The 55939-nt window shown below is 70.3% G+C and carries 52 protein-coding genes and 4 pseudogenes (1 of these 56 cut by a window edge); 27 read left to right on the top strand and 29 right to left on the bottom strand.

Translation table 11 applies throughout. The features are described 5' to 3' along the window. From ABZS80_RS30745 to sigJ, 3 genes are all read right to left on the bottom strand, one after another. Nucleotides 1-1456, bottom strand: partial view of an ABC transporter ATP-binding protein gene (locus ABZS80_RS30745; RefSeq protein ID WP_355061371.1) — the 5' portion only. It extends 368 nt beyond the left edge of the window; 1456 of the gene's 1824 nt are visible here — the first part of the coding sequence; the start codon lies at nt 1454-1456; its stop codon lies off the left edge, out of view. Nucleotides 1457-1763: 307 nt separating this feature from the next. Then, a complete protein-coding gene (locus ABZS80_RS30740; protein WP_355061369.1) occupies nt 1764-2699 on the bottom strand; it encodes an NAD(P)-dependent oxidoreductase in 936 nt (311 codons plus the stop codon). 85 nt (nt 2700-2784) lie between these two features. Beyond that, nucleotides 2785-3726, bottom strand: a complete 942-nt coding sequence (gene sigJ, locus ABZS80_RS30735; RefSeq protein ID WP_355061367.1) for an RNA polymerase sigma factor SigJ — start codon at nt 3724-3726, stop codon at nt 2785-2787. Nucleotides 3727-3827: 101 nt separating this feature from the next. On the opposite strand from sigJ, the gene ABZS80_RS30730 reads away from it, so the two are divergent. The 8 genes and pseudogenes from ABZS80_RS30730 (at nt 3828) to ABZS80_RS30695 (ending at nt 11094) form a co-directional block, all read left to right on the top strand. Beyond that, nucleotides 3828-4433, top strand: coding sequence for a YdeI/OmpD-associated family protein (locus ABZS80_RS30730; protein WP_355061365.1), 606 nt, complete (start codon nt 3828-3830; stop codon nt 4431-4433). A gap of 124 nt (nt 4434-4557) precedes the next feature. Next, nucleotides 4558-4941: a VOC family protein gene (locus ABZS80_RS30725; protein WP_355061363.1), complete on the top strand. Its 384-nt coding sequence runs from the start codon at nt 4558-4560 to the stop codon at nt 4939-4941. A gap of 137 nt (nt 4942-5078) precedes the next feature. Then, on the top strand, nt 5079-6113 hold the full coding sequence (locus tag ABZS80_RS30720; RefSeq protein WP_355061361.1) for an NBR1-Ig-like domain-containing protein: 1035 nt from the start codon (nt 5079-5081) through the stop codon (nt 6111-6113). A gap of 264 nt (nt 6114-6377) precedes the next feature. Further along, nucleotides 6378-7241 carry a peptidoglycan-binding protein gene (locus ABZS80_RS30715; protein WP_355061359.1) on the top strand — a complete coding sequence of 288 codons (864 nt, stop codon included), beginning with the start codon at nt 6378-6380 and terminating at the stop codon, nt 7239-7241. Between the two features lie 52 nt (nt 7242-7293). Continuing rightward, nucleotides 7294-8073, top strand: coding sequence for a peptidase inhibitor family I36 protein (locus tag ABZS80_RS30710; protein WP_355061357.1), 780 nt, complete (start codon nt 7294-7296; stop codon nt 8071-8073). Nucleotides 8074-8154: 81 nt separating this feature from the next. Next, nucleotides 8155-9081: a SpoIID/LytB domain-containing protein gene (locus tag ABZS80_RS30705; RefSeq protein ID WP_355061355.1), complete on the top strand. Its 927-nt coding sequence runs from the start codon at nt 8155-8157 to the stop codon at nt 9079-9081. 120 nt (nt 9082-9201) lie between these two features. Next, a pseudogene (locus tag ABZS80_RS30700) lies at nt 9202-9528 on the top strand (ADP-ribosylation/crystallin J1); the annotation flags it as partial. Between the two features lie 579 nt (nt 9529-10107). After that, on the top strand, nt 10108-11094 hold the full coding sequence (locus ABZS80_RS30695; RefSeq protein ID WP_355061353.1) for a serine hydrolase: 987 nt from the start codon (nt 10108-10110) through the stop codon (nt 11092-11094). A gap of 193 nt (nt 11095-11287) precedes the next feature. On the opposite strand, the gene ABZS80_RS30690 is transcribed toward ABZS80_RS30695, so the two are convergent. After that, the gene (locus ABZS80_RS30690; protein ID WP_355061351.1) at nt 11288-11698 is read right to left on the bottom strand and encodes a helix-turn-helix domain-containing protein; all 411 of its coding nucleotides are present in this window, start codon (nt 11696-11698) and stop codon (nt 11288-11290) included. A 41-nt stretch (nt 11699-11739) separates the two neighbouring features. On the opposite strand from ABZS80_RS30690, the gene ABZS80_RS30685 reads away from it, so the two are divergent. The 3 genes from ABZS80_RS30685 (at nt 11740) to deoC (ending at nt 14541) form a co-directional block, all read left to right on the top strand. Then, nucleotides 11740-12453 carry an NAD(P)-binding domain-containing protein gene (locus ABZS80_RS30685; protein WP_355061349.1) on the top strand — a complete coding sequence of 238 codons (714 nt, stop codon included), beginning with the start codon at nt 11740-11742 and terminating at the stop codon, nt 12451-12453. 667 nt (nt 12454-13120) lie between these two features. Continuing rightward, the gene (locus tag ABZS80_RS30680; RefSeq protein WP_355061347.1) at nt 13121-13840 is read left to right on the top strand and encodes a GntR family transcriptional regulator; all 720 of its coding nucleotides are present in this window, start codon (nt 13121-13123) and stop codon (nt 13838-13840) included. Beyond that, nucleotides 13837-14541, top strand: a complete 705-nt coding sequence (gene deoC, locus ABZS80_RS30675; RefSeq protein WP_355061345.1) for a deoxyribose-phosphate aldolase — start codon at nt 13837-13839, stop codon at nt 14539-14541. Before ABZS80_RS30680 ends, deoC begins: the two co-directional genes overlap by 4 nt. A 109-nt stretch (nt 14542-14650) precedes the next feature. Here the strand turns inward: deoC and ABZS80_RS30670 are convergent, their stop codons facing one another. Together ABZS80_RS30670 and ABZS80_RS30665 are read right to left on the bottom strand one after the other, a co-directional pair. Continuing rightward, nucleotides 14651-15496, bottom strand: coding sequence for an alpha/beta hydrolase (locus ABZS80_RS30670; RefSeq protein WP_355061343.1), 846 nt, complete (start codon nt 15494-15496; stop codon nt 14651-14653). A gap of 328 nt (nt 15497-15824) precedes the next feature. Next, entirely contained in the window at nt 15825-16439 is a 615-nt protein-coding gene (locus ABZS80_RS30665; RefSeq protein ID WP_355061341.1) for a dihydrofolate reductase family protein, read from the bottom strand. A 155-nt stretch (nt 16440-16594) separates the two neighbouring features. Between ABZS80_RS30665 and ABZS80_RS30660 the strand changes: the two genes are divergently transcribed. Continuing rightward, on the top strand, nt 16595-17359 hold the full coding sequence (locus tag ABZS80_RS30660) for a hypothetical protein (protein WP_355061339.1): 765 nt from the start codon (nt 16595-16597) through the stop codon (nt 17357-17359). Here ABZS80_RS30660 and ABZS80_RS30655 read toward each other — a convergent pair. From ABZS80_RS30655 to ABZS80_RS30625, 7 genes and pseudogenes are all read right to left on the bottom strand, one after another. Next, a pseudogene (locus ABZS80_RS30655) lies at nt 17299-17534 on the bottom strand (IS110 family transposase); the annotation flags it as partial. The gene ABZS80_RS30660 and the pseudogene ABZS80_RS30655 sit on opposite strands and share 61 nt — an antisense overlap. A gap of 87 nt (nt 17535-17621) precedes the next feature. After that, nucleotides 17622-18455 (bottom strand): PhzF family phenazine biosynthesis isomerase, encoded by an 834-nt coding sequence (locus tag ABZS80_RS30650; protein WP_355061337.1) that lies wholly within the window; start codon nt 18453-18455, stop codon nt 17622-17624. Nucleotides 18456-18478: 23 nt separating this feature from the next. Further along, the gene (locus ABZS80_RS30645) at nt 18479-19045 is read right to left on the bottom strand and encodes a carboxymuconolactone decarboxylase family protein (RefSeq protein ID WP_355061335.1); all 567 of its coding nucleotides are present in this window, start codon (nt 19043-19045) and stop codon (nt 18479-18481) included. Nucleotides 19046-19115: 70 nt separating this feature from the next. Continuing rightward, on the bottom strand, nt 19116-19469 hold the full coding sequence (locus ABZS80_RS30640) for a helix-turn-helix domain-containing protein (protein ID WP_355061333.1): 354 nt from the start codon (nt 19467-19469) through the stop codon (nt 19116-19118). Between the two features lie 471 nt (nt 19470-19940). Continuing rightward, the gene (locus ABZS80_RS30635; protein WP_355061332.1) at nt 19941-22469 is read right to left on the bottom strand and encodes an ABC transporter permease; all 2529 of its coding nucleotides are present in this window, start codon (nt 22467-22469) and stop codon (nt 19941-19943) included. Between the two features lies 1 nt (nt 22470). Further along, nucleotides 22471-23247 (bottom strand): ABC transporter ATP-binding protein, encoded by a 777-nt coding sequence (locus ABZS80_RS30630; protein ID WP_355061330.1) that lies wholly within the window; start codon nt 23245-23247, stop codon nt 22471-22473. A gap of 38 nt (nt 23248-23285) precedes the next feature. Next, the gene (locus tag ABZS80_RS30625) at nt 23286-23417 is read right to left on the bottom strand and encodes a hypothetical protein (RefSeq protein WP_355061328.1); all 132 of its coding nucleotides are present in this window, start codon (nt 23415-23417) and stop codon (nt 23286-23288) included. Nucleotides 23418-23554: 137 nt separating this feature from the next. Here ABZS80_RS30625 and ABZS80_RS30620 point away from each other — a divergent pair, with 137 nt between their 5' ends. Beyond that, nucleotides 23555-23794: a heavy-metal-associated domain-containing protein gene (locus tag ABZS80_RS30620; protein WP_355061326.1), complete on the top strand. Its 240-nt coding sequence runs from the start codon at nt 23555-23557 to the stop codon at nt 23792-23794. Here the strand turns inward: ABZS80_RS30620 and ABZS80_RS30615 are convergent. From ABZS80_RS30615 to ABZS80_RS30605, 3 genes are all read right to left on the bottom strand, one after another. Further along, complete coding sequence (locus ABZS80_RS30615; RefSeq protein ID WP_355061325.1) at nt 23791-26793, bottom strand: BTAD domain-containing putative transcriptional regulator; 3003 nt, start codon at nt 26791-26793, stop codon at nt 23791-23793. The genes ABZS80_RS30620 and ABZS80_RS30615 overlap by 4 nt on opposite strands. Nucleotides 26794-26921: 128 nt before the next feature. Further along, on the bottom strand, nt 26922-27992 hold the full coding sequence (locus ABZS80_RS30610; RefSeq protein WP_355061323.1) for an NAD(P)/FAD-dependent oxidoreductase: 1071 nt from the start codon (nt 27990-27992) through the stop codon (nt 26922-26924). Nucleotides 27993-28014: 22 nt separating this feature from the next. Beyond that, entirely contained in the window at nt 28015-28212 is a 198-nt protein-coding gene (locus ABZS80_RS30605; protein ID WP_355061321.1) for a heavy-metal-associated domain-containing protein, read from the bottom strand. A gap of 218 nt (nt 28213-28430) precedes the next feature. On the opposite strand from ABZS80_RS30605, the gene ABZS80_RS30600 reads away from it, so the two are divergent. From ABZS80_RS30600 to ABZS80_RS30590, 3 genes are all read left to right on the top strand, one after another. Continuing rightward, nucleotides 28431-31670 carry a heavy metal translocating P-type ATPase gene (locus tag ABZS80_RS30600; protein WP_355061319.1) on the top strand — a complete coding sequence of 1080 codons (3240 nt, stop codon included), beginning with the start codon at nt 28431-28433 and terminating at the stop codon, nt 31668-31670. A gap of 28 nt (nt 31671-31698) precedes the next feature. Continuing rightward, nucleotides 31699-32334 (top strand): DJ-1/PfpI family protein, encoded by a 636-nt coding sequence (locus tag ABZS80_RS30595; protein ID WP_355061317.1) that lies wholly within the window; start codon nt 31699-31701, stop codon nt 32332-32334. Nucleotides 32335-33006: 672 nt separating this feature from the next. Continuing rightward, nucleotides 33007-33468 (top strand): hypothetical protein, encoded by a 462-nt coding sequence (locus tag ABZS80_RS30590; RefSeq protein WP_355061315.1) that lies wholly within the window; start codon nt 33007-33009, stop codon nt 33466-33468. A 319-nt stretch (nt 33469-33787) separates the two neighbouring features. On the opposite strand, the gene ABZS80_RS30585 is transcribed toward ABZS80_RS30590, so the two are convergent. From ABZS80_RS30585 to ABZS80_RS30575, 3 genes are all read right to left on the bottom strand, one after another. Beyond that, nucleotides 33788-34828, bottom strand: coding sequence for a hypothetical protein (locus tag ABZS80_RS30585; RefSeq protein WP_355061313.1), 1041 nt, complete (start codon nt 34826-34828; stop codon nt 33788-33790). Nucleotides 34829-34956: 128 nt separating this feature from the next. Further along, a complete protein-coding gene (locus ABZS80_RS30580) occupies nt 34957-36348 on the bottom strand; it encodes a transposase (RefSeq protein WP_355061311.1) in 1392 nt (463 codons plus the stop codon). 166 nt (nt 36349-36514) lie between these two features. Beyond that, a complete protein-coding gene (locus tag ABZS80_RS30575) occupies nt 36515-37339 on the bottom strand; it encodes an LLM class flavin-dependent oxidoreductase (protein WP_355061309.1) in 825 nt (274 codons plus the stop codon). Between the two features lie 190 nt (nt 37340-37529). Here ABZS80_RS30575 and ABZS80_RS30570 point away from each other — a divergent pair, with 190 nt between their 5' ends. Next, the gene (locus tag ABZS80_RS30570) at nt 37530-37679 is read left to right on the top strand and encodes a hypothetical protein (protein ID WP_355061307.1); all 150 of its coding nucleotides are present in this window, start codon (nt 37530-37532) and stop codon (nt 37677-37679) included. Between the two features lie 84 nt (nt 37680-37763). On the opposite strand, the gene ABZS80_RS30565 is transcribed toward ABZS80_RS30570, so the two are convergent. The 4 genes from ABZS80_RS30565 to ABZS80_RS30550 form a co-directional block, all read right to left on the bottom strand. Then, nucleotides 37764-38228, bottom strand: a complete 465-nt coding sequence (locus ABZS80_RS30565) for a GNAT family N-acetyltransferase (protein ID WP_355061305.1) — start codon at nt 38226-38228, stop codon at nt 37764-37766. A 61-nt stretch (nt 38229-38289) separates the two neighbouring features. Continuing rightward, nucleotides 38290-39150 carry a PhzF family phenazine biosynthesis protein gene (locus ABZS80_RS30560; RefSeq protein ID WP_355061303.1) on the bottom strand — a complete coding sequence of 287 codons (861 nt, stop codon included), beginning with the start codon at nt 39148-39150 and terminating at the stop codon, nt 38290-38292. Continuing rightward, nucleotides 39138-40025, bottom strand: coding sequence for a carboxylating nicotinate-nucleotide diphosphorylase (gene nadC, locus ABZS80_RS30555; protein ID WP_355061301.1), 888 nt, complete (start codon nt 40023-40025; stop codon nt 39138-39140). Before nadC ends, ABZS80_RS30560 begins: the two co-directional genes overlap by 13 nt. A gap of 65 nt (nt 40026-40090) precedes the next feature. Continuing rightward, nucleotides 40091-40483, bottom strand: a complete 393-nt coding sequence (locus tag ABZS80_RS30550) for a helix-turn-helix domain-containing protein (RefSeq protein ID WP_355061299.1) — start codon at nt 40481-40483, stop codon at nt 40091-40093. A gap of 102 nt (nt 40484-40585) precedes the next feature. Between ABZS80_RS30550 and ABZS80_RS30545 the strand changes: the two genes are divergently transcribed. Beyond that, entirely contained in the window at nt 40586-40882 is a 297-nt protein-coding gene (locus ABZS80_RS30545) for a DUF1330 domain-containing protein (protein WP_355061297.1), read from the top strand. A gap of 396 nt (nt 40883-41278) precedes the next feature. Further along, complete coding sequence (locus tag ABZS80_RS30540) at nt 41279-41842, top strand: hypothetical protein (RefSeq protein ID WP_355061296.1); 564 nt, start codon at nt 41279-41281, stop codon at nt 41840-41842. A 452-nt stretch (nt 41843-42294) separates the two neighbouring features. Here ABZS80_RS30540 and ABZS80_RS30535 read toward each other — a convergent pair whose 3' ends face one another. The 3 genes from ABZS80_RS30535 to ABZS80_RS30525 are packed head-to-tail and all read right to left on the bottom strand — an operon-like array spanning nt 42295 to nt 45308. Next, nucleotides 42295-42831, bottom strand: coding sequence for a hypothetical protein (locus ABZS80_RS30535; RefSeq protein ID WP_355061294.1), 537 nt, complete (start codon nt 42829-42831; stop codon nt 42295-42297). Then, complete coding sequence (locus ABZS80_RS30530; protein ID WP_355061375.1) at nt 42828-43814, bottom strand: alpha/beta hydrolase fold domain-containing protein; 987 nt, start codon at nt 43812-43814, stop codon at nt 42828-42830. The genes ABZS80_RS30535 and ABZS80_RS30530 overlap by 4 nt, the downstream gene beginning before the upstream one ends. A 33-nt stretch (nt 43815-43847) precedes the next feature. Beyond that, nucleotides 43848-45308 (bottom strand): MFS transporter, encoded by a 1461-nt coding sequence (locus ABZS80_RS30525; RefSeq protein ID WP_355061292.1) that lies wholly within the window; start codon nt 45306-45308, stop codon nt 43848-43850. A 172-nt stretch (nt 45309-45480) separates the two neighbouring features. Here ABZS80_RS30525 and ABZS80_RS30520 point away from each other — a divergent pair, with 172 nt between their 5' ends. The 4 genes from ABZS80_RS30520 to ABZS80_RS30505 all read left to right on the top strand — a co-directional run bounded on the left by ABZS80_RS30520 (nt 45481) and on the right by ABZS80_RS30505 (nt 49664). Beyond that, on the top strand, nt 45481-46386 hold the full coding sequence (locus tag ABZS80_RS30520; RefSeq protein WP_355061290.1) for a helix-turn-helix transcriptional regulator: 906 nt from the start codon (nt 45481-45483) through the stop codon (nt 46384-46386). Between the two features lie 248 nt (nt 46387-46634). Beyond that, nucleotides 46635-47390 carry an SDR family NAD(P)-dependent oxidoreductase gene (locus tag ABZS80_RS30515; RefSeq protein WP_355061373.1) on the top strand — a complete coding sequence of 252 codons (756 nt, stop codon included), beginning with the start codon at nt 46635-46637 and terminating at the stop codon, nt 47388-47390. Nucleotides 47391-47484: 94 nt separating this feature from the next. Next, nucleotides 47485-47868 carry a DoxX family protein gene (locus ABZS80_RS30510; RefSeq protein WP_355061288.1) on the top strand — a complete coding sequence of 128 codons (384 nt, stop codon included), beginning with the start codon at nt 47485-47487 and terminating at the stop codon, nt 47866-47868. 227 nt (nt 47869-48095) lie between these two features. Continuing rightward, on the top strand, nt 48096-49664 hold the full coding sequence (locus tag ABZS80_RS30505; protein WP_355061286.1) for an FAD-dependent monooxygenase: 1569 nt from the start codon (nt 48096-48098) through the stop codon (nt 49662-49664). A 408-nt stretch (nt 49665-50072) separates the two neighbouring features. Here the strand turns inward: ABZS80_RS30505 and ABZS80_RS30500 are convergent. Continuing rightward, nucleotides 50073-50206 (bottom strand): annotated as a pseudogene (locus tag ABZS80_RS30500) (IS481 family transposase); the annotation flags it as partial. 260 nt (nt 50207-50466) lie between these two features. Here ABZS80_RS30500 and ABZS80_RS30495 point away from each other — a divergent pair. The 4 genes and pseudogenes from ABZS80_RS30495 (at nt 50467) to ABZS80_RS30480 (ending at nt 53345) form a co-directional block, all read left to right on the top strand. Next, complete coding sequence (locus ABZS80_RS30495) at nt 50467-50973, top strand: hypothetical protein (protein ID WP_355061284.1); 507 nt, start codon at nt 50467-50469, stop codon at nt 50971-50973. 102 nt (nt 50974-51075) lie between these two features. Further along, nucleotides 51076-51856, top strand: a pseudogene (locus ABZS80_RS30490) (transposase family protein). Between the two features lie 570 nt (nt 51857-52426). After that, nucleotides 52427-52897, top strand: coding sequence for a GNAT family N-acetyltransferase (locus ABZS80_RS30485; protein WP_355061283.1), 471 nt, complete (start codon nt 52427-52429; stop codon nt 52895-52897). Between the two features lie 7 nt (nt 52898-52904). Beyond that, on the top strand, nt 52905-53345 hold the full coding sequence (locus tag ABZS80_RS30480) for a GNAT family N-acetyltransferase (RefSeq protein WP_355061282.1): 441 nt from the start codon (nt 52905-52907) through the stop codon (nt 53343-53345). 639 nt (nt 53346-53984) lie between these two features. Here the strand turns inward: ABZS80_RS30480 and uppS are convergent. Next, nucleotides 53985-54767: a polyprenyl diphosphate synthase gene (gene uppS / locus ABZS80_RS30475; RefSeq protein WP_355061280.1), complete on the bottom strand. Its 783-nt coding sequence runs from the start codon at nt 54765-54767 to the stop codon at nt 53985-53987. Between the two features lie 251 nt (nt 54768-55018). Beyond that, on the bottom strand, nt 55019-55600 hold the full coding sequence (locus tag ABZS80_RS30470) for an HD domain-containing protein (protein WP_355061278.1): 582 nt from the start codon (nt 55598-55600) through the stop codon (nt 55019-55021). Nucleotides 55601-55939: the final 339 nt, after the last annotated feature.

The following is a 55939-nucleotide window of genomic DNA, read 5'->3' as shown; positions in this document are numbered from 1 at the left end:
CGATCGGGGTGCCGAGCCCGTCCGGCAACGCGTCGGCGATGTCCTCTGCCGACGCGATACGCAGGGCCGCCGTGATCCGGTGGTCAGCGCCTCCCTTCTGGGCGAGGGTGTCGCCGTTCCCTGCTCGGGTGCGGCCGTCGCCGTTCCCTGCCCGGCCGTCGGCGCTCGGCTCCCGGCCACGCAGGATGTCCCGTAGGGTCCCGGCGAAGAGATAGGAGTCGTGGTCGGCGACCAGGATCCGGGCGCGTACCTCGTCGAGTGCGATCCCGGTCAGCGGCACGCCGCCCCAGGTCACGTCGCTGACGACGTAGCGTCCGAGCCGGTCGGCCAGGGCGATGGCCTCCGCCGGGTCGTCGGCGGCGACGCCGACCAACTGACCGTCGCGCACGGTCAGTCCGCAAGCGGGGTCGTACAGGTCTGCGGGCCGTAGCGGCGCGGACCCGGCTAGCGGCCGGCGGGCACCGGGTACGTTTCCCGGCCCGCCCACGTCCTGCCGGGTCGGGCCGCCGACGTGGTCCGGGGTCAGGTTGAGCAGGGCGATGATGCGGCGGGCGGCGACGCGGCCCCGGATCACCCCGTAGCTTCCCTCAAGCAGGAACCAGACCGGCACGATGAGCGTCGCCACGTACCCGTAGACGGCGACCATTTGCCCGACCGTGATGTCGCCAGCGACCGCCATGCGGGCCGCGAGCCACACCACGGCCGCGAGGAACAGCCCCGGTATGGCGACCGTCAACGCGTCGATCCAGCTGTAGACGGCACCGACCCGATAACCCTCGGCGAGCAGGTCCTGGGAGCGGGCAGCGTACCGGCGGGCGAACAGGCCGCGGCCGCCGACCCCGGCCAGCACCCGCAGCCCGGCCACGATGTCGCCGGCCCGGGTGGTGAGGACGCCCTGCTGCTGTCGGTAGACGGACTCCGCCCGTTCGAGGCGGCGCAGCATCGGTCCGATGATCAGCGCGATCGCCGGCACGCCCAGCAGCACACACAGCGCCAGCAACGGAGAGACCGACCACAGCACGACGGCGATGACCGCGTACGCGATGACGGCGCCAACGCCCGGACCGGTCATGGTCAGCACCTGCGACGTGTAGCCGATGTCGGAGCCGCCGACCGTGGCGACCTCCCCCGCGGCGAGCCGGCGCGGCAGCACCGCGCCGATCCGAGACAACTGGCGCAGCAGGGCCGCCGCGGAGCGGGCTGAAGCGTCCTCCCGGACGAAGGTCATCGTGCGGTGCCGCATGATGCCCAGGTACGACAGCCCCGCCCCGGCGACGACGATAGCCGCGACCCACAGCAGCAGGGCTCGGGTGTCGTGCGCGCGCAAGCCGTCGTCGACGGCGCGGGAGACGAGGTACGGCCGGACCGACAGCCCGATCATCCACGCCGTGCCGACCACGGTGCCACGCAGCACCCGCCAGGGTTGGCAGCGAACCAGCCACCAGACGTACCGCATCGGCCCCCTCGTGTCCGGCACACCGGGCTCAGGATGCGGAATCTGTGGGGGCACCCGCCAAAACTACCGAGCGGGCTGGTGACGTACCCACCCAATATCCCCGGGTTCGGTCGTGCATCATCCCGCGCGGGCCGCACTGCTGCTGAGGCTGCGGTTGGCCAGGAACCGCGGGCGCTCCAAGCCACCGTCGGTCAAGGCGTTGGCGATGGAACAAGTACCGGTGCTTGGCGGTCACCCAGGACGCCATCTACGTGTTAAACAGCAGCAAGTGCTCCCAACCGGGGCGGGAAGGACGACGCTCAGCACGTCACGGCACAACCTGGAAGCCCTGTCGCCAGGTGGGGTGCGTCGGGTGCCAGCCCAGTTCGCGCTTGGCCTTGGCGTTGGATGCGCCGCGCAGTTCGGTCATGAGCACGACGCCGGCCGGTCCGGCGGCCAGCCGTCCGATGAACCGTGGTACGCGCATCGGTTTCTTGGCGCCCAGCATCGCTGCCAGTTCCGGTAGCCATTCGGCGACCGGGGCGGGGTCGTCATCGACGATGTTGTAGACACCGCGGCCGCCGTTCTCCACCGCTGCGACCGTCGCCTCGGCGGCGTCGGCGATGTGGACGAACGACCACATGCCGCCGCCGTCGCCGACGACCGGGAACTTGCGTTTGCGGATCATCTCGAGCTGCTCGGAGCCTGGCGCCATGGAGGTGCCGGGTCCGTAGAACGCGCCGTAGCGCAGCACGATCCCTTCGGTCCAGGCGGCGCTCAGCACGGCCTTCTCCAAGTGTTCGATCGCGGCGATCATCGGGGCCATCTGGCTGACCGGTGCACGATCCAGGGGGTCTTGTTCGTTCTTGACCGGCCCGCCGGTCCGCGTGTAGGTGAACGCGCCGTTGCTCTGGGCGACGAACCGTCGTGCTCCGGCGGCGCGTGCGGCCGCGAGGAGGTTGTCGGTCCCCTCGATCCGCAGCCGGTTGGTGGCGGCGAAGCTGCGGTCGAAGTGGCGGGTGTCGACGTGCCCGATGGCCGTCAGCTGGTTGACGATCACCTCCGGGGCCGCCTGGCGTACGGCCGCCTCGACCTGGGCGCGATCCAGCGCATCGGCGATGACCGGTACCGCGCCCAGCTGTGCTGCCCTGGCCCTGTTGGATTCGCTGCGAATCATGGCGAACACCTCGTGTCCGGAATCGACCAGGCGCGGCACGAGTTCCTTGCCCATCGCTCCGGTCGCTCCTGCCACCAGCACCCTCATCGTCGGCTCCCTTGCTCTCCGGTTCGGATTTGTCACTTGAACCGGATGGCCCGCCGATTCCTGACAGGGCCAGGGGTGATGCGGGTCACATCATGAGCAGGGGCTCCCCATGGCTGGCCGCCGCCCATTGCTGGGTCGCGCGTTCGAGCTTGTCGGGGTTTGCCTGGGTACGGCAGGCAGTGATGCCCTCGGCGGTGACCTCCAGGCACATGATGGCGACGACCCGGCCTTCCACGACCGCCACAACGGCGGGTTCGCCATTGGCGGTCCAGGGGTAGATCTCGGGCGAGCCGCCGACGACGGCGCGCTTGGCCTCGGCGGGCTTGAACAGGCCCCACAGGAACCTCGCGACCGCGACGGCTCCCTCGAACGCCTTGGTGCGGGCCGGAACCTTCCCTCCGCCGTCGCCGATGGAGATGGCGTCCTTGGTGAGCAGGCGTACGAGCTCATCGGTCCGGCCACTGGTGGCGGCCGCGAGAAACTCCGCGGCGATCCGCTGGGCGGCGGCCTGGTCGATCTCGGCGCGGGCTTTGCCGTACGCGACATGCTTCTTGGCACGGTGAAAGATCTGCTGGCTGGCGGCCTCGGTGATGTCCAGGATCTCGGCGATCTCCCGGTGCGGGTAGTCGAAGGCCTCTCGCAGCACGTACACGGCCCGCTCGTTGGGGGACAGGCGCTCCATGAGGGTGAGGACCGCGTACGAGACCGATTCGCGCTGCTCAGCGGTGTCGGCCGGGCCGAGCATCGGGTCCCCCGCCAGCAGCGGCTCGGGGAGCCATCGACCCACGTAGGTCTCGCGGCGTGCCCGGGCGGACGTGAGCTGATTCAGGCACAGGTTGGTGAGTACCTTCGTCAGCCAGGCCTCGGGGACCTCGACGCGGTCGACGTCGGCGGCCTGCCAGCGCAGGAATGTCTCCTGCACGAGGTCCTCTGCCTCGTCCGCGGAGCCGAGGAGACGGTAGGCGATGGCCTCCAGGCGGGGCCTCGACAGCTCGAATCGGTCGACGTCATCCACCGTCAGAGGCATGACCTGATCATATTTCCCGCCATGCCTCCAGCTGATCACGGCCCCACTCGCATGGCTTACCGGGGGAGGCTGCGGCAAGGGCACAGCGATAGCCTGCCGTCATGGGGAGCGCCGAACTGGACGAGTTGATCGTCGCGGACGCCGACGCGCTGCGGGTGTGGTTGTCGGCCAACCACGCCACGTCGCCCGGTGTCTGGCTCGCTCTGACCAGGAAGGGCGGCACAGCCACGACGCTGACCTGGCAGCAGGCCGTCGACGAGGCCCTGTGTTTCGGCTGGATCGACGGGCAGGCCCGTAAACGGGATGAGGAAACCTCCTGGATCCGGTTCACCCCGCGCAGGCCCCGCAGCTCCTGGTCCCAGCGCAATGTCGCGCACGTGGCCCGGCTGGAGGCGCAGGGGCGAATGCTGTCCCCAGGTCGCGCCGCGGTAGAGGCCGCGAAGGTGGACGGGCGCTGGGCGGCCGCCTACGCCCCGCCGTCGGAAGCCGAGGTGCCGGCCGACCTGCTCGCCGCCATCGCCGCCGACCCCGCCGCCCAGGCAATGTTCGACGTGCTCACCAAAACCAACCGCTTCGCTCTCATTTACCGCGTCAATGCCGTCAAACGGGCGCAGACCCGCGAGCGGAAGATCGGCGAGTTCGTCGCCATGCTGGCCCGTCACGAGACGATCTACCCGCAGAAGGCCAAGCCTCGGAACTCTCCGTGATCGAGCAACGTCATGACTGGCAGTTCATCGGCCACGAAGCGTTCCGTACCGAAGGCGCCCACGCCGGTCGCCGACGCCGGACATACCGATGACAGCCGGTCCTGGCCCCGCGTACCTTGGCGCAATGGCGACCTACTGGACTCTGGGGTGCGACGCCGGCGATCCCCAACGGATCGCTGCCTTCTGGGCGCTCGCCCTCGGGTATGTCAAGGAGCCCGGTTTCGACGAGCCTGACAACGCGTCCATCGTGGATCCGCACGGCAGGGGACCCGCGATTGGTTTCCTGAAGGTACCCGAGGGCAAGTCCGCCAAGAACCGGATGCATATCGACGTCCGGGTGGCCGGGCCGGGCCCCTGGGACATGGTCGAGCGTGCACGACTGATCCAGCACAAGGTGCCGGAACTGGTAGCCGCCGGTGCGACGGTGCTGCGCGAGGAGTGGTACGGCGACACCTTGGGACACGTCGTCATGCAGGATCCCGAGGGCAACGAGTTCTGCGTGGCGTGAGGTCGAGCTCACCGTTCAGCAGCGGGACCTTCGCGCCCCGGTGTCGTCGGCCAGGACATTGATGACCGACGACGTCGTTCGGTAGCCTCTTACCCGCTCTGACAACGCCTGGCACCGGCGTCTGACATGGGGGATAGATGGAGAACCAGCGTGCTGCGGGTGAGTTAAGTCCGGACCGCATGGCTGCCGAAAGGTTCGCCGAACAGTTGCGGACGCTGCGCGCCGGTGTGGGCAACCCGTCGTTCCGGAAGATGGCCGGGCGGTCGGGCCGGATCTCGCACACGACGCTGCACGAGGCTGCCGCTGGGACCAGGTTTCCCTCGTGGGAGACCACGCGCGAGTTCGTCCGGGCCTGCGAGGCCGACGAGGCCCAGTGGCGGTGCCGCTGGGAGGATGCTCAGCGTTCGGCGATGGTCCACGCCGGTCCGGACGGGCCCCTGGCGCCGGTCAACACCGATTCCCCGACCAGTGCCGGCATTTCGGAGACTGTGACGACTCGCGTCGTGGCCGCCGAGACGTCCCGCGCCGACACGTCGGCGGCCAGTGGGCCCGTCGTGTCCGGCGTCGCCACGTCCTCGGACCTCGTGCCGGCGGGCCAACGCGCGCTGTGGTCCGCGGAGCACCTGCAGGCGGTGCAGGACGAGGTCACGGGCGCGCGACGGCACCCCTTGCCGTGGCTCGCCGCCGCGGCGACTGTGGTGGTGGTGGCGTTGGTCGCCGCCCTGGGTTTCGCCGTCCGCGGCCGGTCGTCCCCGGACGGCTCGGGCGCCGCGGCGGCGTCGTCGCCGTCGCCGTCAGCGTTCTCGGACGCGTTGATCCCCGGGGATTCGAGCAAGTTCGTCGCCGACGTCACCATCCCCGACGGTACGCGGGTAAAGGTGAACGCCCGATTCGAGAAGGTGTGGGCGCTCAAGAACGTGGGATCGGTCGACTGGCACAACCGCTTCCTCGCGCGGACGAACCCCACCGCTGACGATGACGACTGCCAGACACCGGATCGGGTGGCGATCGGCGACACGCCGCCTGGCGAGCAGGTGATGATCAGCGTTCTGGTCACCGCGCCGATTCGCCCCGGGAAGTGCTGGGTCAGCTGGAAGATGGTCGACGAGCACGGGCAGGAGTACTTTCCCAGCCGCCGGCCGGTGTACTTCATGGTCACCGTCATCGCCTGAGCGCGCCTGGCGGCAGCCGCGGTCAGGTCCGCCGAGCCGCCGCCCGGGTCGATCTCCCGGGTCCTGGCTCGCCCCGACCGGTGTCAGCGTGCGACCGCTCGATGTCAGCCGCGGGTGCCGCCCAACCTGACAACACCGCATCCATCGAGGTCGGTGACGGCCTGACGGATCTGACAGGGCAGCGGGGGTACCGAACAGCACGTCTCTTCTCGCAGGGTGAGGTCCGTTCCGAACGAGACTCACCAGCTACGAGGAGGACCGAACTTGCGCCGTCCCTGGTTATCCGTCGGGCTCGCCGCGCTCTGCGTGGCCGTCGGCGTCCCGGCCCATGCGTGGGCCGCGACGTCCGGCGCCACAGCGCAGCGGACCGTCACCACGGCCGCGCGGCCTGTCGTGGACATGGAGGCCACCGTCCTGGCCGCCCAGATCGACCCCCGCCGTGCCGACAACACACTGACCCCGGGCGCGAAGAGTTCGGTGCTCGCCGTGGAGCAGGCGCTCCAGGCGCAGAACCTGCTGAACGCGCAGTGGGTCGACGGCTACTTCGGCACCCAGACCGTCTCGGCGTACGCGGCCTACCAGCGCTCGCTCGGCTACACCGGCCTGGCCGCGAACGGGCTGCCCGGCACGACGTCGCTGACGAAGCTCGGGCTCAACCGGTACACCGTCAGCAAGACGATCGGCCCGGGCGCGAAGGTCCAGCGTGACGGGTACGTCGTCGACGCCCGCACCCAGGCGATGCTGGCCGAGGCCCAGCGTCTGCTCGGCTACACGCTGGTGCTCGAGCAGGGCTCGTACAACCCCGGGGGCGACCCGACCTCGGCCGGTACGCACGATGGCGGGGGTGTGGTGGACATCGCGGTCACCGGCATGACCGCGGCCAAGCGCACCACCGTCGCCCGCGCTCTGCGCCGGGTCGGCTTCACCGCCTGGGTCCGTGACCCCAGTCAGGGTGACTGGCCGTGGCACATCCACGCCACGGCTATCAACGACACGGACCTGTCCAGCCAGGCGCAGCACCAGGTCGGCGACTACTACCTCGGCATGAACGGCCTGGCCAACCGTGGCCCGGACGACGGTCCCCAGGTTCCGATCATGACCTGGGAGCAGTACCAGCGCGGGCAGTGACCCGTACCCGACCCCATCCACCACCATCGCTCACTGTCCACGAGAGGACACCATGAACATCCGCAAGAACCTCGCCGTCGTCGGCGCAGCGCTCGCCATGACCACCTCCATCCTGACCGTCGCCTCGCCGGCGCAGGCGGCGTCCCGGGACGGAGTCTGCGACAGCGGCGAGTTCTGCTACTTCTACAACAGCAACTACGCCGGCTCCATCTCGGACTTCACCGGGTCGATCGAGGACTACGGCACGACTCAGCCGTCCTGCTACGAGTTCAAGGGCGCGGGCGCAGGCCAGGACCTGTGCGTGAAGAACAACGCCGCGTCGGTGTGGAACCGCACCAGCAAGACCGCGGTGGTCTACTTCAACAGCAACTTCGCCGGTGCGAGCCAGTCGTTCGCAGCCGGGGCGAAGGCCAACCTCAACGCGACGTTGAAGAACAACAACGCCTCGCACAACATCGGCGGCACCAGCGGCACCTACCCGGCCGACCCGCGCGCGGCCGAGGCCGTCGCGTTCGCGAAGGCACGCCTCGGGCACACCGACTGGAACAACCAGTGCGAGCTGTTCGTCGAGCGGGCGTTCGGCACCAGCGGCCGGTTCGCCACGGCCCGCACTCACTACCAGTGGCAGAAGGACAACGGGCGCATCCACACCGGCTCGGTGCCGCCCGCCGGAACGGCGGTGTTCTTCACGTCCACCACGTCGGCCGGGCACGTCATGCTCTCCATCGGTGGCAACAGCGCCATCAGCACCGGGCCGAGCGTCTACCAGACCAACACGTTCCGGGACCGGTCCGACTACCTGGGCTGGGCCTACGTCCCGAGCGGCTGGTGACCCGGCATGCGCTCGCACGTGCACCTGAGCGGCGCCCAGCCCGCTTCCCGCACACCCTCCACTGCTGATCGGCGACCGCGGATGACCATCCTGAGAAGATTCCCGGCCATTCTGGCCGTCCTGGTGGCGGCACTCGTCGGCGTCACGGTGGCGCCGGGCGCGGCGTCCGCCGCCGCCCGCGACGGGGGCTGCGACAGCGGCGAGTTCTGCTACTACTACAACAGCAACCAGGCCGGCTCGGTCTCCGACTTCACCGACTCCCTGGACGACTACGGCACGACCCAGCCGACCTGCTACGACTTCAAGGGCGCGGGCGCCGGCCAGGGCGTGTGCGTCAAGAACAACGCCGCGTCGGTGTGGAATCGGACCGGCAAGACCGTGCGGGTCTACTTCAACAGCAACTTCGCCGGTGCGAGCCAGGACTTCGCTGCCGGGGCGAAGGGCAACCTCAACGCCACGCTGAAGAACAACAACGCCTCGCACGAACTGCTGAGCGGGCCGACGGGTTGCAGCACGGACGGCACCAACAGCAAGCTGCCGAGCACCATCCTGGTCTACCGGGTCAGTCTCGGGCGGGTCGACCGGGTCGACTTCAAGACGTACGTCAAGAACGTCCTCCCGAACGAGTGGGTGCCGAGCTGGCCGAGCGCCTCGCTGGAGTCCGGTGCCGTAGCCGTCAAGAGCTACGGCTGGTACTGGGCGCTGCACTCGACCCGCAAGACCCCCGGCGGTCAGTGCTACGACGTCCGTGACGACACCGGCGACCAGGTCTACCGGCCGTCGTCGGCGCAGGCGTCGACGTCCGCCGCGGTGGACCGCACCTGGTCCACCCGGATGACCCGCAGCGGCAACATTCTGCAGGCGCACTACTGCGCGACCACGACCGCGTGCGGTGGCTGGGTGACCGGGGACTGGTTGTCGCAGTACGGCTCGCGTGATCTCGCGAACTCGGGCAATAGCTACCAGGCGATCCTGCGCTACTACTACAGCGACGTGGTCATCTCCTGACCTCCCGCGCGAACCGTGCCGTCCGCCGCAGGTCCGCGGCGGGCGGCACGTCGCGCCCGTCGTCCCCGGGCGTGTTCCTCGCTACGATCACCGGCAACCGCTACCGGTGAGGAGCAGGCCATCGACAACTCCGACACGATCACGCTGTGGCGGCCGACCGGGCAGGCCGAACTCGACCTGGTGGCCGGATCGGGGTGGCGGGCCTGGCCACCCCGCCTCCCGGACCAGCCGATCTTCTACCCCGTCCTCAATCGCTGGTACGCCACAAAGATCGCCCGCGAGTGGAACGTCCCCGCGGAGGGCGTCGGCTATGTGACCCGGTTCGACGTTCAGCGTTCGTACCTGGACCGCTACGAGGTTCACCAGGCCGGTGGCCGCGAGGTGCTGGAGTACTGGATCCCCGCCGAGGAGCTCGCCGACCTCAACGCCCACCTCGTCGGCCCGATCGTCGAGGAAGCCGAGTACCGCGGCCCGGTGGACGACCAGGAGTTCATCGACGCCGAAAAGGCGTTGGGCCGGCCTCTGCCGATCGAGTGGCGCGCCTACCTGCAGGGTGAGTCGTGGTTTCGGCGAGGCTGGCTGGCCAGCGGAGCCTACGTGTGGCTCACTTCGCCGCGCGAGATGCTCGAGCTGCATGACGCGTGGGACGCAGCCACCGGAACACACCCCGGCATCGCGATCATCGGCGGCGACGGCGCCCGTGAGCAGCTCGTGCTCGACCTGCGCAGCGACCCCGCGCCGGTGCTGCTGGTCGACATCACGAGCAACGGATGGGACAGCGCGGTCCGGCAGGCCGACGATGTCAGCCAGCTCATCGACTGCATCGAGGCGGGCACCTTCGAGTTCGACTTCGAGGATTAACGTCTGCGGGCGTGACCGATAGCTAGTGGCCGATGCTTCTGCGCGGGCGCCGGCTCGCGTTCGGTCCTCCCGCGTCGGGTTGGGCCCTCCCACCCGGGCCGCCCCCGAAGCCGAATTCCGGTATAAGGGGCAGTGTCCCGCCGCCGACATCCCCTCGGAGTGTTCATGACGACGCAGTTGCGTGACCGTCTCAACGACGTTCTCCGAGCTGGCCAGGGCGGCGGTCTGCACGCCGTCGTGGCGGTTCGCGGCGGCCAAACCCTGCTGGAGTACTACGCGGCCGGTGCGGACTTCGCCTGGGGTGACTCGCTGGGCGTCGTCGAGTTCGGGCCTGAGACGCTGCACGACATCCGGTCGGTCACCAAGAGCGTGACGGTGCTGCTGTACGGCATCGCGCTCGGCGAAGGGCTGGTACCGCCGCCGGCGGAGCCGCTCCTGCGGCTGTTCCCGCAGTACCCCGACCTGGCGGTCGACCCCCAGCGTGCCCGGCTCACCGTCGAGCACGCGCTGACCATGTCGTTGGGCCTGGAATGGCGCGAGGACCTGCCGTACAACAGTCCTGCCAACGCCGAGATCGCGATGGAGTTGGCCCCGGACCGGTACCGGTACATCCTGGAGCGCCCCATCGTCGAGCCGTCCGGCACCCGATGGACCTACTGCGGCGGTGCCACCGCTCTGCTCGGCCGGCTGATCGCCGACGGCACCGGCCAGTCGCTGCCGCACTACGCCGAGGCCGTGCTGTTCGCGCCGCTGGGCATCGGCCGCTTCGAGTGGATGACCGGCGCGGACGGGGTGGCCTCCGCCGCGTCCGGGCTGCGACTCACGCCCCGCGACCTGGCCCGGCTCGGCGAGCTGGTGCTGGCCGAGGGGACCTGGGGCGGTCAGGGGATCGTGCCCACCGAGTGGATCCGTACGATGCTCCAGCCGCGTCTGCAGACCACCTGGGGTGCGCAGTACGGCTACCAGTGGTACATCGAATCCATCGAGGGCCATCGGGTGGTGGCCGGCATGGGTAACGGCGGCCAGCGCCTGTTCGTCCTGCCCGACTTGGACCTCGCGGTGGCCGTTGCCGCCGGCAACTACGACGATCCCGACCAGTGGCGGACCCCGCTCACGGTGCTGCAACGGGTCATCCTTCCCGCGATGGCTTGACGGCACCGCGGCCGCCGGTCCGCCCATTGGCAGGGCACACATCTGGTGCAGACGTCACCTGGCGCATGCGGTTGGGACAGTTTCTCCCTTCGCCGGAAAGGCACCCGCGGCACGGCACCCGATCGACATCCGGGCATCGGCACGATCGGACGCAGCACCTCCGCGAGGGTCTGTCGCGGCGGGTCGGATGCTTTCAGCGGCGATGCCGAGCGGATCCGGGCCGGGTAGGCCTCTGACGCGCCTCGAACCGTTCCTGAGCGTCAAGAACCGCGTCGGCGTACCGGGTGGCCCAGGCACCCATCGCCTCCATCGGCTCCAGCAGCGCGCCGCCCGCTTCTGTGAGCGCGTAATCCACGTGGGGTGGCACTTGCGGGTACGGCCGGCGCTCCACCAGGCCGTTGTACTCCAGCCGGCGCAACGCGTCGTTGAGTACCTTGGGGCTGATCCCGCCGATCCGGGTAAGGAGCACCGCCGGACGCATCGGACCGTACGCGGCGATCGTGAAGACCACGACGCTGTCCCAGCGGTTGGCGAGCACCTCGAATGCCACGCGGGCCCGGCAGTCGGAGGTGTAGTCGTCGAGCTGGCCAACGGGATTGCCCATGCGCCCATCCTGCACGACCTATTGCACACCGTCTGGTGTGCATGGACCTGCCTATCGTCCGGAACGGCGGTTGCGTACCGAGCCGCCGCAAAGCGAGAGACGGAGCAGACGTGAAAATTGGCATACTCGGCACAGGCGGTATGGCGGCGGCCCTCGGCGGCGCGTGGACTGCGGCCGGACACGACGTGGTGATCGGCGGTCGAAATCAGGTGCGGGCGGAGCAGACCGCCGGGCGAATCGCCGCCGCCGGGCATGGCAGCCTCGCGGACGCGACCGGCCACGGCGACGTCATCGTCGTCGCGGTCCCGGCGGCGCAGGCACCGCAACTGGTGGGCGGCCTCGCCGGGAGCCTCGCCACTCGGACGGTCATCGACTGCACCAACCCCGTCGTACCGACCAGCGAGGGGCTGATGCTCAACACCGGTGGCACCACGTCTGTGGCGCGGCAACTGGCCGCCGCCGCGCCCGACGCGCACGTGGTGAAGGCGTTCAACCTCGCCCACGTGAGCATCTGGACACTGCGACCGCCAACCTTCGAGGACGTACCATTGGCCGTGCCCTACTGCGCCGACCACGCCGAGGCAGCCGCCGCGACGGAGACCCTCATCAGCTCGATCGGTTGCACGCCGGCGCCGTGCGGCGGGCTGGACCGGGCGGCGTACCTGGAGGCGACAGCGGCGCTGGCGATCGGGCTGTGGTGGGCGGGCCAGCAGCCGCGCGCGGCGTTCCCCTCCCTGACAGATACGCATCGCTGAGTTAGTCGACTACGGCGGATTCGGGACGTAGGCCCATGCTCAGCCGGGTTCGGGTATCCGCCAGCGACCACCACACCGGGCGCCGCGCCGAACATCCGCCTATGCCGCTGTCCGCGCGAGCCGATCAGCTGCAGCCAGTTTCGTGGACCGAGATGAGGGAGCAGGTTGGGAGCAACCGCGTGCTCTGAACGGCGCTCAACTGCACCCACCATGACCTGCGGTTTCCGTTTCGGCGGTCAGAGTCGGTGCGGCGCCCTGCTTCGTGGAAGTCGTGGATGACCTCGCGTCCTCCATCACCGCCGCGGCGGCCACGCACACACCAGACCTGACCGTCAGACGTCAGCCGGATGTCGCGTCGGGCTATGCGGCCCTGCCCGGTCACGAAGGGCGAACGACCCGCTGGCTGGCTGGGATGGCCGGTGCCTACCTCTAGTTGGTGGTCTGGTGAGCCCGCATCTGGCCGCTGGGTCGGCGTGGTGGACGGGATTTAGCCGGCATGCCGACGGCCGGCAAGGGCGGAGGGTTTGTGTGGCTGCGCTGATTCGGCTTGAGGGCTGCTCCCCGCCACGACGGGTCGTCGGTGCTGTACCGCACAGCGGCTTGACGGGAACCTCGGCCTGTGTCAACTTCTAGGTTGTCTAGACGACCTGGGGGAGTTGTGGCCAAGGTGCCGCTGTACGTGCGGATCGAACGGGAACTGCGGACGCGTCTCGCCCAGGCGCAGCCCGGTGACGTGGTCCCGGCTGAGTCGGTGCTCGCCGAGGAGTTCGGGGTCGCCCGGATGACCGTCCGGGCGGCGCTCAACGCTCTCGAGTCCGACGGGCTCATCGAGCGGATCCAGGGCCGGGGCACGTTTGTGCGGCAGCGGCCCGAACCGCGGGCCGCCGGGACCTTGATGAGCTTTCAGGATCAGGTGCGCAGTTGGGGGCGTGTCCCGGCATCGCGGCTGGTGGAGGCTGAGGTCCGGGCAGCGTCCCCCGCGGAGGCGAGGGCGCTGCAGCTGATCGCGGCAGCACCGCGGGTGACCTCGATCGTGCGGGTGCGGCTCGCCGATGACGTGCCCCTGGCTATCGAGTACGCCTGCTTCCCGCCTCACCTGAGCACCCTGCTCGATCTCGACTTGGAAACCGGCTCGCTGCACCGCGCCCTGCGCGAGAGGGGGTTGCACCCCACGCTCGGCTCCTCGACGCTGACCGCCCAGCGGGCCGGCTCCGACGGCGAGCTGCTGCACGCGCCGGCGGACGAGCCGCTGCTGGTCGAGACCCGGCTCATCGTCGACCAGCGCTCGGCGCCGCTGGAGTACACCGTCAGTCGCTACGTCGGCGACCGCTACGACCTGCACGTCACCTTCGACGTGCAGCCACCCCGGACCGGAGACACCCGATGAACATCGCCAAGATGATCGACCACTCGCTGTTGCGCCCCGAGCTCACCGCCGACGACATCCGGCGCGGCTGCGAGATCGCCGCAAGCCGCCAGGTCGCCTCGGTCTGCGTACGACCCTCCGACGTCGGACTCGCCAGGGCCGCACTGTCCGGCACCGGCGTCCTCGTCGGCACCGTGGCCGGTTTCCCGCACGGCGACACCCGCACCACGATCAAGGCCGCCGAGACCCGCGAACTGGTCGACGCGGGAGCCGACGAGGTCGACATGGTGCTGCACATCGGCCGCCTGCGCAGCGGCGAGACCTCTTACGTGTACGACGACATCGCCGCCGTGGTCGCCGCCGCACAGGGCCGGGTGGTCAAGGTGATCCTGGAGAACGCGTACCTGACCGACGAACAGAAGGTCACCGGCTGCCGCATCGCCGAACAAGCCGGGGCGCACTTCGTCAAGACCAGCACCGGCTTCGCCCCCGGCGGCGCCACCCTGGCCGACATCCAGCTGATGCGCGCCGCGGTCTCCCCGCACATCGAGGTCAAAGCCGCCGGCGGTGTCCGCAGCCTCGACACCCTGCTCACCCTGCACGAGGCCGGAGCGACGCGGTTCGGCGCGACGGCCACCGAAACCATCCTCGACGACTTCGCCGCCCGCGAACGTGGCGACCACCCCACCACTGCTGCGGGCCCGTCCGGCAACGACTACTGAACCGACTCGACCAGATCCCCGAGCTGGGTGTGCCGGCTCGCACCGACGCACACCGCACTCCGAGGTCTCCGCCGACCAGCGGCGTGTCACCGACCAACGTGGTGGCCGGTTACACCTGGAGCGCGAGCATCGCCGCGGCGACCTCACCGGCGGTCGCGTCGGGGATCGCCGTCGCGGCCCGTTCGAGCACGAGCAGCCGCGCACCAGGGATCTCGCGCGCGAGCGCTTCACCGTTGCCGACAGGGAAGAACGGGTCGCGGCGACCGTGCACCACCAGCGTCGGGATCGCGAGCTCGGACAGGCGCTCGCGCCAGCGCGGCGTGCAGTCGAGCTTGGCGAACACCGTGCCAAGATGGTTAGCCATCTGGACCGCGAGCTCCGTGCTCGGCGTGCGGTCCCATCTGCGCGCGGCGGTCGCGCGCGCGGCGACGGGGTCGTCACCGAGGATCTCCGCGCCGCTGGCGGCAAACTCGGCCACCGCGGCGCGGTCGGACCAGTTGGGCATCGCACGCGAGAACAGCCGGCCCATCGTCGCCGCGTCATGGTCAGGCAGGTCGTCGTCGACCGGGCCAGGAGCGACGGGCCGCGTTCCGACGAGGGTGAGCGCCGAGAACGCGTCCGGGTGGTCGAGGGCGGCGACCTGGGCGACCATTCCGCCTACGCCGATGCCCGCCAGGTGCGCCGGCCGGTCGTCGAGTTCGCGGGCGAGCGCCGCGGCGTCGGCCGCAAGATCGCGCAGCGTGTACGCCGGAGCCTCGGGGTCGACGGTGGTCGACGCGCCGGAATCGCGCAGGTCGTACCGCACCACGTGGCGCCCGCCGCGCGCGAGCGCCACGCAGAGCGCGTCGGGCCAAGAAAGCATGGTCGTGCCGCCCGAGAGCAGGACGAGCGGCGCCGCCGCGTCGCCGAAGTGCTCGACCCCGAGCGTGACGCCGTTCGCCTCGACCATGGTCATCACGCCTCCGCCGTCGCGTTGACGCCGCCGGACGTGCGGAGCGAGTGGACCATCGGATACATCAGGAACCTCCAGGGCGGCGTCGTGGGCCGGTGGGGCGGGGACGGCCGCACAACTGCGCGTCCCCGCCGGTGGTCTGTGTCGCGTCGAACGAAGGCGACTGCTCAGAGATGGACGACCGGCGGGGCGGAAACTCATCGGGACCCTGTCCGCACGGCAACGATGACCGAGCAGGCGCCCTTGCTTATGCCTCCAGTAGTACAAACACCCACGGCGCCACACCGCACTCGGAGGACTTGCGCCGACCAGCCGCCCGTCACCAACACAACTAGCTGCCTGCGGGCACCTGGTCCGTGATGTCGGCGTAGCCGACCTTCCCGGGTGCCACGGTCGGCGCGTAGATTACGCGGATCACGCCCGTCGGGAAGGCCTCCGTCGCCGTCACCCGGAAGTGGTACGGCGTGTCGCCGTCGTCGAACAGCTTGCGGCCCTTGCGTGCCGCCACCGGATGCACCAGCAGGCGGAGTTCGTCGACCAGCCCGGCGGCGAGCAATTGCTGCACCACGGAGATCGACCCCGGGATGAGGATGCCTCTGCTGCCGGCATCGGCCTTGAGCGCGGTGACCGCGTCGACAAGATCGCCGTTGATCAGTTCCGAGTTGCGCCAGGAGAACTTCAGCGGCTGGCGCGATACGACCACCTTGCGCATGTCCCCGAGCTGCTTGGCGAAGACCGCGTCCTCGCCGCCGGCCGCCTCGCGGTCGGGCCAGGCCCCGGCGAAGCTGTCGTAGGTCTCCCGGCCGATGAGCATCACGTCGGCGGTGTCGTAGTCCTCGCCGACGGCGCGGCCCATGTTCTCGTCGAAGTACGGGAAGTGCCAGTCCGGGTCGATCTCGGCCACGCCGTCGGCCGAGATGAACAGCGTGGAGATGACCTTTGCCATCGCAGGGTCCCTTCGAGTCGGTGGTGTCGACAGGTGGACCGCCGCAGCATCTCAGAATCATCGGCCGGCCAAGGACCAACCCGCCTACCGGTGGGGGCGGACACCCGAGCTTGACGGGGTCGCCCGCCGAGCCACCGCCGATAGATCATCACTGCATGCTCGTCGCGTCCGTCGTCACCATGGTGGCGTTTCTCGCGTGGTTGACCGTCGCACGGCTGCCGTCGTTCACCGGCATCGTGCTGGTGGCGCTCACCCTGGTCGCGGTCGCCTCGATCACCCTCGCCGCCGTTGTGCCCCGGGCGGCGGTGGAGGCGCGCCTGCTGCTGTTCCTCGGGGTCGCCGTGACGCTGCTCGTCGCGGGGGAGATGCAGCGCCGGAAGCTCGCCGACAGCGGCGACGACGACCGGGCGGGCCGGCGCTGGCCGTACCGGATCGCGGTCGGTCTTTCCTTGTTCGTCGCCCTGGCCTGCATCCCCGCCGCGGCCTGGGACTTCAACGACGACGGGTTCGTACCGTCGGTGCAGGACCTCGGCCCGCTGCCCGACGGGCTCGCCATTCGGCGCGCAGGCGGCGACTCGGAGTGCGGCACCGGTCGTTGCGCCGTTTCCTACGCACTCGTCGGCCGGCCGGGCGAGTCGGCCGACCAGGTGGCCCGACGGATGTGGGGCCACCTGGCGAGCAGGGGCTGGCCGGCGCCGGACGGTGGGCACAGCTGCCGCCGGCCGGCTGGCTTCTCGACACCCGGGAGACCTGCGTGTCGATCAGCACGGCCGACGGCGCGGCAGGGCTCACTTTGGAGGGCGGCCGCCCGTACCCACGATATGCAGGTGCCAGCAGCCCAGCCCCATGAGCTTCGGAGTCAAGCTGCGGCGTCTTGGCGCTGTTGTTCGTGGTGGCGCCAGGCGGTGATCTCGTCGTAGTGGGTGCCGGTTTTGAGGCAGCCGTGGAGGATGCCGACGAGGCGGTTGCCGAGTTGGCGCGGTGTGGTGGCCGAGGCCGCGGGCGCGTTGGCGGTCGTAGTAGGCGCGGGCGGCGGGGGAGGCGATCAGGGCGGCGAAGGAGGGCGTCGAGGAGTCGGTCGTTGTGCACGTAGCGGGGCCGCCTGCCGTCCGCGCATGCCGATTACCGTGCGTCCGATATCGACAGCAAGGGAAGTCGCTCGAGCGCGGATCGCTTGATATTTCAGCCGAGAACGGTGGGCGGGCCGAGGTCGACCACTCCGCCGATTCTCGCAACGATGCCGGATCCGGTACGGGTCGCGCTCGCGGAGATCGATGATGGCCTCTTGAGTGTGTCACCCTGGTGGACTTCAATGTCGCCGTTGCCGGATGTGTCGAGGAGGTGGGCGGCGAGGCAGCCGGCGCTGTTGGCGTTCGCGATGTCCTCGTTGACCCCGATCGCGGGGGCGAACATGCGGGCTGCGGCCGTTCTTGTGGTCGGCCAGAGTGCGTAGGTGAAGCAGCCGAGGTATCCGAGTCGGCGGCACTTGGTTGCCAGCCGATCGAAGTCGGGCTGTATGGACAGCAGCGTCAGGTGATCCCGGACGGGGACGAGAAGTCGTGGCGTGCCGGGCGAAGCGACCCGTACGCCGGCGGCGATGTCCGCTGGTTGCAGGTCGAGGGCCGCGATGATGCCACCGTCGGTGGCGTCGGCGTGGTTCGACAGGGTGGTAACGCCTTGGTCGAACCAGACTTCGATGCCGTCTTGGCGGCGGATGGCGGTCGTGGCGAAGGTGCGGCCTGCGGTGCGCAGGCTGCCGTGGTGCTCGGTGGCGTCGCTGCGGTGCAGCAGGACGGCTTGCGCGGCGATGATGCCATGGCCGCAGTTCGTGAGCTCGCCGGCGCTGGTGAAGAAGCGCACCGTGGGCGTGTCCGCTGCGCTGGTGTCGACGAACGCGGTGTGGGAGGTGCCCGTCCTACGGGCGATGGCGTGATGGTCGTCGTCGGTGAGCGTGGCGTCGTCGATCACGACTGCGGTGGGGCTGCCGCCTTCCCCGTCGCGGGTGCAGGCGTTCACCACTGCCACCGGTGGGCCGGCCATCAGGCAGCCGTGATGTCGGCGAAGCGGGGAGCGCCGGGCTCGAGGTCGACGCGAGCGGTGCGGGCGGCGAAGCAGATCGCGTGGTACCACCCGCACAACAGGAGCACGTCGAGCAGTTGCCGCTCGTCGAGCAGTTCCTGCGCGGATTGCCACAGTTCGTCGTCGACGTCGCACGAGTCGTGCAGGGCGTCCACCATCCGGATGAGCATGGCTTCGCGGCCGGCCGTCCAGCACGGATCCTCAGGCGAGCCGCAGGTGAGCGAGGTGACCTCGGCAGGCGAGAGTTCGGCACGGTCAGCGAAGACCATCACGTGGACGCCCCACTCGTATTCGCAGCCGCAGCGCGCACAGGTGCGCAGGATGACGATCTCCCGCTCGCGGAGTGTCAGGGTCAGGTCGCGGCCGAGTTCGTACCTGCCCCAGTGGCTCATCGCGATGGTCATCGGCAAGTTCCTGGCGAACGTCCGGAACAGGCCGATAGGAGGCACGCCGGCAGGCATCATCGTGGCGAGTTGTGCCTCCACGTCCGGCGTGAACGGCGGTTCGAGCGCCAGAATGCGAGCCATGGCCCCCTCCAGTGATTCGGATTCAGAAGCACCGTAGCGATTTGGTTCACGAAGCGCCAGGGGTGGCGCCTCACGGGTTCGGTTGTTCGCCGTCCTCGCCCAGGGCCGAGGCCCACGCGTCGGACCAGCGGGCGAGCGGGCGCAATGCCTGGTAGACGCCGTGGCCCAGGTCGGTGAGCGTGTAGGCCGCGTCCGGCTGCTGGGCGACGAGGCGGGCGGCAAGGAGCTCGGTCAGCCGTTGCCGCAGGACACTGGAAGACATGTTGTCGCAGCGCTGCTGCAACGCGCGGAACCCGACCGGCCCGTGCTGCAGCTCCCAGACGATGCGCAGGTTCCACCGGCGGCCGAACAGGTCGAGGGCGGCCATGAGGGGCCGCCCGGTACTCGATCCGCGTACCGGCCCGCCCGGCCTGGGTGCCGTCATCGTCTGTGCCACCCCTCTTGATGCTTCGATCTTCGATACAGTACCGTCCACTGCGTTGATTCGATTTCCGAAGCGATGGGGATGGCTTCGTGAGACGTTTACCGCTACCCGGGACAACCAGCGACCTGGCCGAGTGCGACCACGTCGGCCTGTTGCCCAGCCCCGGCGGTGTGATGGCCCTTCCACCCCTGCCGGAAGAGGACCACTTCTGCGAATCGTGTGGTCAACCGCACCAGGAAGCCGTACGCCGCTGAGGCACCGAAGCCCACCCTCTGCTCGCCAAAGGCCTGCACGACAGCGCCCCGCAGGCGGCATCCGACCTGCTCGACAAGGCCATCGCACCGGGCTGCCGGCCCGGCGGATACCGATGGTGTCGTTCATGGTGCTCTCCTTGAAAAGCGTTCGTGGTGCTCTCCTTGAGAAGGTGGCGGCCGGGCGGCACCGGACGTGTCCGGCGCCGCCCGGGAGGGATCACGGGGTGCCGATGGCGGCGAGGACGTCCAGCCGGGCGGCTCGCCGGGCGGGCAGCAGCCCGGCGAGGAGGCCGGCGGTGAGGGCGACGGCCAGCACCAGGAGCAGTCGGCCGGCCGGCACCGCGAGCACGGTCGGGGCGTCCCGGCCCAGCGCCCGGACTGTGGCGGCGGCGAAGCCGCCGCCCAGCGCGATCCCGAGGACGCTCGCCAGCGCGGCGACGAGGACAGCCTCGCCCCGGATCATCCAGCGCAGTTGTCGGCGGGTCATTCCCACCGCGCGGAGCAGCCCGATCTCCGCGGTGCGCTCGGTGATCGAGAGGGCGAGGGTGTTGGTGATGCCGAGCAGTGCGATCAGCACGGCCAGCATCAAAAGCACCGTCACCAGACCGAGCACCTGGTCGATCATCTGGGTTCGGCCGGCCACGGCGGCGGCCTGGTCGCGCAGTTGCGCGGTCGGGGTCTCGGCCAGGGCCGCCTTGATCGCCCGCTCGGCGGCCGCCCGGTCGGTCCCCTCGGCGGTGCGGATCAGCACGCTCGCGTCCATCTCCTCGCTGTAGAGCCGGGCGAAGGTGTCCAGCGAGATGAGGTAGTCGGTGGAGAGCGCCCTGGCGTCACCGTCCCGCAGCAGGCCAACCACCGGAAGGCTGCGGGTGCCGGTGCGGGAGAACGTCATGGGCAGTTCGTCCCCGACGGCCAGGCCCCGGTCCCGGGCCACGTGCTCGGCCAGCACGATGCCCCCGCCGTTCAGCGCCGCCAGGTTGCCGGCAGGGAAGTGCAGGGACGTCACCTGGGACAGGGTCGACGGGTCCACGGCGGTGAGGGCCTGGGTGGTGTCCCCGTCGCGCCAGTGGCCGTAGCGCAGCCGGGACGCGACCGCCACCTCAGGTAGCCGGCTCACCCGGTCGTACACGGCGGGGGAGAGGCCACCGAGCATCTCGTTGCGGGCGCTTTCCACGAGGTGATCGGCGGTGATCACCTCGGCGTACGACTGGCGGACCGAGCTCTTGACCGACGTGCCGAGGACGGCCATGAAGCTGATCAACGCGAGGCCGAGGGCCAGCGCCAGGGCGGTCGCCGCAGTACGGCGCGGGGTGCGGGCCGCCGACGCGGTGGCCAGGCGGCCGGTCACGCCGGCGGCGGTCAGCGGCCGGCCGACGAGGCGTACCAGGGTCGGGGTGATGGCGGGGCCGAGCAGCGCGAGCCCGCCGACGGCGCCCAGCGCGGCCACGCCGAGCAGCGCAACCGGCGCGTCGGCGGCGAGCACCGCTGCGGTGGTGGCCAGGCCGGCCGCGGCGGCCAGCGCACCCGAGACCACCCGTAGCCGTCCGGTGCGGGCGGCGGCCGCCTCCCGCAGCGCCGCGACCGGCGCCACCGCCGCGGCCCGCCGAGCCGGGCCGAGCGCCGAGCCGACCGTGACGAGAACGCCCACGGCGAAGGCCACCACCGCGGTACGGGCGGTCAGCACCAGCCCGCCCTGCGGCAGCGGTACGCCGAACGTCCCGGCGAGGTTCCGGATGCCGGTGGCGGCGGCGACGCCGAGGCCGAGCCCCACGGTCGAGGCGGCGAGCCCGACCAGCAGCGCCTCACCGAGGACGGAGCGCAGCACCTGCCCGCCGGTCGCCCCGGCGGCCCGCAGCAGGGCGAGTTCCCGGGTGCGCTGGGTGATGACGATGGAGAACGTGTTGGCGATCAGGAACGCGCCGACCAGCAGGGCCGCCGCCGCCAGGGCGAGCAGCACCAGCTGCAGCCAGCTGAGCTGGTCCCGGGCGGCCGCCGCCCCGGCCGCCGCGATGTCGCGGCTCGGGGCTACCTCGTAGCCGGCGCCGACGGCGGCGCTGATCCGGTCGCGCAGTTCCTCCGGGGCGACGCCGGGCACGGCGACCACCGCCACCTCGGAGACGGCGGAGCCGAGCCGGAGGAGGCGCTGCGCGGACGGGAGGGTGACCAGGGTGACCGTGCTGTTCGGCAGGCCGTCGCGGGCGCCGAACCCGGCCAGTCCGACCACCCGCAACCGCGCGGTGTCGGTCGCCCGGACCGTCACGGTGTCGCCGAGCCCGATGCGGTGACCGCGGGCGGTGTCCTCGTCGATCATCACCTCGTCGTCGGCGGCCGGCGGCCGGCCGCTGCGGACGGTGAACGCGCCGACCGGCGCCGGCACCCAGGAGGACAGCACGGAGGCCCCGCTCGGCACGACCGGCGTGCCGTCCACCTCCAGCAGGCCCTGGCCGCGGACCAGCGGCCGGGCGGCGGCCACGCCGTCCACCGCGCCGATCCGTTCCGGCAGGCCCGCCGGCAGCGGGTCCCGGGCGACCTCCACGCCCATGCCGGAGTCGAAGGCGACCGCGTCGCGCACAGTCAGGTCGACGCCGGCGGTCGCGGTGCGGAACTGGTCGTCCAGCAGCTGGCTGGACGTGTCGGTGAGGATCAGGCCGCCGGTGGCGAAGGTGACGCCGAGGACGACCGCGAGCAGGGTCAACGCCAGCCGGGTCCGGCGGGCGACGGTGGTACGCAGGGTCAGGCGCCACATGTCAGTTCCCTCCGGTGGCAGCGGGCGCGCCCAGGCGCGCCATGTGGGACAGGATGGCCGGCACGGTCGGTGCGTCGAGCTCGTCGTCGATCCGGCCGTCGGCGAGGAACACCACCCGGTCGGCGTACGCGGCGGCGTGCGGGTCGTGGGTGACCATCACGATGGTCTGCCCGAGCTGGTCGACGGCCTGGCGCAGGAGGCCGAGCAGCGCCTCGGCCGCCTGCGAGTCGAGGTTTCCGGTCGGCTCGTCGGCGTAGACGATCTCTGGGCCGGTGATCAGCGCGCGGGCCACCGCGACCCGCTGCTGCTGGCCACCGGAGAGTTCCCCGGGCCGGTGCCGTAGCCGGTCGGTCAGGCCGAGGATGGCGACCAGGTGAGCCAGGCGCTCGGGGTCGGGTCGGCGGCCGGCCAGGGTGAGGGGTAGGACGATGTTCTCCCGCGCGGTCAGGGTCGGCACCAGGTTGAAGGCCTGGAACACGAAGCCGATCCGGTCGCGGCGCAGCAGGGTGCGCTGCCGCTCGGTCAGCTGGCCGAGGTCTGTTCGGCCGAGCAGGATCTGCCCTGCGTCGACGGTGTCGAGGCCGGCCAGCGCGTGCATGAGCGTCGACTTGCCGGAGCCGGACGGGCCCATGATCGCGGTGAAACGTCCGGCCGGGATGGATACGGTGGCGCCGTCCAGGGCGCGGACGGCGGCGTCGCCGCGGCCGTAGGTGCGGACGACGTCCCGGGCCTGCACGGCGACGGTGGCGGCGGGTGCGGGGGCGGTGCTCGTGGTCATTGGAGATCTCCTGGCTGGTGCGTCGGGGGGCGGGTGGCTCAGCGGGCGATTCGGCGGTGCAGCGGGGTGCGGGTCGCGCGAACGGTGGCGGGGTGCCGGTCCCGGCGCAGTTGGCGGACCAGTTCGGCGCGCTCCAGCTGGAACAGCTCGGCGGTGAGCAGGTGGTTCACGGCAACTCCTCGGTCAGGTGCGGATCGGTGACGCAAGGAGAGTGGCCCGACGCGCTGTCCGGACGCTGGCTGTCGATTGGCGGGGGCGGACGGCGGATGGACAGCCGGCCGCCAGCGGCTCCGGCCAGGCTGGCGGCATGGTGGAACGGAACGAGCCCGAGGCGTCGACGCTGGTGACGACCGTGCGGCTGCCGCCCGGGATGTGCCGGCGGTGCGTACGCGCGGTAAGCCGGCGGGTGAGTGACCTGCCCGGGGTGGTGTCGCTGGAGTTCGACGTGGACGCCGGCACGCTGCGGGTGGGCGGGGAGGTGGATTCGTCTGCGCTGCGCTGGGCCGGCCTGGCGGTGTGCCCGGACGGCCCGGACTGCTCCGGTTAGCGGCTTGCCTTCAGGTCCGCGGCGGCTCGCCGGGCCGCGTCGGCCTCCTGCGGCCGCCCCGCAGCCGTCGCCGCGTCGGCCGCCAGCGACCAGAGCTGGCGCCGCGCCCACGGGAACTCCCGCTCCTGGAGCAGGTCGAGGGCCCGTCGGCACTCGTCCGCCGCGCCGACCGCGTCGCCCGCGGCGTACCCGATCCGGGCCCGGCCCCAGGCTGCCCAGGCCTGGCAGCGCGGGTTGCCGCTGCGGCGGGCGGTGTCGTCCGCCTCGGCGAGCATCGCCGCCACCCCGTCGACCTCGCCCCGGTCCAGCCGGGTGTGCGCGAGCTGCACGAGAGTGAACGCCGTCGAATGGGGGGAGGGGTTGCGCCGCGCCTCGGCCGCCGCCTCCTCCAGCGTGGCGATCGCCTCGTCGGGCCGGCCGGCCTCGCGCAGCGCGATGCCGAGGTGGGCGAGGATCCCGGCGGGCAGCAGCAGGTCGCCCGCCTTCCGCGTCCACTCGAGGCTGCGGGCCCACTGTTCGGCGGACCGTTCGAAGGCGCCGGTCCGCAGATCCAGCAGCGCTTCGACGTAGTGGACCGTCCCGTGCCACCAGGGGTCGTCGGTGTCCCCCCGCTCGCGGATCGCCTGGGCGACCATCGCCCGGTACCGGTCCGGGTCGCCGTCGTACTGGCCCTCCCACGCGACGACCAGCCGCGAGGTGGCGGTGTTGACCCGGTCGCCCAGGCGCTCGAACGCCACCACGCTGTCCCGGGCCGCGGCCCGGGTCTGCGCGGTGGGGTAATAGACACCGAGCAGGCCGATCCGCTGCAGTGCGGCGGCCCGGGCGGCCGGCGCCGGGACGCCGGCGGCGAGCAGCGCGGTCAGGGCGCGGACCCCCTCGTACCGGGGGCCGTAGTTCCAGAACAGGAAGAGGGCGTCCGCCAGCCGCAGGCCGGCGTCGACCCCGTCGCGCCGGTCCAGGCAGCGGTCGACCGCGGCGCGGAAGTTGTCGTGCTCCTCGGTCAACCGCGCCCAGGCGTCGGCGCCGGACCGCGCTTGGGGTCCGTACCGCTCGGCAAGCTCGGTGAAGTAAGCGAGGTGCCGGTCGCGGGCCCCCTCCGGCTCGCCGGCCTCGGCGAGCCGGGCGGCGACATACTCCCGGATGGTGACCAGCAGCCGGAACCGCCCGGTCGTCGGGTCCGGCACCACGAGGGACCGGTCAACCAGGCGGAAGAGCAGGTCGAGGACCTCGTCGGCGGCCAGGCCGTCGAACGCGCAGACCTGCTCGGCGGCGGCCAGGTCCCAGCCGCCGCGGAACACCGCCAGCCGGCGCAGCAGCCGCCGCTCGGCCTCGGAGAGCAGGTCGTGGCTCCAGTCGAGGGTGGCCCGCAGCGTGCGATGCCGGGCCTCGCTGGTCCGCGCGCCCGCCGTGAGCAACGCGAACCGGTCGTGCAGCCGGGCCGCGATCTCCCTGGGCGGCAGCGCCTTCACCCGCGCGGCGGCCAGCTCAATGGCCAGCGGCATGCCGTCGAGTTGCCGGCAGATGTCCGCGACCACCGGCGCCGTCGCCTCGTCGAGGACGAACCCGGGACGCACCGCCCGGGCGCGATCGACGAACAGGGCCACCGCCGGACTGTCGCCCGGTCGCGCGAGATCAGCCGGCCCGTCGGGTACGCCGAGCGGCGCCACCGCGAGCTGGGTCTCGCCGGGTACGGCCAGCGCCTCCCGGCTGGTGGTCAGCACGGTCACCGCGGGGCACGTCGCGACGAGCTGCTCGACCAGTTCCGCGGCCTCGTCGATGACGTGCTCGCAGTTGTCGACCACGAGCAGGGTGCGGTCGGCGCCGAGCCAGGCCACCAGCGCTGCGGTCGCGGCCGGTCCCGGCCCGCCGGCGGCCACGCCGAGCTGTCCGGCAACCGCCTCCGGCAGGTCCGTCCCGCTCGGCAGGGCGGCCAGGCGGACCAGGTGCACGCGGTCGGCGAGGGCGTCGTCGGCCTGGCGTGCCACCTCCAGGGCGAGGGTGGTCTTGCCGACGCCGCCCGGGCCGGTCAGCGTCACCACCCGCGCCTCGCGGAGCCGGTCGAGCACCCGCTGCACGTCGTCGTGGCGGCCGATGACCGAGGCGAGCCGGCGGGGCAGGTCGTGGCGTGGCAGCGCCTGGGGGGCCGGCAGCGCCGCCGCCGTCCGGGCCGGTGCCGCGGCGGGCGGGGCAGCCGGCTCGGCCACGGGCGGGGTGGCCGGCGCCGGGGCGGGCACCTGCTGGCGCAGGATCGCCTCGGCGAGCGCCTGGAGTTCGGGGGCCGGGTCGATGCCCAGCTCGTCGGCGAGGCGATGCCGCAGCGCGTGGTACGCGGTGATCGCGTCCGCCTGCCGCCCGCCCCGGTAGAGCGCCAGCATCAGCAGCCGGTGCAACCGCTCGCGCAGCGGGTGGGTGGCCACCAGGCGTTCCAGGTCGGCCACCGCCTCGGCCTGCCGGCCGGCCTCCAGCAGCAGTTCCAGCCGGTCCTCCACCGCGCCGAGCCGCAGCTCCGTCAGCCGGGCCACCTCCGCCAGGGCCCACTCGGCGTCCCCGACATCAGCCAGGGCCGGTCCCCGCCACAGCCGCAACGCCTCGTCGAAGCGGGCCAGCGCCGCGGCCGGCCCATCGCCGGTGGTCGCGCTGCGCGCCGTTTCCAGCAGCCGTTCGAAGCGGTACGCGTCCACCGCGTCCGCGGCGACGGCGAGCTGGTAGCCGGGTGCGCGGGTGACCAGCAGGTCGCCGCCCGCCCCGGCTGCCATCAGGGCGCGGCGCAGCTTCGACACCCGCAGCTGCAGCGCGTTCGTGGCGTCGGCCGGGGGCTGCTCGCCCCAGAGCGCGTCGGTCAGCGCGTCCGCGGAGACCACCCGGCCCGCGGCGAGAACCAGCCGGGCCAGCAGCGCGCGGACCGCCGGGGCGAGCGGCGTGGCGGGGCGGCCGGCCACCTGGAGCTCGACGGTGCCGAGCACCCCGAAGCTCACCGTGGGCTCGCTGTCCCGGCTCATCGCACTCCCGTCCGCCGCGCGGACGCCCCGGGGCCCGCTCCGGTCGCCGGGCGGCTGCCCGGGCGGGCCCCATGGTACGTCCCGACCGCCCTCGCAACGATCATCCGAGCGGCGGTGAGCTGCCCCGATCAGGCCGGGACCACCGGTCGGGCCGGCGCCAGCCGCCGGTCCTCGGCCAGCCGGTCGGCCAGCACCTCGGCGTCCCGGCCGACCCAGCCGAGCACCGCCGAGCCCCGGGCGCGTTGCCAGGGCAGGCCGAGGAAGTGCAGCCCCGGCCAGTCCGTCACGCCTTCGCGCTGGACGGGCGCGCCGGACGGGTCCAGCACCGGCACCTCCAGCCAGGGATAGTGCGGGCGGAAGCCGGTGGCCCAGACCACCGCGTCCACCCGCCTCCGCCCGCCGTCGGCGAACCGGAGGTTGTCCTCTTCGGCGTCCACCACCCGACCGACCCGGTCCACCCGGCCTAGCAGGCCGGTCACGTCGGTGCCGATGACGGGGTTCTGAGCGGCGATCCGTCGGCCCAGAATGCTCTGCGGGCTCAGCCGCATGGTGCCCAGCCGGGAGAACCACCAGAAGATGTCCCGGCCCAGCCAGCGCTGCGGCAGCACCGGACCGAGGGTCGGTGCGGCGAGCACCACCCGGCGGCCGTCGTCGACGAGTTCGGCGGCGATCTGCACTCCGGTGTTCCCGCCGCCGACCACCAGCACGTCGTGCCCCGGCAGTTGGCCGGGCCGGCGGTACCGGCTGCTGTGCAGTTGCGCGACCCGCGGCGCGAGCTTCCGGGCCACGTCGGGGATCCGGGGCGTGTGGAACGCCCCAGCGGCGACCACCACCCGCTGGGCGCGCAGTGTTCCGGTCGACGTGTCGACCGTGAAGCCGCCCGCCGTGCCGGGGCGGACCGAGGAGACCCGACAGCCGAGCCGGACCGGCAGGTCGAAGTGGGCGGCGTACCGGGCGAGGTAGTCGGCGACCTCATCCTTGCCGGGGTGCCCGTCCGGGTCGCCGGGGAACGGCAGCCCCGGCAGGGCGGAGAACCGGCGCGGCGTGAACAGGGTCAGCGAGTCCCACCGGCGCCGCCAGGCGTCGCCGACCCCGGCGTGCGCGTCGAGGATCGCGAAGGGCACGCCGGCGCGGCGCAGGTGGTGGCCGAGCGCCAGCCCGGCCTGCCCGCCCCCGACGATCACGGTGTCCAGGTCCATCGGTCTGCTCCCCTCGTACCGGTCAGGCGACCTGGTGGCCGGCTTCGCCGATGGCGGCCACCACCGCGGCCCGGTCGGCATCACCGTCGACCCGGACGGTGCGGGTCGCCAGGTCCACCGCCACGGCGCGGACCCCGGCGACCAGGCCGACCTCCTCCCGGATCGCCTCGACGCAGCGGCCGCAGCTGATGTTCGGCACGGAGAGCACGAGCTGGTTCACGGTTCAGTCCTTCCTTCGGCGGGCCGCACTCCCGGCGACCCGGCGGTTCGAACCGTGCCGGGCAGTGCTGTCCGCGCCCTGTCGCGTACTCCGAGACGGGCCGACGGGTCGCGGACAGCGGGCGGACAGCGGCGGCCGGGAGCGTGGCGTCACCGGCCGGCGAGGGCCGCCGGACCAGCGAGGGCGCCTGCGGCGCCCGGTACGAGAGGAGCACTGCGATGACGACACCGACGGTCGTCTCCGGCACGCTGGACATCGGCGGGATGACCTGTGCGTCCTGCGTCCGGCGGGTGGAGCGGGCGGTGAGCCGGATCGAGGGTGTGGCCCGGGCCGAGGTCAACCTGGCGACCGAGACGGCGACCGTGGTCTACGAGCCGGCCCGGGTGACCCCGCCGGCGCTGATCGCGGCCGTGGAGCGGGCCGGCTACACGGCCACGGTCCAGGCCGACGAGCCTCGGCGGCCGGACTTCCCGGCCGCCGAGAGCGCGGATGACGACGCCGAGCGGGCCCGAGCCGGGGAGCGGGAGATCACCCGGCTCAAGCGGATCTGGCAGCTCACCCTGGTCACCGGACTGTCCATGATGGTGCTGATGTACCTGCCGCTGCCCATCGACGCTATGGACTGGGTGATGCCGGCGCTGCTGGTCGTCGCGACCGTGGTGCAGTTCGGGGCGGGCCGGCCCTTCTACCGGGCGGCCTGGGCCGCGGCCCGGCACGGCGGCGTCAACATGCACACCCTGGTGGCCCTGGGCACCACGGTCGCGTACGCCTACAGCGCCTTCGTCACGCTCTGGCCGGCGGCGGCCGAACGGCTCGGCCTGCCGCTGCACGTCTACTTCGAGATCTCCGTGGTGGTCATCGCGCTGGTGCTGACCGGGCGATGGATGGAGGCCCGGGCGCGCCGGCAGACCGGCGCGGCCATCGGAGCACTGCTCGGGCTGCGCCCGCGGACCGCCCGGGTGCTGCGCGACGGCGTCGAGATCGAGGTGCCGGTCGACTCGGTCGTCGTGGGCGACCTGGTCCGGGTGCGACCCGGCGAGAAGGTGTCGGTGGACGGCATGGTCACCGAGGGCACCTCCACCGTCGACGAGAGCATGATGACCGGCGAGAGCATGCCGGTGTCGAAGAGCGTCGGGGACGCGGTCATCGGCTCGACCGTCAACCGGACCGGCGCCCTGGTGTTCCGGGCCACCGCGGTGGGTCAGGACACCGCCCTCGCCCAGATCGTCCGCCTGGTCCGCGAGGCACAGGGCGGCAAGGCGCCGATGCAGCGGCTGGTCGACACCGTCTCCGCCTGGTTCGTGCCGGCGGTGCTCGGGCTCGCGCTGCTCACCTTCGCCGTCTGGGCGATCGCCGGCCCCGCCGACGGGCGGCTGACCCTCGGCATCGGCACCGCCATCGCGGTGCTCATCATCGCCTGCCCCTGCGCGCTCGGCCTGGCCACCCCGACCGCGATCATGGTCGGCACCGGCAAGGCCGCCGAGCTGGGCATCCTCATCTCCGGAGGCGAGGCGCTGGAGCAGGCCCGACGGATCACCACCGTGGTGCTGGACAAGACCGGCACGCTGACCCGCGGCCGTCCCGACGTCACCGTGGTGCACGCCGTCGACGGTGTCGACGCCGACCGGCTGCTGGCCTACGCCGCGGCGGCCGAGATCGGCTCGGAGCACCCGCTCGGCGAGGCGATCGTTAGGCACGCCCGCGCCCGTGACCTCGCCGTGCCGGCGGCGGACTCCTTCGCGGCGGTGCCCGGGCACGGCGTCGAGGCGCGGGTCGAGGGCCGCGGCGTGCTCATCGGCAACGCCGCCATGATGCGTCGCCACGACGTCGACGTGACCGCCCTGTCGAACCAGGTCAAGGCCGTCGCGGCCGCCGGTGGCACCCCTGTGCACATCGCCCTCGACGGCCGGCTCGCCGGCGTCGCCGGGGTCGCCGACACGCTGAGGCCCGAGTCCGTCGAGGCGGTGGCGCAGTTGCAGGCGCTGGGCCTGGAGGTGTGGATCCTGACCGGCGACAACCCGATCACCGCCGAGGTGGTCGCCCGCGAGGTCGGCATCGACCACGTGATCGCCGATGTCCGGCCGGAGGAGAAGGCCGCCCGGGTCGCCGCCCTGCAGGAGCGGGGCGCGGTGGTGGCGATGGTCGGCGACGGCATCAACGACGCTCCGGCGCTGGCCCGCGCGGACCTGGGCATCGCCATCGGCACCGGCACGGACGTGGCGATCGCCGCCTCCGACATCACCCTGGTCGGCGGGGACCTGCGCGGCATCGTCTCGGCGATCGCGCTGTCCCGGCGTACGGTCACCACCATCAAGCAGGGCCTGGGCTGGGCCTTCGGCTACAACGCCCTGCTCATCCCGGTGGCCGCCGGGGTGCTCCACCCGACCTGGGGCATCCTGCTCGACCCGTCGCTGGCCGCCGCCGCGATGGCGATGAGCTCGGTCAGCGTGGTCACCAACGCGCTGCGACTGCGCCACTTCGGCCGCCCGGAGACGGCGGCGGCGCTGCGGCCCCGCCTGGGTGCCCGGCTCGCCGAGTGGGCGTACCTGACCGGGGTGGCCGCGCTCGCGCTCGCCGTGGGCGCCGGCTTCACCGCGCTCAGCCGCACCGACGCCGCCGCCCGGGGGATGAACGGCGTGCTGGCCTGGACGCAGAACACCGGCATGCCGATGCGGCCCGCGATGAGCACCATGATGACCGCCGAGACGGAACCGGTGCCCGCGGCGGACGCAGGGGTTCGGGTCGACGTGGGGATGCCAGCCGCGGTGGTGCCCGGCCAACCCGCCACGCTGCGGATCCGCATCACCGACGCGGAAAGCGGCCGGCCGGTCCGGGACGTGGGACGCAGCCACGAGGCCTGGATGCACCTGATCGCCGTACGCGACGACCTGGCCAGCTTCGCCCACGTCCACCCGCAGCCGACGGGCCGGCCGGGCGAGTTCGACGTGACGCTCACCTTCCCCACTCCCGGCCGGTACATCGTGCACACCGAGTTCCGGCGTAAGGGCAAGCTGACCGACGTGCTGCAGCGGCACGACATGGTGATCGGCGACCCCGCGGAGGTCATCCACCAGCGGCCGGTGGTGTCCGGGCGGCAGCAGGTCGTCGACGGCGTGCGGGTGACCCTGGACGGGCCCGCGAAGGTCGGCGGCAGCCACTTCATCTACCGCTTCGCCGACGCGGCCACCGGCCGGCCGCTGACCGGGCTGCGGCCGTACCTCGCCGCCGCCGGCCACGTGGTGGTCATGTCCGCGGCGGGCGACAGCTTCGCCCACGAGCACGCCGAGACCGAGGACGCCGACGGCCGGCCCGTCTTCGCCCTGCCGGGTCAGACCTACGGGCCAGACCTGGACCTGCACGTCGACTTCCCCCGCCCGGGCCGCTACCGGCTCTGGGGCCAGTTCCGCCTCGCCGACGGCCACGTGATCACCGTGCCGTTCACCGTCGACGCCCGCTGACCGACCCACACCTGGAAAGGAACAGACCATGCAGATCGCCGTCCTCCTCTTCGACCGGTTCACCGCCCTCGACGCCGTCGGCCCGTACGAGGTGCTCGGCCGGCTCCCCGGCGCCCGTACCGTCTTCGTCGCCGACCGGCCCGGCCCGGTCACCACCGACGTGGGCACCCTCGCCCTCACGGCCACCGCCACCCTGGACGAGGTGACCCGCCCGGACGTGCTGCTGGTCCCCGGCGGGCCCGGGCAGATCGCCCGGATGACCGACGCCCGGCTGCTCGACTGGCTGCGCGCCGTCGACGCCACCACCACCTGGACCACCTCGGTCTGCACCGGTTCCCTGCTGCTCGCCGCCGCCGGGCTGCTCACCGGCCGCCGGGCCACCTCGCACTGGCTGGCCGTGGACCAACTGCCCGCGTTCGGTGCCGAGCCGACCGCGGAGCGGGTGGTGGTGGACGGCAAGTACGTCACGGCCGCCGGGGTGTCGGCCGGCGTCGACATGGCGCTGACGCTGGCCGGCCGGATCGCCGGGGACGCCGTCGCCCAGGCGATCCAGCTCGGCATCGAGTACGACCCCCGGCCGCCGTACCCGGCTGGATCCCCGCGCTCCGCGCCGGCGCCGCTGGTCGCCGCGCTGCGCGCGAATCCGCATCGGGTGCTGGGCTGAACAGGCTGCCCGGGTGGGCGCGCGACGGGTCCACCCGGGCGACGTGATCCGCGGGCCCGGCCTGCCGTCGGTTCTGCCGGAAGGCCGAGCACGAGGACCAAGAGGTAGGCGGGGTACAGGTCGCCGTCGCGATCGCGGGATGAGGGAATCTTGCGTGGACGCGGTAGCCGCCGGTGGGGCGTGGCCCGGCGAGCCGAATTCCACCATGGACGGAGATCCGTTCCCCGAATCGCCCCTCGGACACAATTTACGATGTGGTGTCCCGCGCCGGGGGTACGCGCGGATTGCCACGTACAGCGTCGCGAGGAGCAGCCGCCGTGGATCGTGCCGGACGGGCTGTGGCAGCGCATCGAGCCGCTGCGGGGCAGCAGCGACACGGGACAGCAAGGCGGCCATGACAACACAGAGCAGTGCCCGACAGCACTGAACGGTGCGGTGCATCCGCGTTCACACCGAAGTAGCCGCTACTCCCGCTACCTACCCGCAATCACAAGGGCGACCAACGGCATTGGCAGGCGGGATGGCCGACGGCCGCGGCAATCGCAGCCGTGTCGATGTGCGACGGCGACGGGATGGCGAGGCTTCGCTTGCTGGATCATCGCCTCACCAGTCGCGCCGTCGCTAGGGAGTCAGTGTTCGGGCCGTCGTTGACACCCCACTAGTGTTCGCGCCGTGAACCTCACGATCGACGAGAGCAGCCGCCAGGTACGAGAGTTCGTTTGCCAATGCTGCAATACGCCAGCAGACCGGACTTGGGCCAACATCTACGAGGGTGACCACGCTCTAGCCGTCTACTTCGCGAGTTGCTACCACCACAACGGGATTCACGAGGTCTGGATCGATGCCATCTTGGGGAGCTGGGGCCACAACCGCTTCGACGATCACATCACCTTCGGCTGCCGGGTTGGCCCCGTGGCCGACTCGCCGACGCCTGCTGCGACGCTCGTCAACGGTGGCGAGGTTGCAGGAGACAGTCCGATCTTCGGCCGCAAGCTCAGCCGTGAAGAGGGGCTGAGCCACCCTCGGCTCTCTGAGTTCTGGCAGGTTGTCGACATGATTCTGGAGCAGGATGAGCTCGTGCGCCGCCATGTGTACGGGCCGGCGACACCGGATGGTGCGCAGCCCGCCGAGTAACGCCGCCAGGTCGTCGACGAGGAGCCAAGGCAGTGCATCTCGGCGGACATCGCCGTACCTTGGCGCATTCGTTGGGCAGTGCCGGGCGAGGTTGACCAAGCTTGCCCCGCTGCTCCCCGTATGGGGCACACACGGGGCACAAGACAGCGTGAAACGTCGGCAAGCAGCCATCAACGACGCGAACCCCGGAACGAGCTTGACCAGCGTGCCTGCCAGGTCGCCGCAGGCCACGGGATAGGCCGTCGAAGTTCCGCTTCAACGTCTGAGTCCCCGGCGCTGCAGCCACAGAGGTGAGGCGGGGGCTGCAGCCGGTGCGACTTCAAGCACGGTTCACCACGGGGCCGGAATCGCGGCTTGGGCTGTCCGGCTTGGATGCGGGCAGGGTTGTCACGTGGCTGATCGATGCCAGTAGCAGCCCGAGGACCAGGCCGGAGAAAGCTATTGAGAGATCGGTGTCGGCGGCGTTGATCGGTGGATTGTCTGCCAGGGAGGTCATCGCGCTGCCGACCGCCGATCCTGTGATGTAGAGAATGATCATTGCCGGAAGTAAGGCCACACAGCAGGCGACCGTGACGGGGAGCAGCCGGATCAGGGGGACCTCCCGGGCTGCGGCCACGGCGAGCGTTGCGGCGACGGGCATGCCGATCAGGCCGACCGGCGCAAGCGGTCCGTGGCTGGCGGTGGCGAGCCAGGCGGCCAGCGCGGCCACCACAACGAAGGTGGCCACCCGCCGGGTGCGGACAGCGGTGAGCTGAACCGCGATGAGCCCGATCGCGGTAGCGACGAACATCGCTACCAATCCTGCTTTAAGCATCGAGAGGGCGTTTTCGACCTGGACCTGGTCCGGGTTCGTGACCGGCTCGTCCCAGGGGGTCGTGACCACCATCGTGGCAGCCGCGAGCACCGCGGTGACGGCAGCGGACAGATGCCGGGCGAAAGGAGGTCCGCCTTGGCCCGCCGAAACCCAGGCAGCGACGACAGCGGTTGTCGAGACCACGGCGATACCGGCGACTGCGAGCCAGGTTGCGGTAGAGCCCCCGGTCACGTCGATTCGGTCCAACCAGATGTCCACGCCGAGCCAGCCGATCGTCGCGATCGCGCCGGCGACGATGCCGCGAACGTTCGCGCGGCAGATCAGGATCACTCCGCCGAAGGCCAGCAAGATCGCAAACTGGCGGATGTCACGAGGCCAGTAGGTGTTGTTACTGCCTAGCTCCGGAAACGCCTGCCCGGTGCTGCTGTCGGTCCAAAAGCCATCGGGCTGCATGAGCGGCTGATAGATCGCCGTGGCCAGCGCCCAGATCACCACTCCAGTGACACCCGCCAGCGCACCTACGATGGTGTGCCAGTTTTTCTGCATGTCGCATCTTCTCGTTCGCCCGCCCCGCTGGGAAGTGCCAGCCCGGGGTCCAGCCTGCCGAGCCGGCAGCAGAAGCTTCGAACCACGCCTGATGCCGAAGCTCGCGCCCCTACCTAGTGCGGTGTCCACTAACGTTCACCGGGTGTGCGGTGGGTGTTGTGGATCCTCGCCTTTGGGGCGAGCGACTCCCCACCTGAAGGTGGTGGGGCGGGCCTCCGCGGGCCAACTGATCCTCGCGCCGCCCTGCTTGGGCGGCGGGGGTCACGCCGGGACCGACCGGCACCGGGGAGGTGTCGTCCGGCTCGACGGTGCGTGACCACCCCGGACACCACGACCGGTGGTGTGGGGGTGGTGGTTCCGCCGCCCGGGGTGCGGGTGGCGATGGTGGCAGCCGCGACGAGGTCGCGGTGCCCGGAAAACGTGCAGTGTGGGCAGGTCAGGGTCCGGCCGCGGGGTTTCGGTACCCGCCGCCGGCAGGCCGGGCAGGTCGAGGAGCTGCCACGCTCGTCGACGAGGTGGACGGTGATGCCGGCCAGGACGGCTTTGTCGGTGAGGATCTGTAGGAGCCGGCGGATCTGCCACTGCCGCAGCCGCAGGTTGTGCCGCCGCCCCGCGTCCAGGTCGAGCACGCCGCGCGGGTCACCCACGTGCAGCACACCCACCCGCTGGCGTACCGCCCAGGACACCACCTGACGGGCGGCCTCGTGTTGGGCCTGACGCACCCGACGCCGGTGCCGGCCCTCGATTAGCCGCGTCCGACGCCGGTACTGACGCCACCGCCGTGACCCCTTCTGCCCCGGCTTCGGCGCCCGCCGCGCCACGGCACGGCGCCGAGCTTTGGTGTCCGCGAGGTGCATGCGGTGCTCGGCGCGGATCGCCCGCCCCGACACCAACAACCCCGCACCGTCCGGACCCGCCACCGCGTACGGGTGGATGATCCCCAGATCCACCCCCGCCACCCTGGCCGGGTCCGGTCCCTCACCGGCCGGGTACGTCGCCACCGGCACTTCAGCAGTGATATCGAGGAACAGCCGGCCGCCCTCACACAACAGCGTGACCGACCGGACCTGCTCGACCGGATAGGGAAGAGTGCGCGCCAGCCGCACCCACAACGGCGCGGTGCCTCTCGCCGTCGGGATCCGCACCCGAGCACCGTCGAGGGTGAACGTGCCGTGATACCAGCGCACCGGCACCAACCCCCGCCGCCGGCGCGGGAACCCCACCGAACCGTCACCCGCCTTGCGGCGTTTCGCCGCCGCGAACCACGCGTCAGAGAACCGGCGCAACACCGACCGGGCACCCGTCGAATCCAACTCCCCGAACGTGCCCGGCCCCGACACCGCCAACTCCCGACACAACTCCTGATAGCCCACCAGCGGCGCGTCACGGCGGCGACGCCGCCACCCGTTGACCTCCAACACACACGCCCACACGTCACCAGCCGAACGCAACAGCCCGAAACACCGCCGCCGCTGCCCCGACGTCACCCGCAACCCCACACGCGCGGTGCGATGCACCACCCGAGGCGCGGCAGAATCCCGACGACGAGGCACAACCACACCCAACACCACCAGTACGACAAACTCTCCAGCAACCGGCCCGGCGAACGTTTGTGGTCACGGCACTAGCGCGTCGCTACCGATGAAGCGATCGCGAGGTGGCGGGTGAAGAGGCCGGGGTGGTGGCTCAGCCGGGAGGGCCTGCGAGGATGCGCTGCCGCGCGTCGTCGACTCCACCGCGCCACCAGCCCATGGCTTCGATCCACCAGGTCAGTCCGGCGGCGACGTACGGCGAGATGACATCGGGGGCGTTGTCCGGCGACGTCCAACCCTCAAGCCCGACCTCGAACCCATCCAGCGATCCCCGCTCTGAAGCGACGAACTGTACGGCGTCGGCGAAGTCCTCGACCGGCACGGGAAGAGTCCTGCCCGCGTTTGCAAAGGTCGCTACCACCCCGTCCCAGCGGGCAGCGCGGCGGAAACCGGGTCGGTTGGGCCACCGGCCGGCGCACCAGACGGGTATGCGGGGTTGTTGTACAGGTGTCGGCAGCATGCGTACCCGCTCGCTGGATGGCATGGGCACGTCTTGGCCTGACCACAGGTCCGTGAGCTGAGTCAAGGACTCGTCGAGCCGTCTCCCGCGGCCTCGCAGGTCGGGATTTTCGCCGAAGGCGGCGTACTCGATGTCCATCGAGCCGATGCCCGCGCCGAAGACGAGCCGGCCGCCGGAGAGGGTGTCCAGGGTGACGGTCTCCCGAGCCACGGTCTGCACCCGACGTCTGGGTAGAGCGGTCATCAGCACGCCGAGCCGGATACGCGATGTCCGGGCCGCGATCGCGGAGGCGACGACGACCGAGTTCATCAGGGGCCAGTCTGCTTGGTGGTACAGCACGTGATCCCACAGAAAGACGCCGTCCCAGCCCTGCTCCTCAGCGGCGACGGCCAGATCGACGAGTATCCGGGCGTCAGCAAAAGGTCCGACATTCGGCAGACCGACAGCGTAGCGAGGCACCCCGATAACCCTAGTTAGCTATCGATCTCACCGACAGCCCGGCATGGCACCACAACCACGCCGACAGCCGGCACACGGTTCCTGGAGTTCTGCCGCTACCTGCGCAGCCTGCACCCGCCGCAGGCCCGAATCGCGATCGTGCTCGACAACTTCTCCCCGCACCTGAGCACGAAGAAGGACATCCGGGTCGGTGACTGGGCCTGCGGCGAACAATGCCGAGTTCGCTTACACACCGACCAACAGTTCCTGGCTGAACCGTGTCGAGGCCCAGTTCACCGCCCTGCGCTACTTCGCGCTGGACGGCACCGACCACGCCAGCCACACTGAGCAGGCAGTATGATCCGCCGCTACATCATCTGGCGCAACAAGCACGCCGCCGACGAACGGCTACGCGAGGTTGTCGCCAGGGCCGACGTCGCCTGAATCAGACAACGGCCAGACGATAGATCTGCCGTGAGCCGCCTTCCGGACCCGGCTCCGCGGCCTCGGCCGGAGTGAAACCGAGACGCTCGTAGAAGACCCGCGCACCGCTGGCAACGGCGCCTGGGTGATCGGCTCCGAAGGTGACCACCTCAATGCTGCCCGGGCCCAGCACGAACCTGCGTGTTGCGTCGGCTATCAGCGCCCGACCCACGCCCGTTCCACGTTGCTTCTCTGAGACGACGAGCCAGTGGACGTGGTACGTCGGAGGCCCAGCACCAAAGAGCAGGCCGCCGAGGAGTTCCGATCTCGACGATATGGCGACAAGCGCCGTGGACCGGCAAATGTGCTTCTCCACAGCCTTCTGGAAACCAGGATCCCCAACCATCGGACCGAACCAGTGCTCGACCTGGCTCGCCAAGCCAAGAAGACCAGGAAAATCCTGCTCTCGTGCGAGTCTGACGATCACCAAAGCAGTCTGGCAGACGAGGCGAACGTTGGCTGACGCGGCACCAGGTGGACGTCAAACATCAAGCTTGACGCACGACTGTTCGTGCGATAGTTGCTTGGCCCCCAACTCGGACTGGGTGTTCCAGGTGGGTCTTGTCGATGGTTGCCGTGATGGTGGATGGGTTGCCGAGGAGATCGCCCATGTCGATGGTGAGGCGGTCCGTGCCGAATCGGGCCAGGTGTGCGGCCAGGCAGGCTGTGCTGTTGGCGTTGGCGATGTCCTCGGGGACGCCGATCGACGGGGCGAACATCCGAGCGGCTGCCCGGCCGTGCCGGTCCGGGATCGAGTAGGCGTAGCAGCCCAACAGGCCGTAGCGGTCACAGGCGGCACGCAGCAGGGCGAAGTCTGGGGAAAGGTCGGCCAACGCGGCGCGCGATCGGACTGGCAGGAGAAGCCTCGGCCGCCCATTCGAGGCCACGCAGGCGTTGCCGACGACGGCATCGTCAGCCAGGCCGAGGCCGGCTGTGACCGCCCTTAGCTCGGGTGCCTGGGTGACGCGCAGGTTCACCGGGCCCGGGTCGAACGACGCTGTCACGCTGTCGCGGTTTCGGATGGCCCAGCCTTCGAAGCTGCGGCTCGTCGTACACAGCACGGCGTGGTGGTCGCTGCCGCCTTCGCGTATGGCGAGCAGCGCCAGGGCCGCGACGGTGCCGTGGCCGCAGGCAGGCAGTTCGCCTTCGGCGGTGAAGAACCGGAGCGAGTACGAGGGACGGCCGCGCTCAACTCCGGTGGCACGGATGAAGACGGCGTGCGAAGTGCCCAGTTCCCCGGGAATGCGGCATCGCTCCTCGTCGGTGTACGACGCTTCGTCGAGAACAGCCGTCGGGCTGCCGCCCCGGCCGTGCCGTTGACATGCGTCGATGACCACTACCTCGGGCATGGCACCGGGTCGGTCGTCAGCAGCATCGTCAGGTCCAGCGCGGGCGCGCTGTGCGTCAACGCGCCGACCGAGATGAGGTCGACTCCCGTCTCGGCGATGGCGCGGACGCTGTCCAGGCGGACGGTGCCCGAGGCCTCCAGCATGATCAGGGAGGCGTCGGCATGCTCGGCCCGGATTTTCACGACCATTTCGATGTCGGCCACCGGCATGTTGTCGAGCATGATCCAGCGGGCCCCGGCATCGAGGGCCTCAACGGCCTGCGCCAGGGTCTGCACCTCGACATCGGTCTCCACCTTCTGCCCGGTGCGCGCCATCCCGCGCCGGACCGCGTCGATCGCGGTGGTCACGCCGCCTGCCGCGGCGATGTGGTTCTCCTTGAGCAGCACCATCGCCGCGAGGTTGAGCCGGTGGTTGCGGCCGCCGCCGACGGTCACCGCGTACTTGTCCAGGGCGCGCAGGCCCGGCGCCGTCTTGCGGGTGTCCAGAATGTGCGCCTCGGTCCCGGCCACGGCCTGGACATAGCGGTCGGTGAGCGTCGCGATGCCGCACATGCGTTGGAGGAAGTTCAGCACCGTTCGCTCCCCGGTGATCAGGCTGCGCGCCGAGCCGGACAGGCGCACCAAGACATCGTCGCCGGTCAGCCGGGCGCCGTCGGGGACGAGTGCTTCCACTGTGACCTCGGGGTCGACCTGGGCGAAGACCTCGGCGACCACGGGGAGACCGCCGGCGATGCCGCATTGCCGGGCGCGGATCTCGGCCACGGCCGCCAGGCCTTCGGGAACGCTCCACGCGGTGGTGATGTCCTGGCCCGACTCATCCTCGGCCAGGGCAGCGGCGACGGCGGTTCGCGCCGCCAGTGAGGGGAACTCTGTCATGCTCCGTGGTCTCCAGTCCTGTGGTTACGAGCCGAAATTTGAGGTGTCTCGCGCGCGGACCGCTGTCAGAACCGGTTGCGCTGGCTGTCGCCGGCATCCTCGGCGGCAGTGGGCGGGGTGTCGGCAAGCTCGACAGCCCACCGCCGCGACCACTCGATGACCGGACGCAGGGCCTCGCGGGCGTCGTGGCCGAGCGGGGTGAGGGTGTAGTTGCCGTTGCGCAGCACCTCGGCGAGTCGAGTCTCTTGGAGCTCTGTGAGCCGTTGCCGCAGGACGCTTGACGACATGCCGTCGCAGCGCCGCTGCAGCAGCCGGAAGCCGAGCGGCTCGTTCCCCAGCTCCCAGATGATGCGCAGAGTCCAGCGGCGCCCGAACAGGTCCAGTGCCGCCATCTCCGGTCGGCCCGTGGTGGAACCGCGGACCGGCCGGCCCGGCATGGGCGTCGGCAACGCGTTCATGACTCTCCGTCAACTGTTGTGCTTCGGATTCCGAAACAGTAGCATCGCACATCGCGGCATTGCTTTGGAATCCGAAGCACTGCTCCCAACACTGGAGGTTCCATGCCCAAGGGCTACTGGGTCAGCGTCTACCCCACCATCGATGACCCCGAGAGGCTTGATGTCTACAACAAACTGGCAGGTCTAGCCGTCGCGGCCGCGGGCGGGCGGGTGCTCGCCAGCATCGGCAGCCGGGTCGACGCACACGAAGCCGGAATCGCCGAGCGCGTCGTCCTGATCGAGTTCGACAGCTTCGAACAGGCGGTCGCCGCACGCGCGAGCGCGGCCTACCAGGAGGCGCTGGCCGAACTCCCCGACGGCTTCGAGCGCGACTTCCGCATCATCGAAGGCCTCGACTGACTGTGAGGCTGGCTTGGTCGGTCCGCGGGCGATGGGCTGATGGTCGGCAGCAGTGGGCGTGACTCTTGAACGCCGGCGTTGCGGGTTGGCGCCGAGCGGGCGGACCTCCGGATCAGTCGAGCACCGGTGCCGGCTCCGCGATGAGAGAGCCCGCGGCGCGACTCCTCCCTCGGGCGGGGGATCCAATTCCCACCTGCGAGCGAAGAGCGGGGCCGACGCTGACGCCATCCTCGAAGATGCCAAGCACGAAGCGCCGAGGCCGCGAGGGGTTGTGCATTGACCGTCACCAGAGCAACACCCTTCAGGCGAGTACGCGCTACCTGGAACTATGCTCACACGCCCGTAGCGGGCGTTCCCCGTTGGGCGCGAATCGGGGCCTACACCATCCCGCTTCTCGTGCTGCCGTCGAGCATCTGGCGGATCGCGACGGTTGCCGTCCTTCAGATCGGTGCCGATTCGACTGAGGCTGGAAACGTCCCATCGTGGTTGCCGATGGAACTGTATGTGATCCTGCTGTCGATCTTCTCGGAGCTGGTGGCGTTCACCGCCGTCGGGCTGATCGCCGGGTGGGGGGAAGTCGCCCCCCGCTGGATTCCATGGGTGGGGGGCCGGAGACTGCCGGCGCTCACCGTGGCTATCCCCGCCGCCGTTGGCGCCACCGCCCTGACCCTCATCAGCACGCTCGTGGGAATCACCGCCTCGCTGGGGCGCGATGTTTTCGGCCGTCCGCTCGCCAGCGAGGTGCCGCTGCACGCAACCGACTGGCACGGCGTGTTGACAATCGCCGCCTACTCGCCGCTGCTGCTGTGGGGTCCGCTGCTGGGATCCCTCACTGCGGCGTACTGGAAGCGGCGGCGCACCGACACGCTCAGCAGGTCAGCGGAACGCCTCGACGAGTCAAATTCACCAACGGTTACTCCGTCATCAACCAACGCACGTCTTGACATTCGTGGCCGATAGCGACGACCTGCACCAGACGAAGCGACGTCAGTGTCAACTCCGGCTGAACTTCGACCCCTCGGTTCCGTCGGGCCGCATGGGCCGGTTGGTGTCGACGTCCGCCACTCCGCTGGCACCCCGCCAGGCGTCGTGCCGGTCCCGCGCCTCCCCGAAGACCCCCACCATGCCCGCGTCGGTGATTTCCCGCAGCGCCGATCGCAGTGCGGCGTCGGGGAGGGAACCATACTTGTCAGCAGCCGGGTTCGCAGCGGCGGTCAGAGGCGCCCCCGCGAGGAGCGCGTGCTCAGTGCCGTGCCGCCCGCGGCCAGTAGGAGTTTCCTGCGTGATGTGTACATCTCGTTTCCCTTGAGATCAGCTGCCTTCACTCGACGGCGGCCGACCCTGCCAGCTCCGGTTGGGCGGCACGCCGGCCGGGCGCTATCGCCGCGCCAAGCCGGCCCCGCCCATTGTCGTCAGTCGCGTACCTTGAAATCACCGTGGCTGGGCACGAACCCGGGGGCCATGCCCACGCAGTTGTTGATGGGTGCGCCCAGGAACTCCCACATCCAATACATCCGGTCGTGGCCGCCGTCGTCGTGCACAGTGAAGGACACCTTCTTGCCGGTGACGTCCCTGTCGACACCGGGAAGGTTCACGTGCCCCTTGGTGATGACGCCGGTGGCGATCGCCACCTCACCAGCCGTCATGAGGCAGGTGATGTCACCCTCGAAATCGCCCAGAACCTCGTTGGTCGTGCCGTTGCCGTGGAACACCGCGAACGTGCCGGTCGTGGCACCCGGCCCGCCGCGAGCGTCAATCTTGAATCGCACGGGATCCCCAGCGCGCTCCCCGAAGGCCTCGGAGAGTTTCCCGCTTACGGCCCCCCTGAGGCTGTCCCTCGACGAGTCTGCGGTCGCTCCCGACGATGCCACCCCCGTTGCCGTAACGCTGCCGATCGCGACCGCCAGAACGACGAGTGCTCGCCGCCAGACCCCTTTTCTGGCCCTCATGTATCAGTCCCCTCCGTGAGTTTGGTACTGAAACAAGCCTCGGGAAGCGACGCTCGAGGTGGTCCCCCTTTATGGGGGATCTTCCTCCCTCGCGAGTGTGAAGTCCCTGGCACTCGGCGCCGGGACGAGCTCCCCGGGTGACCGGCGCCAGGCAGGTCCAGTCCATCGGTGGGTCCTGACCCGACGCGTCCGTGGTGCGTAGGGTGGCACCCAGCCACTGCCGTAGTGAGTGCGAATCCTGCGGCGTGATGCCGGGTGCCAGGAACGCGCCGTGTGCTGCCGAGGGAGGCTCCTCGTAGTGCACCGTCACGCCGGCACCGAGCAGCCGGTCGCGGTAATCGCGCACGTCGTCGACGACGGGGTCGAGGGCGCCGACCGCGATGATCGCCGTCGCGGCGCCGGTGAGGTCGGCGCACTCCGGCGGGGGTTCTGTAGGACGTGGGCGCGTTGTCATGCCCGGCGCCCCGGTAGGAGCGCCAGGCGGTGGCGAGCCGGTCGGCCTGCGGGAACGCGGTGGGGTCCCGATGACAGGAGCCGGCGCGGCAGAGCGGATCGATCGGTGGGTGGGCGAGCACCTGCGCAGCGAGGTCGACGCCCCGCTCGCGGAGTACGAGGGCGGCGCAGGCGGCGATAGTCCCGCCGGCGCTGTGACCGCCGACGGCGACCGGAACGCCGTCGGCGGTGGCCTGCCGCCGGGCCCAGGCGAGCGCGGCGGTCACGTCGTGCAGGGCGGCCGGGTGCGGGTGCCTCGGCGCCACGCGGTAGTCGACGCTGGCGACGGTGACTCCGGCGATGTCGGCCAGGCCGGCGCAGGCGTGATGCCAGTCCTGCGCCGACCCGCTAGGCCAACTGCCGCCGTGCGCCCACACCAGCCAGCCGGCCGAATGCCCGTGCGGCTCGATCACGCGTACCGGCACCTGCCCTGTTGAGGTGTCGACGCGCGCCGTGTACCAGGCGGCTCCAGTGTCCCGGGTGTCCGGCATCTCGAGCCGGTCAGGCATCGGCATGGCAGCGCGTTACTTGCCCGGGACCGGGGCGGGTGCGGTGCGCGGCGTCCGCAGGAAGAGCACCACGGCGATCGTGGTGAGCACGCACAGGGCGGTGTTGACGCCGATGGCGGTGCGTACCGCAGTGAGGATGTTGCCGGCGGTCTCGCTGCCCAGGGAGGCGAGGGTGGCGCCGACGACGGCCGACATGACCGGGATGCCGAGGGTGATGCCGATCTGCTGGCTCATCGTAGCCAGGCCGGCGGCCAGACCCTGCTCCTCGTCGGGCAGGCCGGAGGTCGCGGTGACCATGAAGCCGACGATGGCGACGAGGTTGGCGACACCGCCGACGAAGGTGGCGACCAGCAGCAGCGGCATCCCGCTCGAGGAGGAGCCCAGCAGGACCAGGACCAGCGTCGCCGCCGCCTGGACCGTCATGCCGAGGGCGAGCGCCCGCGGCGGGTTGCCCAGACGGGCGATCACCCAGGGGCCGAGGAACCCGCCGAGAACGGTGCCGAAGCCGAGGACCGCGAACGACAGGCCCGCGGCCAGCGGCGAGTAGCCGAGGACCTCCTGCAGATAGAGGGTGAGCAGGAAGACCAGCGAGGTCTCGGTGGCGAACGCGAGGACGCCCGCCAGGTTGCCCCAGCCGACGGTGCGCTTGCGCAGGATTCGGACCGGCACCAGCGGCTCGGCGACCTGCCGTTCGATCACCCAGAAGGCCACCAACAGCACGGCGCCGGCGAGCAGACCGCCCCAGGCCCGGACGTCGGACCAGGCGTGTTCGGCGGCGCTGGTGAGACCGAAGACGATGGCGAGCAGACCGCCCGTGACGGTGACGGCACCCGGCACGTCGAGGCGGGGACGCTGATCGGGGCGGCTCTCGGCGAGCACGAACGGGGCGACCGCCAGGACGGCCACGGCGACGACGACGTTGATGAAGAACGCCCATCGCCAGCTCAGCAGGTCGGTGACGACCCCGCCGAGAATGGCGCCGGTGGTGAAGCCCGCGGCCATCAGCGCGCCGTTGAGGCCGAGCGCCCGGTCACGCCGGGGGCCCTCCGCGAACGAGGTGGCCAGCAGCGAGAGAGCGGCCGGGGTGACGGCCGCGGTCGCCAGGCCCTGCGCGACACGGGCAGTCAGCAGCAGGGCCGGATCGGTGGCCAGACCGCCGGCCAGCGAGGAGATGCCGAGCAGCGCGATCCCGGCCAGGAACAGCCGGCGCCGGCCGAAGATGTCGGCGACCCGGCCGAACAGCAGGGTGAAGCCGGCCGCGCACAACGCGAAGGATGTCGCGATCCACTGCAGCCCGGACAGTGAGAAGCCGACCTCGGCGCCGATCACTGGGAGCGCGACGTTGAGGATGGAGAAGTCGACCGCCAGGGTGAAACTCGCGGTCAGCAGGACGGCGAGGATGAGACGGTCTCGGCCGCTGGCCGCGGCTGAGGTCTGGTGTCTGCGGGTCTCGGGAATCGAGTCCGTGCGGGTCATCGAGGTGGCCTCCGCGTCGTGGTGACGGATCGGGAAGTACGGCGAGTGGTCGCCATCGACGACCCTGAACTGCGACGTTGCCGACAGCCAGACCACTGCGCTGCCTACGCAGAGCCAGACTGGTACTGACAGGGACAGGCAGTGCACGATCAGGTTGGGCAAGATGGGGAACATGCAGGGTGAGAACGGGGGCCGTGGTGAACTGGCGGACTTCCTCCGAAGTCGACGTGCACAGGTGCGGCCCGACGATGTCGGGCTCGTGTCGCACGGCCCGCGGCGGGTGCCCGGGCTGCGGCGGGAGGAGCTGGCCCAGCTGGCCGGGGTGAGCCCGATCTATTACACCCGGCTAGAACAGGGGCAGAGCACCAATGCGTCCGAGTCGGTAATCGACGCCATCGCCCGGGCCCTGGCGCTCACCGACGACGAACGCGCCTACCTGCACGAACTCGCCCGGCCGCGGCCGGCGAAACGGTGGCGGGCCCAGCGGCCCGAGTCGGCTCGGCGCGGGGTCGAGCAGCTGATCACCGCCATGCGTGACGTGCCGGCGCTCGTGCTGGGCCGCCACACCGAGGTGTTGGCGTGGAACGAACTCGGTCATCTGCTGTTCGCCGGGCACTACGACCGGACGGCTCCGAGCCGCCCCGCAGACCGGCCGAACCTGACGCGCATGCTGTTTCTCGACCCGCACACGCGGGAGCTTTACCGGCGCTGGAACGAGGAGGCCAGCCGCTCCGTGGCGTCGCTGCGGATGACGGCGGGCCGCTATACCGACGACGCGGCGCTGACCGCGCTGGTCGGGGAGTTGATCGTCAAGAGCCCGGAGTTCGCGGCGTGCTGGGCCAAACATCCCGTGCAGGTGTGCACGGCGGGCACGAAATATCTGCACCACCCGGTCGTGGGGGACCTGGAACTCGACTACGAGGCCCTCCATCTGCCGGAGGACGACGGACACCGGCTGCTGACGTACACGCCGGCGCCGGGGTCGAGTCATGAGGCCGCGCTCCAGTTGCTGAAAGTGTCCACCCGTTCGGTGGTCGACGTCTGGCGCCGTCCGGTGGCCGCCGACCACGCCGGCTGAGCATTCCTCGCATCACCGGCCACGGCTGCTCGTAACCCGACATCTCAGGCCGCACGCCGGGGAGCCGCCCGGCGTGCTCATCGCCCCGGCGACCCGCTGACCATCGGCTTCAAGATCTGTGGCTCGCATCACGCGACCGGGCTGTCACACGCCTTGGATCACCGGCATCTCCATGACCGTAGGCACGCCGCGCGCCCGTCCGCGCGGCCCGCAACTCCACGAGCAGGAGCTTGATTGTGAACGAGCAGATCACCCACCGGCAGGTCGCGCTGATCACCGGGGCGAACAAGGGGATCGGCCGCGCGACCGCCGAGCAGCTCGCGGCCCTGGGCATGACGGTCCTGATCGGCGCCAGGAACGCGCGGCACGGCGACGAGGCCGCCGCAGCGTTACGCGCGGCGGGCGGCGAGGCGCACGCGATCACCCTGGACGTCACCGACCCGGCCACCGTCCTGGCGGCCGCGAGGCAGGTCGAGGAGCGTTTCGGCCACCTCGATGCGCTGGTCAACAACGCCGGCATCTCCGGCGCCGGCAACGTCGCTCCCTTGGACGTCCGCGGGCAGATCCCGAGCGTCGCCGACCTGAACATCGTCCGGGCGGTGTTCGAGACCAATGTCTTCGGGGTCATCACGGTGACCAACGCCATGCTCCCGCTGCTGCGGCGGTCACCGGCGCCGCGCATCGTCAACCTGACGAGCGACGCCGCCTCGCTGACCATCACCAGCGACCCGGACGGCCCGTTCGCGGGGCTGCCCCCGGCGGCCGCGTACGCGCCGTCCAAGACCGCGCTGAACGCGCTGACCCTGCAGTACGCCAACGAGCTGCGCAAGGACGGCATCCTCGTCAACGCCGCCGCCCCCGGCTTTTGCGCCACGGACATCAACCAGCACACCGGGCACCGCACCGCCGCCCAGGGCGCCGCTGTCGTGGTGCGTCTGGCCACGCTCGGCGCGGACGGACCGACCGGCGGGTTCTTCAGCGAGAACGGCCCGATCCCCTGGTAGCGGCCCCCCCGGTGAGCGGATCGACCACCGGGGGTGAACGAGCCCGGACACCCGACCAGACCTGAATCGCCCATCAACCGGCAAGGAGCATCCCATGAACCTCGCACTGTGGATCGTCGCCGGACTGCTGTCCGCCGTCCTCCTGATCAGCACCGCCAAGATGTTCGTACCCAGGGAGAAAATCGCCGCCGTGGGCCACGCCGGGGAATGGGTCCTGGACTTCAGCCCTGGCGCCCTCAGGGCCATCGGAACCCTCGAAATCCTGGCCGCGGTGGGCCTGATCATGCCCGCCGTACTCGAGATCGCGCCGGTCTTGGTGCCGGTGACCGCTGTCTGTGTGGCGTTGTTGTTCGTCGGTGCGGCGGCTATGCGCCTGCGCCGTGGCGAGACGCTGACGATCGTGCCCGACCTGATCTATCTCGCCCTGGCCGCCTTCCTGGCCTGGGGCCGCTTCGGCCCCGAGTCCTTCACCGGCTGACCGAGCGCGGCGCGACCAGCGCTGGCGGCCGCCCGCGGTTCGCCCGCGGCCCGCTCCCAGGACCCGCGCTGCCACGTCCTGGGGGCGATGGCGCGGGCCGCATTGGTCGCAGATTCGCTGGCGAAGTCAGAAGCTGCGGAAATGGGAGTAGCGAAGTGCGAGTGTTGTTGTCGACAACCGGGCCGCGGGAAGGCGACGAAAGACTGCGCGGGGAGAGCGGGCAATCGATGGACGTCGATGTGATTATCGTGGGCGCCGGGCCGGCCGGCCTGATGCTGGCCGCTGAGCTACGCCTCGCTGGAGTGCGATTGCTGGTGCTAGAGCAGCGGCAGCCGCGGCTGGCAGAAACACCGAAGGCTAACGGTTTCAGCGGGCAGATCGTGGAACTGCTGCGCTACCGGGGCCTGCTGGACCGGGTCGAAGCGGCCAGTATCGGCCCGATCCACACGGCTCCTCGGCTGCCGTTCGGGGGTGTGCACCTGGATCTCTCAAACCTGGCGGATTCGCCGATATGGGGAGTGCCCCTCCCGCAGCCGCGGCTCGAGCGCCTGCTCGACGAACGCGCGCGGGAACTCGGCGCCAACATCCGCCGCGGCCACGAGGTGACCGGGGTCAGCCGGGACGACGCCACGGTGACCGCGGACGTACGCAGTCCTGACGGGCCATACCAGGTGACCGCCCGATACCTGGTGGGCTGCGACGGCCCGCGCAGCCGGGTCCGCCAGCTAGCCGGCATCGCGTTCCCCGGCACTACATATCCCGAGGTGAACCGGCTGGGCCAGGTCACCTTGCCCGAGTCGGTGACCCGGCTGGACAACGGCGACCTCGACCTCCCCGGGCCGGGCCGGATCCGTGCGGGTTCTTTCACCCGGACAGACCGCGGTACCTTTGGATTCGGGTGGCTGACCCCCGAGGTTCTGCTCGTCCAGACGACCGAGGACGAGCGCGCCGAAGTCGACGATGACGCGCCGATGACTCTGACCGAGTTCCAGGAGAGCATCCGCCGCGTGCTCGGCGCGGATCTTCCCCTGGCTGAAGTGACTCGGCTGTCGCGCTACGGGTTCCAGGCTCGGCAGGCCGAACGGTACCGCGACGGGCGGATCCTGCTGGCCGGTGATGCGGCTCATCAATTTCCCGCCACGGGCATAGGCATCAACGTCGGCATGCTCGACACGGTCAACCTTGCCTGGAAGCTGGCCGCCGATATCCACGGCTGGGCGCCGACCGGCCTGCTGGACACGTATCACGGCGAACGCCACTTCGCCGGCGCACGGGCACTGCTACAGACCCAGGCCCAGGTGGCACTAAGGCGTGGGCAGGACCCAGCCGCCGAAGCACTTCGGGAACTCTTCCTGGAGCTGTTCGCCGACGAGCAGCCACTGCGCCGCATCGGAGCCCTCATCGCCGGCACCGACATCCGCTACCCGATACTCAACCCCAACCAACACGCTCTGACCGGCACCTTCGCACCCAACCTCACGCTACAGACCGGCCAGGGCGCCACCAGCGTCGCGGAACTCATGCACACCGCACGGCCCATCCTCCTCGACCTCGCCGATCGCCCAGACCTCCGCGACACCGCCCACAACTGGCAGCATCGCATCGACATTCACATCGCCCAAACCGATCACCGACCAGCCGACGCCCTCCTCATCCGCCCGGACGCCCACATCGCTTGGGCCGCAACCATCGACGAAGCCACTGACACCGCCGCGCTTACGCTGCGAGACGCGCTCTTCGGCTGGTTCGGGGCACCCCTGACAACGGCAGTGCCGATCATCAACCGGCCCTCGTGAGCGGCCGGCCGAATCATCGCCAGGAGTACGTAACCGTCGCCGCCGTTTGGTCCCCGCGCCCCGCCCGGCCGGAGCGGCCAGTACCCCGGGAGTTGAGGACTATTCGGCCAGCTGCGCGGTGCATTCGATCAATAGCCGTACGGTCGGCGTGTCGGGGTGATCTCGCCCTGCGAGACGAAGGAGCATCGGCGGTTGCTCATGAAGTCCTGTGAGTCGCCGCCGATGCTCCGGGTGCACACTCTGCCGAGGCGGAGCGGTGCTGCTGGGGCGCAGCCGAGGCAGAAGACAGTGTGAAACGTCGTCAACCAGCGCGAGGCGACGAGGACCATGAGAGGGCCTCGAGCAGCCCACCGGCCGAGTTGCAGCAGGTACCGAAGCTGCCGACCTAAGTTCCGCTTCATACCGCGCTGCCCAGCGTTTCGGCGTTGGCCAGGACGCGTCATAGCGATCCGCGGCGCGAGCGACCGGCCTACCGTGATCCACGATCAGACGAGCGAAGCGAAGGCGTGCACGAGGGGTCAGGCAGCGTTAGCGTGGGACACGAACGCCTCCTGGTCGGCGGAGCGGTCCTAAGGGATGTCTCGTCACTCGATGTCCGTCCGCTGAGGACGATCGCCGAAGCACCTGGCCGGGTTGGACGAAGGGGCCTGGCAGCCCGTCGAGGACCAGGTGTCAGCGGGGCCGAATTCGTTGGGCCGGATCGCACGCACGCCCTCATCAGACACTTGCACCGCGGTTGAGGTCATCCGCCGGACGGGAACTGCCCTACAGTCGACGGCATTCGTCGACGGAAGGACCCCTCATGGACGAGAGCGACGGGACGACGTTCCGCACGTCCGCCCGCCTCATGTTCATGGTCATGCTGCTAGTCAGCTTCCTGGCCTGGATCTTCGTCCAAGCCGTGTTCTCACTCGTCACCGGGCGGTTACCGGCCGACCTGACGCGCATCGCCGGGTCAGGTGTCCTCTACGCCGTCATCTTCAGCGCACTCTGGCTCGTCCTGCACCGCAGGAACTGGTCATCGGTCCAAGTCACCGATCCGGCCCTGGGGCTCATCGGGAAGGGGCGGATGGCCGTCCTCCCGTGGCAGGCGATCCACTCGGCGACGGTCCGCCGCCCTGGCCCGTTCGCCGTGCTCCAGGTCACCCTCCGCCCCGGAGCGGTCGTGCCATCGGCCACGACGCTTCATCCACGGATCCGTGCCGGTCAGCTTGTCTACACGGTCAACGTCGGCCTGCTTCGGCCCCCGGCGGGCGTCCTGCGTACCGAACTCGGCCGCCACCTGCCACAGGTCGACTCCCCATCCTGATTCCCGCTCGCGACGTCACTCGGGCGACCACCGCCACAGCTGACTCAGGGATGCCTCGCAACCCACCGTCTGTCCCCCAGGAAAATTGCCGAAGATGTTGTGGTGCAGGTAATCTCCTCAGCCCGGCCGGAGTGGATCTTCCCGTTCACCGGTCTGCAGCCCGCCCAGTTCCGCCGGCTGGTCCGGCTGGTCGCCGAACGTGGCGGGGACGCCATCGCTGACGGCCGGCCGGGCCGGCAGGGGGCGCTCGACCTGCCCGACCGGGTGCTGCTCGTGGCCACGTACTGGCGCACCAACCTGACCATGCGGCAGATCGGGCCGCTGTTCGGGGTATCGCACTCGGCCGCGCACCGGGTCATCGACACCCTCGGCCCCTTGCTGGCCCTGGCCCCGGTCCGCCGGCGCCCGGTCGACCAGATCGCCATCGTCGACGGCACTCTGATCCCGACCCGGGACCACCGGCTGGCCGCCCCGAGCAAGAACTACTACCGGTACTCGACGAACCTGCAGGTCGCCATCGACGCCAGCACCCGCCTCGTCATCGCCGTCGGCGACCCGCAGCCGGGCAACCGCACGACACCATCGTCTACCGCATCTCCGGCATCGACCAGAAGCTGGCTGGACGGCCCGTCATGGCCGACGGCGGCTACCGCGGCAACCCGGAGGTCATCATCCCGTACCGCAAGAACCGCGACGGCAGCCCGCTACCGGCGTGGAAGGAAGACCTCAACACCCAATACCGCACCGTCCGCGCACAGGTCGAACACGCCTGGCCAGGCTCAAATGCTGGAAAATCCTGCGTGACTACCGCCGCGCCGGCAGCACATTGACCGACACCGCATCCGCCATCGCCCACCTGCACAACATCGCCCTCACCGGGTGAGCACCAACGCGGTCACGGACAACGCCTTCACCGAGTTACGACACGTCCCTTAGACAGCTCCAATCCACAACCGGAGGCCTTCGTCATGTCGCAGATTCACGCCGTGTTGTCACACGACCTCAACAAACTTCACTGGGCAGCACAGCTTGGCCGTCGAAAGCGGACGCGGCAGGTAGAGGGGCCGAGTCCGTCCGCGACTCGGACGGACTCGGCCCACCATGTGTTGAGCCGACGAACTGATAGCCGGCCCAGGCCGACCGGCCGATCCCGCGGTGAGCTGACCACGAAGCTGCACCTGGGCTGAGAGCACGGCCAGAAATTCCTCGCCATCATGCTTGACCGCCGCCCACCGCGGTGACAGCCCGCAGTTCATCCGGGTCCTGACCGCCATCCGCGTTCCCCGGCAGGCCGGGGCCTGCCCGGGGTGTCCGCGCCGCATCCCCACCACGACCTCATCGCGCTCGCGCGGCCGGGCGTCAAGCTGGTATTGGGCTTTTACCCGATAAAAGACGATCATGCCTTTCGTGTTTGTGGGCGGCCGACCGAGAGCGGTTGGAATACCGTACCTGAGTGGTGACGCTGAGACTCGAACCGATGACCGACGAGCAGTATCGACTGTACCGACAGCGGGCGGAAGCCAGCTACGCGCATAACATTGCGGCCTCCGGCGCAATGCCATTACCGGAGGCTCAGGAGAAAGCCCAGCAGGACTTCAACAATCTTTTGTCTGATGGTCTGGGTACAAAGGGCCATCGTCTCTGGACGGCCTATGACGGTGATGTTGAAATTGGCGTGCTATGGCTGCAAGTAGAACGAAAGTCGGACGGCCTGCACGCTTTTGGCTATGACTTCGAGGTGCGCCCGGAGCTACGCCGGAAGGGTTACGGCCGAGCGATCATGCATGCGGCCGAGAAAGTTTGCCGAGAGTTGGGCGTTGTGTCCGTTGGCTTGAGCGTTTTTGGGTCGAATCTCGGGGCCCGCACACTGTACGAGCAAATGGGCTTCGAGGTCACTGCCATCCACATGCGCAAGCGATTGTGACCAGCACATGCAACTTAGACACGTTTCCAAACGTGATGCCGTCGCTCTGCTCGACCTGCTTGGGGAACTCGGCTATCCGACCAGTGCGCTGAGCCTCGCTGCACGGTTAGAGCGAATCGAGGGAGACCCTAGCTACTCAGCATGGACAGTCGAGACTGATGATGGGCGGCTACTTGGGTTAGTGGGCGGTCACCTCATGCGTCCATTAGAGGAAGATGCCTGCGTCGCTCAACTCATCATCCTCGTTGTGTCACGGGCCGCCAGAGGGACTGGGGTGGGTCGGTCGCTAGTCGAGGCATTCGAACGGTGGGCCACTCAGGCAGGAGCAGGCAGGGCTGTTGTCACCTCCGGCGCTCACCGCAGCGACGCACATGGGTTCTACCGCCACCTTGGCTTCAAGGAAACAGGCAAGCGCTTTGGGAAGCCGCTCGACAGTCTGAGCGACTGAACCGGATGAGTGACCGCGAACGAAAACGATGTCGCTGGAAGGTGCGGCCATCCTTGGGTCGTCCCGGGGCCGTCTGGGCCGTTGCCAGGCCGTCAAACGACGACCGACGGCGACCGGCGGTGCCCGAAGAAACACCAGGTCAGCCATCATGCAGCGGCGGCTGACCTGGTGGGCGACGGACCTGTACGCCGGATTCTGTTAGAGCGACCGATCGTGGAAGTAGACGGTGGCCGACCGACCAGTCACCGTCGGCAGTGACCTCGCTGTGCAGGACGACGCCCTGGACCTCGATGCCGGACCGTTGTTCGATGCCGTCTGCGATGCGGCGCAGCAGCGCTGGACGTTGTCCTGGCCGGGGCCGACTGGGTTGCTTGCGAGAAGTGTTTGATGGTCCACAATTCCGGTTCAGACGGCATGGCGGCAGCCTGCCAGGGATCCGGAGGTTGGCCGCCGCCGGCGGTGTGGGGCACACAGGGGGCACAAGACACTGTGAAACGGCCTCAACCAGCGACCAACCATGACAGCCGAAGTCGCCGTGTGAACAGGTGTGGAGCCCGTTCCCGCTGGTGGTGCCGTAGCGGCTCTAAGTTCCGCTTCAACGTCTGACGGTGCCGTCTCCAAGACCGGACTGCTTCGCCGTCATGCTCCGAATCGTCGACTACGGGCGGCGTAGGAGCGTAGAGCACGAAGGAAGTCGATTTTTCGGAAGCCGGGCCAGTACACATCGCAGAAGTACAACTCTGAGTAGGCGGCCTGCCAGAGAAGGAACCCTGACATACGTCGCTCCCCACTGGTGCGGATCACGAGATCGGGATCAGGCTGGCCGCCGGTGTGCAGGTGCGCGGCGATGGCTTCAGCCGTCAGGCGCTGTGCAACGTCGTCGAGTGTTGCGCCTGCTCGTGCCTCCCGTTCTAGAAGGGCACGAACGGCGCTGACGATCTCTTCGCGGCCGTCGTAGCCAACCGCGATGGTGAGGTGGAAGTCCCCACCCCGCCCGCTGGTGGCGTCTTCAGCGAGCTTCAGGGCATGGCGGGTCGAGTCCGGTAGGACGTCCTCGCGGCCCGCCAGGTGCAGTTGCCACGGGTTGGCCGGCCGCAAGAGCGGCTCGGCGACGACCTCCTCAATCATCCGCATCAGGTTCTCAACCTCATCTGATTCGCGCTTGCGCATGTTGTCAACGGAGGCGAGGAACAGAGTGACGTGACGGATACCGACGTCAGCACACCAGCGGAGCACCTCGTGAACATGTTCCGCGCCGTAACGATGGCCTACCGTGGCGTCGTCGAACCCCATCTGCCTGGCCCACCGGCGGTTGCCATCCATCACCATCGCAACGTGCCGCGGTGGTGAAACGTCGGCCAGCTGGGCTCGCAGGCGGCGGGCATAAACCTCGTAGGCGATGCGACGAACAGCCTCAATCATGATCAGATCAAAGCACCTGAGCGACTCTGCTGCATGACCGGTCACGGTGGGTTAGCAACGGCTGTCGACAGCTACGGTGACAGCATCGATCCGCGACGAGGCCAGCCGCCGGCAGTCGGGCGCGGACAGCCGTCCGAGGTCGCATACGTGGACGGACCCTGCCGGACCGAGTGCCCAGAATTTACAAGCGGGGGGTCAAGGCAGGTAAGAGCGATGAGCATTGACGGTAGATCGACGGATGTTCGTCGGGCTTACTCCGGCAGCGGGGGAGGCGTGAGCCAGGCGAGAGGTTGTCCGCTGAGGGCGGCGTCGGCGAGGCGGTGGGCGCTGGCGGTCTTGAGCGCCGCTCGTGAGCTATCGATCCAGCGCTGCACGCTGTCGACGCCCTGATGGCGGTACTCGACGGCTTGGACGAGGCATTCCAGCTTGTCCGCGTCACGAGCGACGATAGCTTCCAGCGTCTCGCCGGCTTCGTACTCGGCGACGGCGGCGGTGATGACGTCGACGACGACTGGGGGACAGGTGGCGACCTGGTCGGCGGTGACGGCGGTATTGGGCTTGGCGGTGAGGTAGCGCTTGGCGATGTGGGGGATATCGGTGATCCGGGTTTCCTGAGTGTCGTGCAGAACGCACATCATCCACACCCGGGCCGGATCGGCGCCTTCCATGGCGGCGAGCATCATGCCGATGAGCGCCGTGCGGAACGAGTGTTCGGCGATGGACTCGGGGTGCTTGACGCCGGCGAACCACCAGCCGGTGCGGGCGGCGCGTTTGAGAACGCCGGCTTCGAAGATGAAGGTCATTGCTCCGGCAGCGTCGTGGTCGTCGGTCATCTGCCCGTCCCTGTGCCGGTGAGTCCGTCCGCCCGAAGGCTGTAGACGATCGAGGTTAGTACTCCAACGTCACTTGGCTTCGGCGTTGGACGTGGCTGGGGCAGATCGCGGTGCGATACGGGATGACGGTGCAGTTGTGGACCGGACCCGACATTATGAGGAGCGTGGCTCTTCCCTCGGCACCCTGCCGAAGATCGGTGCGCCAGCGACGCGGGCCTTGAACAACGCTGGTTACACGGCTCTGAGAGCGTGTTTGAGAGGGACTTGATCAGGTCCAGATGAAGGTGCGCTTTGCCTGCCGTCGGGCTGGTCGGCCGCGGGTGATGCGGCGGGTCATGC

Source organism: Micromonospora sp. NPDC005305 (assembly GCF_040607315.1).
Lineage (GTDB): Bacteria > Actinomycetota > Actinomycetes > Mycobacteriales > Micromonosporaceae > Micromonospora.
Note: the sequence above shows the minus strand (reverse complement) of the source record. Positions and strands in the feature narration are given on the sequence as shown.

What these genes read in the sequence shown, in the direction of transcription:
- ABZS80_RS30740 (WP_355061369.1), bottom strand. Translation starts at nt 2,699, where the DNA reads ATGAGGGTGCTGGTGGCAGGAGCGACCGGAGCGATGGGCAAGGAACTC.
- sigJ (WP_355061367.1), bottom strand. Translation starts at nt 3,726, where the DNA reads ATGCCTCTGACGGTGGATGACGTCGACCGATTCGAGCTGTCGAGGCCC.
- ABZS80_RS30730 (WP_355061365.1), top strand. Translation starts at nt 3,828, where the DNA reads ATGGGGAGCGCCGAACTGGACGAGTTGATCGTCGCGGACGCCGACGCG.
- ABZS80_RS30725 (WP_355061363.1), top strand. Translation starts at nt 4,558, where the DNA reads ATGGCGACCTACTGGACTCTGGGGTGCGACGCCGGCGATCCCCAACGG.
- ABZS80_RS30720 (WP_355061361.1), top strand. Translation starts at nt 5,079, where the DNA reads ATGGAGAACCAGCGTGCTGCGGGTGAGTTAAGTCCGGACCGCATGGCT.
- ABZS80_RS30710 (WP_355061357.1), top strand. Translation starts at nt 7,294, where the DNA reads ATGAACATCCGCAAGAACCTCGCCGTCGTCGGCGCAGCGCTCGCCATG.
- ABZS80_RS30705 (WP_355061355.1), top strand. Translation starts at nt 8,155, where the DNA reads ATGACCATCCTGAGAAGATTCCCGGCCATTCTGGCCGTCCTGGTGGCG.
- ABZS80_RS30695 (WP_355061353.1), top strand. Translation starts at nt 10,108, where the DNA reads ATGACGACGCAGTTGCGTGACCGTCTCAACGACGTTCTCCGAGCTGGC.
- ABZS80_RS30690 (WP_355061351.1), bottom strand. Translation starts at nt 11,698, where the DNA reads ATGGGCAATCCCGTTGGCCAGCTCGACGACTACACCTCCGACTGCCGG.
- ABZS80_RS30685 (WP_355061349.1), top strand. Translation starts at nt 11,740, where the DNA reads ATGGACCTGCCTATCGTCCGGAACGGCGGTTGCGTACCGAGCCGCCGC.
- deoC (WP_355061345.1), top strand. Translation starts at nt 13,837, where the DNA reads ATGAACATCGCCAAGATGATCGACCACTCGCTGTTGCGCCCCGAGCTC.
- ABZS80_RS30670 (WP_355061343.1), bottom strand. Translation starts at nt 15,496, where the DNA reads ATGACCATGGTCGAGGCGAACGGCGTCACGCTCGGGGTCGAGCACTTC.
- ABZS80_RS30665 (WP_355061341.1), bottom strand. Translation starts at nt 16,439, where the DNA reads ATGGCAAAGGTCATCTCCACGCTGTTCATCTCGGCCGACGGCGTGGCC.
- ABZS80_RS30660 (WP_355061339.1), top strand. Translation starts at nt 16,595, where the DNA reads ATGCTCGTCGCGTCCGTCGTCACCATGGTGGCGTTTCTCGCGTGGTTG.
- ABZS80_RS30645 (WP_355061335.1), bottom strand. Translation starts at nt 19,045, where the DNA reads ATGGCTCGCATTCTGGCGCTCGAACCGCCGTTCACGCCGGACGTGGAG.
- ABZS80_RS30640 (WP_355061333.1), bottom strand. Translation starts at nt 19,469, where the DNA reads ATGACGGCACCCAGGCCGGGCGGGCCGGTACGCGGATCGAGTACCGGG.
- ABZS80_RS30635 (WP_355061332.1), bottom strand. Translation starts at nt 22,469, where the DNA reads ATGTGGCGCCTGACCCTGCGTACCACCGTCGCCCGCCGGACCCGGCTG.
- ABZS80_RS30630 (WP_355061330.1), bottom strand. Translation starts at nt 23,247, where the DNA reads ATGACCACGAGCACCGCCCCCGCACCCGCCGCCACCGTCGCCGTGCAG.
- ABZS80_RS30620 (WP_355061326.1), top strand. Translation starts at nt 23,555, where the DNA reads ATGGTGGAACGGAACGAGCCCGAGGCGTCGACGCTGGTGACGACCGTG.
- ABZS80_RS30615 (WP_355061325.1), bottom strand. Translation starts at nt 26,793, where the DNA reads ATGAGCCGGGACAGCGAGCCCACGGTGAGCTTCGGGGTGCTCGGCACC.
- ABZS80_RS30610 (WP_355061323.1), bottom strand. Translation starts at nt 27,992, where the DNA reads ATGGACCTGGACACCGTGATCGTCGGGGGCGGGCAGGCCGGGCTGGCG.
- ABZS80_RS30600 (WP_355061319.1), top strand. Translation starts at nt 28,431, where the DNA reads ATGACGACACCGACGGTCGTCTCCGGCACGCTGGACATCGGCGGGATG.
- ABZS80_RS30595 (WP_355061317.1), top strand. Translation starts at nt 31,699, where the DNA reads ATGCAGATCGCCGTCCTCCTCTTCGACCGGTTCACCGCCCTCGACGCC.
- ABZS80_RS30585 (WP_355061313.1), bottom strand. Translation starts at nt 34,828, where the DNA reads ATGCAGAAAAACTGGCACACCATCGTAGGTGCGCTGGCGGGTGTCACT.
- ABZS80_RS30560 (WP_355061303.1), bottom strand. Translation starts at nt 39,150, where the DNA reads ATGCCCGAGGTAGTGGTCATCGACGCATGTCAACGGCACGGCCGGGGC.
- nadC (WP_355061301.1), bottom strand. Translation starts at nt 40,025, where the DNA reads ATGACAGAGTTCCCCTCACTGGCGGCGCGAACCGCCGTCGCCGCTGCC.
- ABZS80_RS30550 (WP_355061299.1), bottom strand. Translation starts at nt 40,483, where the DNA reads ATGAACGCGTTGCCGACGCCCATGCCGGGCCGGCCGGTCCGCGGTTCC.
- ABZS80_RS30545 (WP_355061297.1), top strand. Translation starts at nt 40,586, where the DNA reads ATGCCCAAGGGCTACTGGGTCAGCGTCTACCCCACCATCGATGACCCC.
- ABZS80_RS30535 (WP_355061294.1), bottom strand. Translation starts at nt 42,831, where the DNA reads ATGAGGGCCAGAAAAGGGGTCTGGCGGCGAGCACTCGTCGTTCTGGCG.
- ABZS80_RS30530 (WP_355061375.1), bottom strand. Translation starts at nt 43,814, where the DNA reads ATGCCGGACACCCGGGACACTGGAGCCGCCTGGTACACGGCGCGCGTC.
- ABZS80_RS30525 (WP_355061292.1), bottom strand. Translation starts at nt 45,308, where the DNA reads ATGACCCGCACGGACTCGATTCCCGAGACCCGCAGACACCAGACCTCA.
- ABZS80_RS30520 (WP_355061290.1), top strand. Translation starts at nt 45,481, where the DNA reads ATGCAGGGTGAGAACGGGGGCCGTGGTGAACTGGCGGACTTCCTCCGA.
- ABZS80_RS30510 (WP_355061288.1), top strand. Translation starts at nt 47,485, where the DNA reads ATGAACCTCGCACTGTGGATCGTCGCCGGACTGCTGTCCGCCGTCCTC.
- ABZS80_RS30505 (WP_355061286.1), top strand. Translation starts at nt 48,096, where the DNA reads ATGGACGTCGATGTGATTATCGTGGGCGCCGGGCCGGCCGGCCTGATG.
- ABZS80_RS30495 (WP_355061284.1), top strand. Translation starts at nt 50,467, where the DNA reads ATGGACGAGAGCGACGGGACGACGTTCCGCACGTCCGCCCGCCTCATG.
- ABZS80_RS30480 (WP_355061282.1), top strand. Translation starts at nt 52,905, where the DNA reads ATGCAACTTAGACACGTTTCCAAACGTGATGCCGTCGCTCTGCTCGAC.
- uppS (WP_355061280.1), bottom strand. Translation starts at nt 54,767, where the DNA reads ATGATTGAGGCTGTTCGTCGCATCGCCTACGAGGTTTATGCCCGCCGC.
- ABZS80_RS30470 (WP_355061278.1), bottom strand. Translation starts at nt 55,600, where the DNA reads ATGACCGACGACCACGACGCTGCCGGAGCAATGACCTTCATCTTCGAA.